The sequence below is a fragment of the Streptomyces sp. NPDC051064 genome (assembly GCF_044455985.1).
Lineage (GTDB): Bacteria > Actinomycetota > Actinomycetes > Streptomycetales > Streptomycetaceae > Streptomyces.
This window is the reverse complement of the sequence record NZ_JBITFK010000010.1, coordinates 222753-280423: the sequence shown is the minus strand read 5'-3', so window position 1 is coordinate 280423 and position 57671 is coordinate 222753. Positions and strand designations below refer to the sequence as shown.

48 protein-coding genes, 1 tRNA gene and 1 riboswitch (1 of these 50 only partly in view) are annotated in these 57671 nt (G+C 70.8%); of the genes, 15 read left to right on the top strand and 34 right to left on the bottom strand.

Annotated elements, in window-relative coordinates; translation table 11 throughout:
* Positions 1–30 precede the first annotated feature (30 nt).
* Complete coding sequence (locus ACIBCU_RS32035) at positions 31–885, top strand: hypothetical protein (protein ID WP_399235713.1); 855 nt, start codon at positions 31–33, stop codon at positions 883–885.
* Here ACIBCU_RS32035 and ACIBCU_RS32030 read toward each other — a convergent pair.
* On the bottom strand, positions 882–1211 hold the full coding sequence (locus ACIBCU_RS32030) for a hypothetical protein (RefSeq protein WP_362934748.1): 330 nt from the start codon (positions 1209–1211) through the stop codon (positions 882–884). The two genes, ACIBCU_RS32035 and ACIBCU_RS32030, sit on opposite strands and share 4 nt — an antisense overlap.
* A 100-nt stretch (positions 1212–1311) precedes the next feature.
* Here ACIBCU_RS32030 and ACIBCU_RS32025 point away from each other — a divergent pair, with 100 nt between their 5' ends.
* Positions 1312–1542 carry a DUF4287 domain-containing protein gene (locus ACIBCU_RS32025; protein WP_362934745.1) on the top strand — a complete coding sequence of 77 codons (231 nt, stop codon included), beginning with the start codon at positions 1312–1314 and terminating at the stop codon, positions 1540–1542.
* An 88-nt stretch (positions 1543–1630) separates the two neighbouring features.
* On the opposite strand, the gene ACIBCU_RS32020 is transcribed toward ACIBCU_RS32025, so the two are convergent.
* The 8 genes from ACIBCU_RS32020 to ACIBCU_RS31985 all read right to left on the bottom strand — a co-directional run bounded on the left by ACIBCU_RS32020 (position 1631) and on the right by ACIBCU_RS31985 (position 11118).
* Positions 1631–2518 (bottom strand): Bax inhibitor-1/YccA family protein, encoded by an 888-nt coding sequence (locus ACIBCU_RS32020; RefSeq protein WP_362942703.1) that lies wholly within the window; start codon positions 2516–2518, stop codon positions 1631–1633.
* Positions 2519–2819: 301 nt separating this feature from the next.
* A tRNA-Leu gene (locus ACIBCU_RS32015) sits at positions 2820–2906 on the bottom strand.
* Positions 2907–3155: 249 nt separating this feature from the next.
* A complete protein-coding gene (locus ACIBCU_RS32010; RefSeq protein ID WP_399235709.1) occupies positions 3156–5564 on the bottom strand; it encodes a glycosyl hydrolase 2 galactose-binding domain-containing protein in 2409 nt (802 codons plus the stop codon).
* On the bottom strand, positions 5561–6454 hold the full coding sequence (locus ACIBCU_RS32005; protein ID WP_399235707.1) for an ATP-binding cassette domain-containing protein: 894 nt from the start codon (positions 6452–6454) through the stop codon (positions 5561–5563). Before ACIBCU_RS32005 ends, ACIBCU_RS32010 begins: the two co-directional genes overlap by 4 nt.
* On the bottom strand, positions 6454–7398 hold the full coding sequence (locus ACIBCU_RS32000; protein WP_362942712.1) for an ABC transporter ATP-binding protein: 945 nt from the start codon (positions 7396–7398) through the stop codon (positions 6454–6456). The genes ACIBCU_RS32005 and ACIBCU_RS32000 overlap by 1 nt, the downstream gene beginning before the upstream one ends.
* A gap of 4 nt (positions 7399–7402) precedes the next feature.
* Positions 7403–8308 (bottom strand): ABC transporter permease, encoded by a 906-nt coding sequence (locus ACIBCU_RS31995; RefSeq protein WP_362942715.1) that lies wholly within the window; start codon positions 8306–8308, stop codon positions 7403–7405.
* Positions 8305–9300, bottom strand: a complete 996-nt coding sequence (locus ACIBCU_RS31990; protein WP_362942718.1) for an ABC transporter permease — start codon at positions 9298–9300, stop codon at positions 8305–8307. The genes ACIBCU_RS31995 and ACIBCU_RS31990 overlap by 4 nt, the downstream gene beginning before the upstream one ends.
* Before the next feature lie 84 nt (positions 9301–9384).
* Positions 9385–11118, bottom strand: coding sequence for an ABC transporter substrate-binding protein (locus tag ACIBCU_RS31985; protein ID WP_399235703.1), 1734 nt, complete (start codon positions 11116–11118; stop codon positions 9385–9387).
* Between the two features lie 224 nt (positions 11119–11342).
* On the opposite strand from ACIBCU_RS31985, the gene ACIBCU_RS31980 reads away from it, so the two are divergent.
* From ACIBCU_RS31980 to ACIBCU_RS31970, 3 genes are all read left to right on the top strand, one after another.
* Positions 11343–12362, top strand: coding sequence for a LacI family DNA-binding transcriptional regulator (locus ACIBCU_RS31980; RefSeq protein ID WP_399235701.1), 1020 nt, complete (start codon positions 11343–11345; stop codon positions 12360–12362).
* A 170-nt stretch (positions 12363–12532) separates the two neighbouring features.
* Positions 12533–13300 (top strand): ABC transporter ATP-binding protein, encoded by a 768-nt coding sequence (locus ACIBCU_RS31975; protein WP_362942726.1) that lies wholly within the window; start codon positions 12533–12535, stop codon positions 13298–13300.
* Between the two features lie 60 nt (positions 13301–13360).
* The gene (locus ACIBCU_RS31970; RefSeq protein ID WP_399235699.1) at positions 13361–15889 is read left to right on the top strand and encodes an ABC transporter permease; all 2529 of its coding nucleotides are present in this window, start codon (positions 13361–13363) and stop codon (positions 15887–15889) included.
* Between the two features lie 59 nt (positions 15890–15948).
* Here ACIBCU_RS31970 and ACIBCU_RS31965 read toward each other — a convergent pair whose 3' ends face one another.
* From ACIBCU_RS31965 to ACIBCU_RS31900, 14 genes are all read right to left on the bottom strand, one after another.
* On the bottom strand, positions 15949–17253 hold the full coding sequence (locus tag ACIBCU_RS31965; RefSeq protein ID WP_399235698.1) for a class I SAM-dependent methyltransferase: 1305 nt from the start codon (positions 17251–17253) through the stop codon (positions 15949–15951).
* Positions 17254–17505: 252 nt separating this feature from the next.
* Complete coding sequence (locus ACIBCU_RS31960; RefSeq protein WP_356709603.1) at positions 17506–18909, bottom strand: NAD(P)/FAD-dependent oxidoreductase; 1404 nt, start codon at positions 18907–18909, stop codon at positions 17506–17508.
* Between the two features lie 448 nt (positions 18910–19357).
* Complete coding sequence (locus ACIBCU_RS31955; RefSeq protein WP_362942447.1) at positions 19358–20299, bottom strand: Ppx/GppA phosphatase family protein; 942 nt, start codon at positions 20297–20299, stop codon at positions 19358–19360.
* A 32-nt stretch (positions 20300–20331) separates the two neighbouring features.
* Positions 20332–20877, bottom strand: coding sequence for a DUF501 domain-containing protein (locus tag ACIBCU_RS31950; RefSeq protein WP_362942456.1), 546 nt, complete (start codon positions 20875–20877; stop codon positions 20332–20334).
* A gap of 88 nt (positions 20878–20965) precedes the next feature.
* Positions 20966–21436, bottom strand: coding sequence for a septum formation initiator family protein (locus ACIBCU_RS31945; protein WP_362942444.1), 471 nt, complete (start codon positions 21434–21436; stop codon positions 20966–20968).
* Between the two features lie 94 nt (positions 21437–21530).
* Positions 21531–22817 (bottom strand): phosphopyruvate hydratase, encoded by a 1287-nt coding sequence (gene eno / locus ACIBCU_RS31940; protein WP_362942441.1) that lies wholly within the window; start codon positions 22815–22817, stop codon positions 21531–21533.
* 331 nt (positions 22818–23148) lie between these two features.
* Positions 23149–23841, bottom strand: a complete 693-nt coding sequence (locus ACIBCU_RS31935; RefSeq protein ID WP_362942438.1) for a transglycosylase family protein — start codon at positions 23839–23841, stop codon at positions 23149–23151.
* Positions 23842–24013: riboswitch (cyclic di-AMP (ydaO/yuaA leader) on the bottom strand.
* Between the two features lie 290 nt (positions 24014–24303).
* Positions 24304–25281: a transglycosylase family protein gene (locus ACIBCU_RS31930; protein WP_399235694.1), complete on the bottom strand. Its 978-nt coding sequence runs from the start codon at positions 25279–25281 to the stop codon at positions 24304–24306.
* A gap of 105 nt (positions 25282–25386) precedes the next feature.
* Positions 25387–26682 (bottom strand): cytochrome P450, encoded by a 1296-nt coding sequence (locus ACIBCU_RS31925; protein ID WP_362942432.1) that lies wholly within the window; start codon positions 26680–26682, stop codon positions 25387–25389.
* Positions 26679–27674, bottom strand: a complete 996-nt coding sequence (locus ACIBCU_RS31920; RefSeq protein WP_399235691.1) for a nucleoside triphosphate pyrophosphohydrolase — start codon at positions 27672–27674, stop codon at positions 26679–26681. The genes ACIBCU_RS31925 and ACIBCU_RS31920 overlap by 4 nt, the downstream gene beginning before the upstream one ends.
* A 29-nt stretch (positions 27675–27703) precedes the next feature.
* Complete coding sequence (locus tag ACIBCU_RS31915) at positions 27704–28360, bottom strand: SurA N-terminal domain-containing protein (protein WP_399235689.1); 657 nt, start codon at positions 28358–28360, stop codon at positions 27704–27706.
* A 170-nt stretch (positions 28361–28530) separates the two neighbouring features.
* Entirely contained in the window at positions 28531–30087 is a 1557-nt protein-coding gene (locus ACIBCU_RS31910; RefSeq protein ID WP_399235687.1) for a serine/threonine-protein kinase, read from the bottom strand.
* Positions 30084–30731 (bottom strand): hypothetical protein, encoded by a 648-nt coding sequence (locus ACIBCU_RS31905; protein WP_399235685.1) that lies wholly within the window; start codon positions 30729–30731, stop codon positions 30084–30086. The genes ACIBCU_RS31910 and ACIBCU_RS31905 overlap by 4 nt, the downstream gene beginning before the upstream one ends.
* A 98-nt stretch (positions 30732–30829) precedes the next feature.
* Positions 30830–32935, bottom strand: coding sequence for an N-6 DNA methylase (locus tag ACIBCU_RS31900; protein WP_362942417.1), 2106 nt, complete (start codon positions 32933–32935; stop codon positions 30830–30832).
* A gap of 194 nt (positions 32936–33129) precedes the next feature.
* Here ACIBCU_RS31900 and ACIBCU_RS31895 point away from each other — a divergent pair, with 194 nt between their 5' ends.
* Positions 33130–33957 (top strand): DUF4352 domain-containing protein, encoded by an 828-nt coding sequence (locus ACIBCU_RS31895; protein WP_362942414.1) that lies wholly within the window; start codon positions 33130–33132, stop codon positions 33955–33957.
* Positions 33958–34028: 71 nt separating this feature from the next.
* Here the strand turns inward: ACIBCU_RS31895 and ACIBCU_RS31890 are convergent, their stop codons facing one another.
* The 4 genes from ACIBCU_RS31890 to mfd all read right to left on the bottom strand — a co-directional run bounded on the left by ACIBCU_RS31890 (position 34029) and on the right by mfd (position 39585).
* Positions 34029–34778, bottom strand: coding sequence for an N-acetyltransferase (locus ACIBCU_RS31890; protein WP_399235682.1), 750 nt, complete (start codon positions 34776–34778; stop codon positions 34029–34031).
* 48 nt (positions 34779–34826) lie between these two features.
* On the bottom strand, positions 34827–35153 hold the full coding sequence (locus tag ACIBCU_RS31885; RefSeq protein WP_399235680.1) for a hypothetical protein: 327 nt from the start codon (positions 35151–35153) through the stop codon (positions 34827–34829).
* A gap of 34 nt (positions 35154–35187) precedes the next feature.
* Complete coding sequence (locus tag ACIBCU_RS31880; protein ID WP_399235678.1) at positions 35188–35925, bottom strand: HNH endonuclease family protein; 738 nt, start codon at positions 35923–35925, stop codon at positions 35188–35190.
* Between the two features lie 129 nt (positions 35926–36054).
* Positions 36055–39585: a transcription-repair coupling factor gene (mfd, locus tag ACIBCU_RS31875; RefSeq protein WP_399235676.1), complete on the bottom strand. Its 3531-nt coding sequence runs from the start codon at positions 39583–39585 to the stop codon at positions 36055–36057.
* Positions 39586–39770: 185 nt separating this feature from the next.
* Here mfd and ACIBCU_RS31870 point away from each other — a divergent pair, with 185 nt between their 5' ends.
* Positions 39771–40013, top strand: coding sequence for a type II toxin-antitoxin system prevent-host-death family antitoxin (locus tag ACIBCU_RS31870; RefSeq protein WP_351270147.1), 243 nt, complete (start codon positions 39771–39773; stop codon positions 40011–40013).
* On the top strand, positions 40013–40387 hold the full coding sequence (locus ACIBCU_RS31865) for a type II toxin-antitoxin system VapC family toxin (RefSeq protein WP_362927814.1): 375 nt from the start codon (positions 40013–40015) through the stop codon (positions 40385–40387). Before ACIBCU_RS31870 ends, ACIBCU_RS31865 begins: the two co-directional genes overlap by 1 nt.
* Positions 40388–40470: 83 nt before the next feature.
* On the opposite strand, the gene ACIBCU_RS31860 is transcribed toward ACIBCU_RS31865, so the two are convergent.
* Both ACIBCU_RS31860 and ACIBCU_RS31855 read right to left on the bottom strand, forming a co-directional pair.
* The gene (locus ACIBCU_RS31860) at positions 40471–43038 is read right to left on the bottom strand and encodes an ABC transporter permease (RefSeq protein WP_399235673.1); all 2568 of its coding nucleotides are present in this window, start codon (positions 43036–43038) and stop codon (positions 40471–40473) included.
* Positions 43035–43823 (bottom strand): ABC transporter ATP-binding protein, encoded by a 789-nt coding sequence (locus tag ACIBCU_RS31855; protein WP_362927816.1) that lies wholly within the window; start codon positions 43821–43823, stop codon positions 43035–43037. The genes ACIBCU_RS31860 and ACIBCU_RS31855 overlap by 4 nt, the downstream gene beginning before the upstream one ends.
* Positions 43824–44194: 371 nt before the next feature.
* On the opposite strand from ACIBCU_RS31855, the gene ACIBCU_RS31850 reads away from it, so the two are divergent.
* From ACIBCU_RS31850 to ACIBCU_RS31840, 3 genes are all read left to right on the top strand, one after another.
* Positions 44195–45811 (top strand): MFS transporter, encoded by a 1617-nt coding sequence (locus ACIBCU_RS31850; RefSeq protein ID WP_399235671.1) that lies wholly within the window; start codon positions 44195–44197, stop codon positions 45809–45811.
* 144 nt (positions 45812–45955) lie between these two features.
* Positions 45956–46450 carry a DUF485 domain-containing protein gene (locus ACIBCU_RS31845; RefSeq protein ID WP_399235669.1) on the top strand — a complete coding sequence of 165 codons (495 nt, stop codon included), beginning with the start codon at positions 45956–45958 and terminating at the stop codon, positions 46448–46450.
* A 26-nt stretch (positions 46451–46476) separates the two neighbouring features.
* The gene (locus ACIBCU_RS31840; protein WP_362928010.1) at positions 46477–48054 is read left to right on the top strand and encodes a cation acetate symporter; all 1578 of its coding nucleotides are present in this window, start codon (positions 46477–46479) and stop codon (positions 48052–48054) included.
* A gap of 124 nt (positions 48055–48178) precedes the next feature.
* Here the strand turns inward: ACIBCU_RS31840 and ACIBCU_RS31835 are convergent, their stop codons facing one another.
* Positions 48179–49639, bottom strand: coding sequence for an MFS transporter (locus ACIBCU_RS31835; protein ID WP_399235667.1), 1461 nt, complete (start codon positions 49637–49639; stop codon positions 48179–48181).
* Positions 49640–49814: 175 nt separating this feature from the next.
* On the opposite strand from ACIBCU_RS31835, the gene ACIBCU_RS31830 reads away from it, so the two are divergent.
* Entirely contained in the window at positions 49815–50270 is a 456-nt protein-coding gene (locus ACIBCU_RS31830; RefSeq protein ID WP_362927820.1) for a MarR family transcriptional regulator, read from the top strand.
* 27 nt (positions 50271–50297) lie between these two features.
* Here ACIBCU_RS31830 and ACIBCU_RS31825 read toward each other — a convergent pair whose 3' ends face one another.
* From ACIBCU_RS31825 to ACIBCU_RS31815, 3 genes are all read right to left on the bottom strand, one after another.
* Positions 50298–51197: a cellulose-binding protein gene (locus tag ACIBCU_RS31825; RefSeq protein WP_399235664.1), complete on the bottom strand. Its 900-nt coding sequence runs from the start codon at positions 51195–51197 to the stop codon at positions 50298–50300.
* Positions 51198–51401: 204 nt separating this feature from the next.
* Complete coding sequence (locus tag ACIBCU_RS31820; protein WP_399235662.1) at positions 51402–53876, bottom strand: SUKH-4 family immunity protein; 2475 nt, start codon at positions 53874–53876, stop codon at positions 51402–51404.
* Positions 53873–54850 (bottom strand): SMI1/KNR4 family protein, encoded by a 978-nt coding sequence (locus tag ACIBCU_RS31815; protein WP_362927823.1) that lies wholly within the window; start codon positions 54848–54850, stop codon positions 53873–53875. The genes ACIBCU_RS31820 and ACIBCU_RS31815 overlap by 4 nt, the downstream gene beginning before the upstream one ends.
* Positions 54851–55088: 238 nt before the next feature.
* Here ACIBCU_RS31815 and ACIBCU_RS31810 point away from each other — a divergent pair, with 238 nt between their 5' ends.
* Together ACIBCU_RS31810 and ACIBCU_RS31805 are read left to right on the top strand one after the other, a co-directional pair.
* Entirely contained in the window at positions 55089–55610 is a 522-nt protein-coding gene (locus ACIBCU_RS31810; protein ID WP_362927824.1) for a YwqJ-related putative deaminase, read from the top strand.
* Between the two features lie 8 nt (positions 55611–55618).
* Positions 55619–56128, top strand: a complete 510-nt coding sequence (locus tag ACIBCU_RS31805; RefSeq protein WP_362927825.1) for an SUKH-3 domain-containing protein — start codon at positions 55619–55621, stop codon at positions 56126–56128.
* Between the two features lie 7 nt (positions 56129–56135).
* Here ACIBCU_RS31805 and ACIBCU_RS31800 read toward each other — a convergent pair whose 3' ends face one another.
* Positions 56136–57449 (bottom strand): histidine kinase, encoded by a 1314-nt coding sequence (locus tag ACIBCU_RS31800; protein WP_362927826.1) that lies wholly within the window; start codon positions 57447–57449, stop codon positions 56136–56138.
* A 155-nt stretch (positions 57450–57604) separates the two neighbouring features.
* Here ACIBCU_RS31800 and ACIBCU_RS31795 point away from each other — a divergent pair, with 155 nt between their 5' ends.
* On the top strand, positions 57605–57671 hold the 5' portion of the coding sequence (locus ACIBCU_RS31795; RefSeq protein ID WP_399235659.1) for a hypothetical protein. Its footprint extends 797 nt past the window's final position; only the first 67 of its 864 coding nucleotides appear in the window; it begins with the start codon at positions 57605–57607; the stop codon falls past the right edge of the window.

Here is a 57671-nt window from a genome sequence, read left to right as displayed (position 1 = left end):
AAGTCGGGGGTGTCGATTGAAACCGGGAGTATGTCAGTGAGCGCCATGCCGTTTGCCCTGTTGCTGACCACCGCCGCTGCCACGGCCGTCGGCGCCGCCGCTCTGCACGCTGCTCACGGGCTGCGTAAGCAGGTCACAGCCCTGCGCACGGAGCTGGCGGAGGGGCGCAGCCCGCACGCGTCCGTGCCCGAGCAGCAGAACCGGAGCACCGGCACACCCGCCGAGGAGATACGCGCGGCGGTCGCCGAGGCGCTCGCGGAGGAGCGGGAGCGCGAGCTCGCCGAGGCCCGCGCCTTCTGGGCGGCCCAGGAAGCACGCGACGCCGCCGACGCCCCGTCCCTGCTGGGCGGGCTCGGCGAGGACCTCCCGTTCTTCATGCCCCGCCAGACCGACTTCGCGGGCCTGGAGGCCATGGACCTCGAAGCCGGCGACGCACTGGACGAGCTCGCCGGGCTGGCGGAGCTCACCGACATGCCCGAGGTCACCGAGTACGCGGAATACCCCGAGGACTCCCCCGAGCTGGCCGCGGCCCGTCGCCGCCACCCGTCGCACCCGGACTTCGTCCCCGTGCAGACACCTGTTGTCACCGACCATGAGCGTACCGTGAACAGGCTGGAACTGCTCGCCGATACCGGTACGGAGCTCACCGACGTGCGACCGGGCCCCCTCGGGACGCTCGATGTGTACGTCTTCGCCGACGGCACCACGCTCTGTATGACCCCGGGCCACCGGGAGACCGCCGAGCGGCTCGCCGACTCGCTGCGCTCCGGTGAGCAGCCGGTTCTGCTGGGCGGTTCGGGAGTCTCCGGCGCCTACGCGCTGACGTTCTCGTGCGGCGAGGAGAACGTCTACATCCTCGCCGACCGCGTCATCGCCTCGTTCTAGCGCGGCCCGGCGGCGAACGCCCGCGCCGCCGCCTCCTCGACACACCGCACGGCCTCGTCCAGCTCCTGGGACGAGGCCGTTTCCAGTGCCACGGCCAGATCCCGCCCGGCGACCGCGAGCTGGTCGCCGACCGCGAATATCCCGGCGTCCGGCATGGTCCTCGGCTTCCGGTCCGGGGCTTCGGCGCGCTGGGCCCGGGCGGACAGTTCCCTCGCCGTCGCCAGGGCCTCGGCGGCCGCACCGCGCTGCAGCCGGCTCTGCGGGCTACTCCGCAGCCGGTCGGCGAAACGGTCCACAGCGGTGATCAGAGGCGTCGTATCAAGCACGCCGTGACCCTACGCGCCCCCGCAGGATGGTTGCCAACACGCCGATGCTCGGGCACGGTGTCGGGAAGGACCAGCAACGCGCACTGCGTCGGAGGCGCCGATGTCGCATGTCTTCTCCGAAGAAACCCATCGCAACCTGCTCTCCCGGATTCCCCATTGCACCGGTCGTGACATCCCCGACTGGCTCCGCACGGTCGACGAAGGCCCCTCCCTCTTCCGCTTCGAGGAGAAGGTCAGCTGGCTGCGGAGCGAACACGACCTCACCTACGGCCACGCCAAGGCGATCATCCATGAGTACGACCTGAGGCGGGCCGCGCGGAAGCTCCTCTGAGCCACGCACACTCCCCCCGCGACAACAGAACGGGACGGCCCGCAGGCGATGAGCCTGCGGGCCGTCCCGTCGTCGTCGCGCCTACGGGTCAGTCGTTCCCGTTGAGGATGGAGAGCAGACGCAGCATCTCCAGGTAGATCCACACCAGGGTCAGGGTGAGGCCGAAGGCCGCCAGCCAGGACTCCTCGCGCGGTGCGCCGTAGTTGATGCCGTCCTCGACCTGCTTGAAGTCCAGGGCCAGGAAGCACGCGCCGAGGATGACGCCGATGACTCCGAAGAGGATGCCCAGGCCACCGCTGCGGAAGCCGAGGCCGTCACCGCCGCCGAACACGCTGAACAGCAGGTTGACCATCATCAGGAGCACGAAGCCCACGGCCGCGGCCATCACGAAGCCGTAGAAACGGCGGGTGACGCGGATCCAGCGCATCTTGTACGCGATGAGGACACCGGCGAAGACACACATGGTGCCCATCACCGCCTGCATCACCGTGCCGGGGCTGATGTAGGTGCTGACCGTGCTGGAGATCACTCCGAGGAAGACACCCTCGAAGGCCGCGTAGGCGAGGATCAGCGCCGGCGCGGGCTTGCGCTTGAAGGACTGGACGATCGCGAGGACGAACGCGATCAGGGCGGCGCCGATGGCGATGCCGTAGGACTTGCCGAGATTGGCCTCGTCGACCGGCAGCAGGGCCCAGGAGAGCGCGGCGGTGAGCACCACGGTGCCCAGCGTCATGGCCGTACGCGTGACGACGTCGTCGATCGTCATCGCGCCGGAGCGCGCGGGCGCCTGCGGTGCGCCGTACTGGGTGTCCTGCTGGGCGTAGGGGTTCGTGGCGTACGGGTTGGCGGCGGTGCCCTGCGCGTACGGGTTGGCACCCGCTGCGGCGGCCCCGGCCTGCGGCGCCGCGTTGAAGCCCGCGTAGCCGTTGTCGCGGCTGAACCCCCGTCGCGAGAAGACCGGGTTGCTGCTCCTCATTTCACTCCTCCATGGCCACCTCGCGCGGCCTTGCGTCAAGAGTAATGGGTAGGCAAAAGAATCACGCTAGTACCGGAGGAGGATCTTCTTGGAAGCCGACGGCCCCGGCCCCTCCCGCGCGGTACCGAAAACCCTCGTACCCGCCGGGCGCATCCGCAAAATGCGTGCGGAAACCAGCCGCCCGGGCCGCCGCGCACGCACAGTGATCACCCATACGGGGAACGTGACCATCGGCGAGACGGACCTGAGGGGTTGACAGCTGAAGTACCGTGCGGCCGCCCGGGCTCCACCGACCGTGCGGTGGTGCCCGGAGCCGGACTCGAACCGGCACGCCCCCGAGGAGGCAGCGAGGTTTAAGCTCGCCGTGTCTGCATTCCACCACCCGGGCGTGGGCGCGCGGCTCCGCTTTGGCACAAGACCCTATCCGGGGGCATCCCTCGAACAGCGGAACATCCACTCGATGTTGTCTTATTTTATTGACCGTGTGAGGGACCGTCAGACACTTCGCACCGCATCAGCACACGCCCGGCCCGGCCGGGGGGTACGAACCCCGGCAAACGGGAATGACGGAAAGTCGCCGCACCCGCACGGCCCAACACGCCATGGGCCGCGCCACCGTTCGCCAGGGCCCGCCACCTCAGCCGCCGACGGTGTCGTTGACGCACCGGAGAACCGGGCGTGAGCCCAGCGCCTCCGGGTCCTTCAGCACCGCGCCCGTGACATGGAACACGGCGCTCTCCCCGGGCAGCAGAGTGACGAGCATGTCGTCCACCTCCGCCGCCGGATCCAGCCGGTCGGGGAAGAGTGCGACATCACGCAGCAGTGTCCGAGCCGTCACCGTGACCCGGTAACCGATGCCCGATTCATCGCCCTGGGTGACCGCGGCGTGATACCGCGCCGGCGGCAGCGCGAGAAGGGTGTCCTCCTCGTAGAACTCCACCACCCGCCGCTCGCCCAGCTCCGCCACCAGCACCTCGCGCGTGCTGTCGCCCGGCTCGGCGACCGAGGACGGCAGGGGCACGCGGGTGACGCCACGGGCCGCCGTGCCCACCACGACCGTCTCCTCGGCCAGGACCGCGCCCTCCAGGGAACGCCGGGTCAGCCGCAGCGTGCCCTCCCACGGGTGGGCTGAGTCGTTGACCAGGTGCAGGGCTCCGTCCCGTACGGCCATCAGCCGGTCCGCGTACACCGCGCGCAGGGCGTACCAGAGCGGCTTGCGACGGCCGTCCCCGTCGACGGCCGCCCAGGACACGACCGGCCAGCAGTCGTTGAGCTGCCACACGACCGCACCCATGCAGTACGGGCTGTGCGAGCGGAAGTGGCGGATCCCGAAGGCGACCGCGCGGGCCTGGTTGAGCTGGGTGAGCCAGTGCCAGTCGTCGAAGCCGGACGGCTGCGGGAGGTGGTCCCCCAGGCCCCTCAGCAGCTTGGCGTCGCCGTCCTCCGCCTTCTGGTGGTGGGCGAGCAGCGGGGCGGCCGGCCCGAGCGGGCCGCTGACGGCGCGGCGCAGCGTGGCGTACGCGGGCGGGCCCTGGAAGCCGAACTCGGCGACGAAACGGTGGGCGGTGTCGGCGTAGTGCCGGTAGTCGACCCGGTTCCACACCTCCCAGAGGTGGACCGTCCCCAGGGCGGGATCGTTCGGCGGCAGCTCCGGGGACCCGGAGTAGGGCGACCCCGGCCAGTACGGACGCGAGGGATCGGTCTCGGCACAGAGGGCCGGCAGCAGCTCGTGGTAGTAGCCGTGGCCCCAGGTGCGGCCCTCCAGCTTCTCCTGCCACCCCCAGTCCGCGTGGCCCTCCAGGTTCTCGTTGTTGCCGCACCACAGCACCAGCGAGGGGTGAGGGGCGAGCCGGACGAGGTTCTCGCGTACCTCCGCGGCCACCTCGTCGTACAGCGGCTGCTCCTCCGGGTAGGCCGCGCAGGCGAACGGGAAGTCCTGCCAGACCAGCAGCCCCTTCTCGTCGCACAGCTCGTAGAAGTCGTCGCTCTCGTAGAGGCCGCCGCCCCAGACGCGGATCAGGTTGACGCCCGCGGCGACCGCCTGGTCGAGGCGGTCCGAGACCCGCTGCCGGGTGATCCGGGCGGGGAAGCAGTCGTCCGGGATCCAGTTCACCCCGCGTACGAAGACGGGCTCGTCGTTGACGGAGACACGGAACGCCTCGCGCTCCAGGGTGACGCCCCGGAAGCCCGTCCTGCCGCTCCACGCGTCGTCACCGAGGCGGACGGTGACGTCGTACAGGGGCTGCTCGCCGTGGCTGTGCGGCCACCAGCGCGCCGCCCCGGGGACGGGGAGGGCGACGGTGGCGCGGTCCTGCCCTGCGGGGACGTCGAGCACGGCCCGTTCACCGGCCACCTCGACCGTCGCCTCCAGGGGGCCGTCCCCGGCACCCCGGTCGACATCGAGGGTGACCGCCAGGCGCGGCACCCCGTCCTCGTCGAGGTCGGCGAGGACCTTCACCTCGGCGATACGCGGGCCGGTCCAGGACTCCAGAGCGACCGGCCGCCAGATGCCCGAGGTGACGAGGGCCGGACCCCAGTCCCAGCCGAAGTTGCAGGCCATCTTGCGGATGAAGGCATACGGCTCCGCATACGCGCCGGGCCGGTCGCCGAGCTTGTCGCGCAGTTCCTCGGCGTAGGCGTACGGGGCGGTGAAGCGTACGGCGAGGGTGTTGGCCCCCTCACGCAGCAGCGGCCGGACCGTGAAGCGGTAGCCGCGGTGCTGATTGGCGGTGGAGCCGATCTCCGTGCCGTTGAGCAGGACGGTGGCGACGGTGTCGAGGCCGTCGAAGCACAGGTCGGTGAAATCGTGCTCGTCGGCGGACCACTCGAAGGCGGTGCGGTACGTCCAGTCGGTGCGGCCGATCCAGCCGAGCCGGCTCTCGTTGTCGTCCAGGTAGGGGTCGTCGATCAGCCCGGCGGCCAGCAGGTCGGTGTGCACGCAGCCGGGGACGGCCGCCGGGACGCCGCCCGTGGGGAGCCCCACCGGTACGGCGCTGTCGGCACGGAGCGTCCAGCCGTCGTGCAGGGGGAGGTGACGAGAGGTCACGCGGAGGTCCTTCCGCAGTCGGGGAGTCCGGCGCAGGCGACGAAGTGGTCCGGCTCGGTCTCGTACAGATCGGTGTCCCGCGCGCCTCCCTCGTGGAAGGCGCAGGCCTCCACGGGTTGGGCCGACGTCCAGGGCTGGTTCAGCCGGGGCACCGCGGCCAGGAGTGTGCGGGTGTAGGGGTGGAGGGGGTTGCCGAAGACCTTCTGTGTGTCGCCGCGTTCGACGACGCGGCCGTTCCTCAGCACCACCGTCTTCTCGGCGAGATAGGTGCCCAGCGAGAGGTCGTGGGTGATGTAGAGGACGCCCAGACCGCGTTCCTTGAGTCCGGCGAGGAGGTTGAGAACGTCGATGCGGGTGGAGGCGTCGAGCATGCTGGTGATCTCGTCGGCGACCAGGAAGCGCAGGTCGAGCAGGAGCGCGCGGGCGATGAGCAGGCGCTGCAGCTGGCCGCCGCTGAGCTGGTGCGGGTAGCGGCCGAGCACCTGCCCGGGGTCCAGGCGTACGTCCCGTACCGCCTTCTCCACGCGGTCGGCCCACTCCTTGTCGGAGACGCCCGGGTGGTAGGCGCGGCGGACGAGGGCGAAGACACGGTCGGCCTTGAAGACGGGGTTGTAGCAGCTGAAGGGGTCCTGGAAGACGCCCTGGACCCGGCGGTAGAAGTCCTTGCCCGGCCTGACCTGTTCGCCGTCCAGGGTGAGGCTGCCCGCACTGACCCGGGTGAGCCCCAGGACCATGCGGCCGATGGTGGACTTCCCGCTGCCGCTCTCGCCGATGAGCGAGACCAGTTCTCCGGGTGCCGCCTCGAAGGACACCCGGTCGACGGCGGTGACGGATCCGCCGCCGAAGGCGCCGGCCCGGAAGGTCTTGGTGACACGGTCGAGGGTCAGCATCAGGCCGCCTTCCAGCATGCGACGGTGTGGCGGGGGGCGACCTCGACGACCGGCGGCTCCTCGGCGCACCCGCTGTCGGCGAGCGGGCAGCGGTCGCGGAAGCGGCAGCCGGCCGGCGGGTTCAGCAGGGAGGGCGGGGATCCCTCGATGCCGCTGAGCGGCTTGTCCTTGTACCGGGCGCCCACCTGGGGCAGCGAACCGATCAGCATCTTCGTGTACGGGTGGCGGGGAGCGGTCGTCAGCACCTTCGTGGGCGCCTTCTCGGCGAGCTTGCCCGCGTACATCACCATGATCGAGTCGGCGATGTGCGAGGTGAGCCCGAGGTCGTGGGTCACGAAGATCATGCTGGTGACCAGGCCCTTGTCGCGCAGACCCGTGAGGGCTCCCACGACCGCCTGCTGGTTGGAGACGTCCAGGGCCGAGGTGACCTCGTCGGCGATGAGGACGGACGGGTCGAGCAGCGTGGAGATCACCATGACGGCGCGCTGCTTCATGCCGCCGGACAGCTCGATCGGATAGCGGTCCAGGACGTCGGTCTCCAGGCCGACCAGGGCGAGCCTGCGGTGCAGTTCGCCGGTGTCCACGGTGACGCCGCGCGAGGCGAGGAGCTCGCGGATCATGCGGCCGATGCGGCGGGTCGGGTTGAGCGCGCTCATCGAGTACTGCGGGACGAGCGAGATCTTGTGGAAGCGGTAGGCGTTCATCGCACGGTCGTCGGACAGCGGCAGTTCGTCGCCGTCCAGCGTCACGGTGCCGCCCACGTGCCGCATGCGGCCGTCGAGCCGGATGAGGGACTTGCCCAGGGTGGTCTTGCCGCAGCCGGACTCGCCCGCCAGGCCCAGGATCTCGCCGTCCGCCAGGTCGAAGCCGACGCCGTCCAGGGCCCGGACCTCGCCACGCAGCGTGCGGTAGTGGACCCGCAGATCGTTGACGGTCAGGGTCATGAGCTCAGGACTCCCTCAGCTTCGGGTTGAAGACCTCGTCGAGGCCCACGTTGGCGACATAAAGCGCACCGACGATCGCGGTGATCCCTGCGCCCGGCGGAACGAACCACCACCACATGCCGAGTTGGAGCGCGCTCCACTGCTGGGCGCTCTGCAGCATCAGGCCGAGCGAGACGCCCTCGGTGGGGCCGAGCCCGATGAAGTCCAGTGAGGAGGCGATGAGGATGGACCCGCCGAAGAGCAGGATGAACATCATGAAGAGGTACGAGCTCATGTTGGGCGCGATCTCGCGGAACACGATCCGCCAGGTGCCGCTCCCGCTGAGCCGGGCCAGGTCGACGAACTCCCGGGTGCGCAGCGAGAACGTCTGCGCCCTGATCGCGCGTGCCGCCCAGGGCCACGAGGTCAGGCCGATGAACAGGCCCTGCACGGCGACGCTGCGCACCCCCATGTAGGCGTTGATGATCAGCAGGACGGCGAGGGCGGGGATCACCAGCACGACGTTGGTGAGCATGTTGAGGATCTCGTCGACGACCCCGCCCCGGTAGCCGGCGAGGAAACCGACGACCATGGCGATGACGGCGGCGATGGCCCCGCCGACCACGCCCACCAGGAAGGTGGCGCGCAGCCCGTGCACGAACTGGGCGTACACGTCCTGGCCGAAGGTGGTGGTGCCCATCCAGTAGGTGCCGTCCGGCGCGGACGCCTGCGGGCCCACGTACTCGTTGGGGTTGCCGTTGTCGAGCAGCATCGGTCCCACGACGCCGATCGCGAGCAGGATGAAGACGAGGGTCACGCCGATGATCAGCTTGGGGTTGCGCACCGCGTAGTGCAGCGACTCGCGGCCGGGCTTGGCCACGGGGGTCTCGGCGGAGGGGGCCTCGGGCGCCGGGTCGGGCAGTGTGCTCATGACGTGCCTCCTGCCATGCCCGTGCGGGTGCGGGGGTCGACGATGACGTACACGATGTCGATGAGGAAGTTGGCGATCAGCACGCCGATGACGATGAACAGGAACGCGCCCTGGAGCAGGAAGAAGTCCTGGTTCTGGATCGCCGCCAGGATCAGTGAGCCGAGCCCCGGATAGGCGAAGACGATCTCGGTGACGAGCGCTCCGGCGACCAGCACACCGAGCTGGAGCGCCAGACCGGTGACCTGGGGCAGCACGGCGTTGCGGAACGCGTAGCGGCGGATGAGCCGCTGAGGGGCGCCGAGGGCGGAGAGATAGGAGGAGTAGTCGGACTCCAGTTCGTAAATGATCATGTTGCGCATGCCGATGGCCCAGCCGCCGAGTGCGACGAGGAAGAGCGAGAGGAACGGCAGCACCCAGTGGTGCAGCGCGTCCAGCACGAAGTCGCCGTTCCAGCCGGGCTGGATGTCCAGGCTGTAACCCCCGGATATGGGGAACCAGCCGGCCTTCGCACCCAGCGCCCAGGCGAGGATGACGGCGATCCACATGTACGGCATGGCCGTGAGCAGATAGCCGGCCGGCAACACGGTGTTGTCGAGGACCTTGCGGCGGGCGGACAGCGCGCCGATCCAGTTGCCCACGAACCAGCTGAGCAGGACGGCCGGGATCATCAGGCCGAGCGTGTACGGGAGCGCGTCGAGCAGGACATCGCCGACGGGCGTGGGGAAGACGAAGATGGAGATGCCGAAGTCGCCCTGGAGCAGCGCCCCCCAGAAGTGGAGGTACTGCTGCCACAGCGGTTCGTCGAAGCCGAACAGGTTGTTGTAGTAGGTGCGCATCGCCTCGGCGGCCTCCGGCTGCGAGACGCGGGCGCGGGCGACCATGGCGGAGACCGGGTCACCGGGCATGAAGCGCGGGATCATCCAGTTGACGGTGACGGCGACGATGAACGTCAGTCCGTAGATGAGAAGTTTGCGGGCGAAATAGCGGCGCAAGGGTGCTCCCCTGGTGGAGAGCCCCGCCGTGCGCGCACGGTCAGGTGCACGCGCACGGCGAGGCGGTCATGGAGTCGGTCCCTCTTACTTGGCGGGCTTCAGCTGCGTGAGCGTCTCGAAGCCGCCCATCTCCAGCCAGTTGCGCCACAGGGCCGGCGCGGTCCTGGGAGCTCCCTCGGCGTCCGACGGCCAGTTCTTCCAGGTGCCGGTGGTGGACTGCGACCAGAGGCCGTTGTACCAGAGCGGGATGATGGGCATCTCGGTCAGCTGGATGTCCTGGATCTTCGAGACGGCGGCCTTCATGCCCGCCGTGTCGTCGGTCTTGACCCCGCCGAGCTCCTGCACCAGCTTCCAGGCCTCCTCGTTCTCGTAGCGTCCGAAGTTCACCGTGTTCTGCTGCTTCTGGACCGGCAGCTGGAAGATGTAGTCGTAGTACGTCCACGGGGTGTTGGACAGCTGACGCTCGTTGTTGATGACGAGGTCGAAGTCCCCCTTGCCGCGCTGCTCGTTGAGGGCGTTCTGGTCGGGGAACTCGGTGCTGATCCTGATGCCCGCGTCCTTGGCCCCTGAGGCGATGACCTTGGCCGCCTCCATCCAGTCGGTCCAGCCCGAGGGCACGGCCAGCTTCAGGCTGAGGGCGGAACCGTCCTTGTTCTCGACGAAGCCGTCGCCGTCCTTGTCCTTGTAGCCGGCGTCCGCGAGCTCCCTCTTCGCCGCGGCGGCGTCGTGCGTGAAGCCCTTCTCCGCGATGAGGGCCTTGTCGTCGAACTGCTCCCACTGCGGCAGCAGGCCGGTCGGGGAGGCCGGCTTGACCAGGTCGCCGTACACACCCTTGACGATCTTCCCGGTGTCGACGGACGCGGCGAGCGCCCGCCGGAACGCGGCGTCGTCCATGGGCTTCCTGGTGGTGTTGGGCACCAGCCAGGCGGTGTTGGCCGAGAGCATGTACGGGGCCTTGTCGTAGTACGACACGACCTTCTTGCTCTTGATCAGCGAGGACGCGCCGGGCAGGAAGTTGTTGCTGAGGTCCAGCTGGCCCTGACCCAGCTGGCCGATCACCACTTCGTTGCTCGGGTTGGAGACGTCGACGATGTAGCGGGGCGCGGGCGTCATGCTCAGCGCCTTGGTGCCCCACCAGTCCTCGCGCCGCTCCCAGACGACCCGGTCCTGGGTCTTGCTCTTCAGCTTGTACGCCCCGGTGCCGACCGGCTTGTCGTTGACGCCGTTGAGGATGTCCTCGTCGGTGCGCGAGCTCCAGACGTGCTCGGGGACGATCGGCTGGCCGTAGAGGGTGTAGTCCCACTCCTGGTAGCGGGCCTCCTTGAAGGTGAAGCGGACCGTGGAGTCGTCCACCGCCTTCGCGTCGGACAGCCAGCTCCACAGCGAGTGGAAGGAGGAGGCCTCGATCTTGCCCAGGCCGTAGGAGTACGCCACGTCCTCGGCGGTGAGCGGCTTGCCGTCGGCCCAGGTGACACCCTGGCGCAGTTTCACCTCGTACGTCTTGTCGTCGGTCCAGCTGCCGGACTCCGCGAGCCAGGGCGTCAGCTCGCCCTCGTTCGGGTCGAAGTGGAACAGGGTCTCGTAGACCAGGCCCTTGGTGCCGGTCGCGTGGTCCCAGTTGCGCAGCGGGTTGTAGTTGGCCGGAGGCCCCCACTGGGTGCCGGTCGTGTAGAGCGTCTCGTTGCGCGGCAGCGAGCCGCCCTTGCCGGCCGCCCCGCCGGTGCCGCCCGTCCCCGAACCGCCTCCCGTGCACGCGGTCGCGGCGAGTGTGAACACGGCGAGCGCGGTGGTGACCCGCAGCCGGGTACGCGTACCCATAGCCCCTCCTTCTCCCCCGCCGTCCCTGCTTAGCGGAGTCACTGAACCGGGTAAGTGCCGTGAAGGTATGGGCGCCCCGGACCGGTGTCAAGAGTGCGGGAGCGCTCCCATATGAGTAATTCGCGCGGCCTGCTGGAGAGGTCTGGACCGCGAGAGGGAAGGCGGAGGTCAGGGACGTGTGGCTAAGATGCGCCTCTGAGAGGGAACCGGTTAAGCGAGGTCGCATGTCGAAGCACCGCCCCACGATCGCCGACATCGCGCGCCGCGCCGGGGTGTCGAAGGTCGCGGTGTCGTACGCCCTGAACGACCGCCCCGGGGTCTCCCCCGCGACCCGCGCGTCCATCAAGGCCATCGCCCAGGAGATCGGCTGGCGCCCCAACAGCGCGGCCCGCGCGCTCACCCGTGCCCGCGCCGACACCGTGGGGCTCGCGCTGTCCCGGCCCGCCAGGATGCTCGGGGTCGAGCCGTTCTTCATGGAGCTGATCAGCGGCATCGAGACGGAGCTGTCCACGCGTGGCCGCGCGCTGCTCCTCCAGGTCGTCGCCGACCCGGCGCAGGAGCTGGAGGTGTACCGCCGCTGGTGGGGCGAGGGCCGGGTGGACGGGGTGTTCCTCGCCGATGTGCGCTCCCCCGACCCACGCATCGAGGGCGTCGCCGAGCTGGGCATGCCCGCCGTCGTGATCGGCCATCCGTCGGCGGCGGGCTCCCTCACCCCCGTGTGGTCGGACGAGTCGGCGGCTCTGCGGGAGACCCTGGCCTATCTGACCGCGCTCGGCCACCGCTCCGTCGCCCGGGTCGCCGGGCTGCCCGAGCTGATCCACACCCAGCTGCGCGACCGTGCCCAGCGCGAGATCAGCGCCGAACTCGGACTGGACGATCCGGTGGTGGTGCACACCGACTACTCCGGCGACGAGAGCGCACGCGCCACCCGCAGGCTGATCAGCTCGGCCGCGCGGCCGACCGCCGTCATCTACGACAACGACATCATGGCCGTCGCCGGGCTGTCGGTCGCACAGGAGATGGGGCTGGACGTCCCCGCCGACCTCTCGCTCGTCGCCTGGGACGACTCCCAGCTCTCCCGCGTCGTGCGCCCCCCGCTGACCGCGCTGAGCAGGGACATCCCCGCGTACGGAACCCACGCGGCCCGCACCCTGCTGGCGATGGTGGCCGACGGCTCCGCCCCCGGTTTCGAGGACGCGGCGGCCCGCCTGGTGCCCCGCGGCTCCACCGCCCCGCCCCGCTGAGCGGCCTGCGGACTCGGGGTCGCTCTCCTACCTCAGGACTACGCCGCCGCCCGGCGGGTGCGACTCAAGAGGGCCCCGGGAACGGGCACGAGGGCTGACGACCAGGCACGGAACGGCGGCGACGATGGAGGGGTCCCCGCGAGCCTCTCGTCCGAACCAGGAGTACCCCTGTGACCACCACCACCGTTCACCGCACCACCGCGGTCGCCGCCCGCGCGACGGAGCTGTCGAAGGTCTACGGCGCGGGTGAGACCCAGGTGGTCGCCCTCGACCGGGTGACCGTGGACTTCCCGCAGGGGGAATTCACCGCGATCATGGGCCCGTCGGGGTCGGGGAAGTCCACGCTCATGCACTGCGTGGCCGGTCTCGACAGCTTCAGCAGCGGCTCCGTGCGCATCGGCGAGACCGAGCTCGGGACACTGAAGGACAAGCAGCTCACGCAGCTGCGCCGGGACAAGATCGGCTTCATCTTCCAGGCCTTCAACCTGCTGCCCACGCTGACCGCCCTGGAGAACATCACCCTGCCGATGGACATCGCCGGCCGTAAGCCCGATGCCGCCTGGCTCCAGAAGGTCATCGACATGGTGGGCCTCTCCGAGCGGCTGAAGCACCGCCCCACGGAGCTCTCCGGTGGCCAGCAGCAGCGCGTCGCGGTCGCCCGCGCCCTGGCCTCGCAGCCGGAGATCATCTTCGGTGACGAGCCGACCGGAAACCTCGACTCCCGCTCCGGCGCGGAGGTCCTCGGCTTCCTGCGCAACTCCGTGCGCGAGCTGGGCCAGACCGTGGTGATGGTGACCCACGACCCGGTGGCCGCCTCCTACGCGGACCGCGTGGTCTTCCTCGCGGACGGCGCGGTCGTCGACCAGATGATGAACCCCACCGCCGACGGGGTCCTCGACCGGATGAAGGCGTTCGACGCGAAGGGCCGCACCAGCTGACGTCCCAGAGGCTGTCGCACCACCCTTCCGCACTCCGAACTCCCCCCAGGAATTGACGACATGTTCCGTACCGCCGTGCGCAATGTCCTTGCGCACAAGGCCAGGCTGCTGATGACCGTGCTCGCCGTGATGCTCGGCGTCGCGTTCGTCTCCGGCACCCTGGTCTTCACCGACACCCTCGGCAACGCCTTCCGCAACCAGTCCGCCAAGAACTACGACAAGGTGGCCGTCGCCGTCACCACCTGGGCCGAGCGCGGCGACGAGGAAACCCCTGGCGTCGAAGAGGCCACGCTCAAGAAGATCCAGGAGCTCGACGGCGTGGCCGAGGCCACCGGACGGGTCTCCGGGTTCGCCGGCGTCGCCGACACCGACGGCAAGCTCATCGGCAACGGCTGGTCCAACACCGGCTCCAACTACTCCCCCGGTACCGGCGGCAAGGACGCCCAGTACACGTTCACCGAGGGCACGGGCCCGGTCGAGGCCGGGCAGATCGCCCTCGACAGGACCTCCGCGGACAAGGGCGACTACCACGTCGGCGAGAAGGTGCGGGTCGCCACGAACGGGCCGGTGAAGGAGTACACCCTCTCCGGGATCTTCACCACCGAGGACGGCGCCGTGAACGCGGGCGGCAGCCTGGTCCTCTTCGACACCGAGATCGCCCAGCAGCTCTACCTGCGGCCCGGCGAGTTCAAGGACGTCACCGTGACCGCCGCGGCCGGCGCGTCCGACCAGAAGCTGCTGGCCGCCGTGAAGCCCCTCCTCCCGAAGGGCGCCGAGGCCAAGACGGGTGCGGCCCTCGCGGACGAGGAGGCCGAGATGACCGAGTCCGGCCTCAAGAGCCTCAACTCGATGCTGCTGGCCTTCGCGGCCATCGCGCTCTTCGTCGGTGTGTTCCTGATCGCCAACACGTTCACCATGCTCATCGCCCAGCGCACCAAGGAACTCGCCCTGATGCGCGCCGTCGGCGCCTCCCGCCGGCAGGTCAAGCGGGCCATCCTGCTCGAAGCCGGTGTCGTCGGCCTGATCGCCTCGGTGATCGGCTTCGTCCTCGGCGTCGGCCTCGCGACGGGACTGCGCTCCGCGATGGGCATGTTCGGCGGGAAGATCCCGGCCGGTCCGCTGGTCGTCTCCCCCACCGCGGTCGGCTCCGCCTTCGCCGTCGGTGTGCTGATCACCGTGTTCGCCGCCTGGCTGCCCGCCCGTCGCGCCGCCAAGATCCCGCCGGTGGCGGCGATGAGCAGCGTGCACGCGGTGGCCACCACCAAGTCGCTGGTCGTGCGCAACTCGTTCGGCGCGGTCATCACCCTCATCGGGTCCGCCCTGATCGTCGCCGGTGCCGCACAGGGTGACGAGACCGGCCGGTGGCTCCTCGGCGGCGGGGCCTTCCTCGCCCTCATCGGTGTCATCGTGCTCATCCCGCTGCTCTCGCGGCCGGTGATCGCCCTGGCGCGTCCGCTCCTGCGGGGCGTGTTCGGGGTCTCCGGCAAGCTGGCCGCGCAGAACGCGGTCCGTAATCCGCGGCGTACCGGAGCCACCGCCTCCGCCCTGGCGATCGGGCTCACCCTGGTCACCGGTATCTCCGTCCTCGGCGTCACGCTCGGCCAGGCGATCGACAAGATGACGACGGACAACATCCGGGCCGACTACATGGTCTCCATGGCCAGCGGGGGCCCGCTCGACGAGTCGGCTGTCACCGCCCTGCGCAAGGCCGACGGCGTCGCGGCGGCATCCCCGCAGCGGTCCCTCTGGCCCTCCGTCGGTGACGAGGTCGTCTCGGCCTCCGGAGTCACCCCGGGCGATGTCGAGAAGGTCTTCAACCTGAAGACGGTCTCCGGTTCGCTGTCGTCGCTGAAGGACGGCGAGATCGCCGTCGACCGCAAGACCGCGAAGTCGCACGGCTGGAAGACCGGCGACAGCCTCCCCGTGACGTTCCAGGACGACAAGAAGGAGACCCTGAAGGTCGGCGCTCTCTACGAGGGCAACGAGTTCCTCTCCCCGGTCCTGATCCCCGAGGACGTCGCCGACCCGCACGAGTCCCTCTCCGACATCCGCGAGGTCTGGCTGACCATGGACGGCGGCCAGAGCGACGCCAACGAGAAGGCCGTGATCGAGGCGCTCGGCGACAACCCGGCGATGAGCGTCGTGGACCGCCAGGGCATCCGGGACATGTTCGGCGGGTTCATCAACACCGCGCTGAACATCATGTACGCGCTGCTGGCCATGGCCCTGATCATCGCCGTACTCGGAGTCGTCAACACGCTGGCCATGTCGGTCTTCGAGCGCCAGCAGGAGATCGGCATGCTGCGGGCGATCGGTCTCGACCGGCGCAAGGTCAAGCGCATGATCCGGCTGGAGGCCGTCGTCATCTCGCTCTTCGGAGCGGTGGTCGGGGTGGGCCTCGGTACGTTCCTCGGCTGGGCGATCGGCAAGAGCCTGTCCGCCTCGATCCCGGGCTACGCCCTGGTCATCCCGTGGGACCGGCTCGCGCTCTTCCTGGTGCTGGCAGGGCTCGTGGGTGTGCTGGCCTCGCTGTGGCCGGCCCGGAGCGGCGCGAAGCTGAACATGCTGACCGCGATCAAGACGGAGTAGGCGTACGCCGAAGGGCCGGTACCCGCAGCTGCGGGTACCGGCCCTTCGGCGTTCCCGGGTCAGGCGTTCGCCGACGCCGTCCAGTCGCGGGCACGGAGCGGCATGGCCGACCCCCCGCCGTCCCGCGGCCGGACCGCGAGGATCTGGTTGACGCCGATCTTGTTGTGCTCGAAGGAGAGCGCCGAGGCGGCCATGTAGAGCCGCCACACCCTGGCCCGGCCGGGCGAGGTGGCCCGCACGGCCTCCTTCCAGTGCTTCTCCAGGTTGGCCACCCACTGACGCAGTGTCAGTGCGTAGTGCTCCCGGATCGCCTCGACGTCCCGGGCCTCGAAGCCGGCCTCCTCCAGGGTGGCGACGGTGCGGCCCACCGGGGCGAGCTCCCCGTCGGGGAAGACGTAGGCGTCGATGAAGTCGTCGACGTGGTAGGCCGACTCGTCCTTCTCGGGGCGGCGGGCGATCTGGTGGTTGAGCAGCCGGCCTCCGGGCTTCAGAAGTGCGTAGAGGTCGTCGGCGTACTCCCGGAAACGGACCGAGCCGACGTGCTCGGCCATGCCGATCGAGGAGATGGCGTCGTACGGGCCGTCCCTGACGTCCCGGTAGTCCTGCACCCTGATCTCGATGCGGTCGGTGAGGCCCTCCTCGGCGATGCGCTTGCGGGCGAAGGCGGCCTGTTCGGTGGAGAGGGTCACTCCGGTGACGCGGGCGCCGTACTCACGGGCGGCGTGGATGGCCATGGAGCCCCAGCCGCAGCCGACGTCGAGGAGGCGGTCGTCCTCCTTGAGCGCGAGCTTGCGGCAGACGAGGTCGAGCTTGTCGCGCTGGGCGTCCTCCAGGGTGGAGCCCTCCTGCCAGTAGGCGCAGGAGTAGACCATGGAGGGGCCGAGGACCATGGCGTAGAAGTCGTTGCCCACGTCGTAGTGGTGGCTGATGGCTTCCTTGTCCCGGCGCTTGGTGTGCAGCGGCCCGGTGCGGCGGCGGACCTCCTCGGCGGGCGGGGGCGGCGGCGGATAGGGCCCGGCCAGCTGGACGAGGCCGCGGGCGAACGCCCGCACCCTGGGGTTGCGGACGGGGTGGACGGAGTCCTTCGCGTCGGCACCCCGTTCCCAGAGGAGCGAGGCCAGGGCGTCCAGGGTCGCGTACAGGTCGCCCTCGACGTCGATCTCGCCGGCCACCCAGGCGCGGGCGAGGCCCAACTCGCCCGGCTTCCAGAGCAGTCGGCGCAGGGCGCGGCGGTGACGCAGGACCAGGGCGGGGGCACCCGGCGGCCCGGATTCGCTGCCGTCCCAGGCCCGGATCCGGACGGGCAGGGGGTCTCCCAGCAACTCTTCGGCAAGAGCGGTCAGCCGCGATGCGGCGTCGGCCATGGTGCACACCTCCGTGGTGGTGTTTCCGAACGTGCCTAAATTCGCATATACGCACCCGAACCGGGCCGCGACACCTCGGGGCCGCAGCGAGGTACACCAGCGTCAACGTCTTCCCACGCCCGCGCCATCCCAATCCCGGGCAATGGAACGGCAAAATAGCTGCACTTGCCATCTAGTTGACGGGGTCCGGAAACGCCGAAAGGGCCGCCCGCACCACGGATGGCGGACGACCCCTTCGGTTCCGTACAGGCGCTAGGAGGCCTTGGCCTTTTCGCCGGTCGTGCTCTTGTCGCCGTCGGCCTTGGCCGCGACGGGAGCCGGGCTCGGCTTGGCGGCCTCGTAGAACTCCTCGCGCGGCGTCTCCATGGCGCCGAGCGAGACGACCTCGCGCTTCAGGAACATCGCCAGCGTCCAGTCCGCGAAGATCCGGATCTTACGGTTCCAGGTCGGCATGGCCATGCCGTGGTAGCCGCGGTGCATGTACCAGGCGAGACGGCCCTTGACCTTGATCTTCACCTTGCCCATGACGATCATCGCGACGCCCTTGTGCAGGCCGAGACCGGCGACCGCACCCTTGTTGGCGTGGCTGTACTCCTTCTGCGGGAAGCCCCGCATGCCGGAGATGACGTTGTCGCCGAGGACCTTCGCCTGACGCAGCGCGTGCTGGGCGTTCGGCGGGCACCAGGCGTTCGGGTTACCGGCGCGGCGGCCGACCATGTCCGGCACCTGGGCGTTGTCGCCCGCGGCCCAGATGTAGTCGGTGCCCTGCACCTGGAGCTTCTCGGAGGTGTCCACGTGACCACGCGGGCCGAGCGGCAGACCGAAGCGGGCCAGCGCCGGGTTCGGCTTCACGCCGGCCGTCCACACGATCGTGCTGGAGTCGACCTCGAGGCCGTTCTTCAGCACCACGTGGCCGTCGACGCAGGAGTCCATGGAGGTCGAGAGGTAGACCTCGACACCGCGGCTCTCCAGGTGCTCCTTGCCGTACGCACCCAGCTTCGGGCCGACCTCGGGAAGGATCTTGTCGGCGGCGTCGACCAGGATGAAGCGCATGTCCTCGCGCTTCACGCTCGTGTAGTACTTCGCCGCGTCGCGCGCCATGTCCTCGACCTCGCCGATGGTCTCCGCGCCGGCGAAGCCGCCGCCCACGAAGACGAACGTCAGCGCCTTGCGGCGGACGTCCTCATCGGTCGTCGAGTCGGCCTTGTCCAGCTGCTCGAGGACGTGGTTGCGCAGACCGATGGACTCCTCGATGCCCTTCATGCCGATGCCCTGCTCGGCGAGGCCGGGGATCGGGAAGGTGCGGGAGACCGCGCCCATCGCGATGACCAGGTAGTCGAAGGGCAGCTCGTAGGCCTCGCCGACGAGCGGCGCGACCGTGGCGACCTTGCGGTCCTGATCGATGGTCGTGACACGGCCGGTGAGAACCTCTGCCTTCGGCAGCACGCGTCGCAGCGGGACGACGACATGCCGAGGCGAGATGCTGCCGGCAGCAGCTTCGGGGAGGAAGGGCTGGTACGTCATGTACGAGCGCGGGTCGACGACCGTGACGGTCGCCTCTCCATACCGCATCTTCTTCAGAATGCGACGAGCTGCGTACAGGCCTACGTACCCACCGCCTACAACGAGGATCCTGGGACGCTCCGTGGTGCTCATGCCATCGAGTATCCACCCCCCTAGGGGGGCATGCTCGTGAGCCCCTTCACAAGGTATGCGCCACCCTCTGCTACACTTCGCCGCCCACGTGACCCAGGTCATGGTGCGAACGGGGAACCACGACGCTCCGGCGAACGTTGTTCACCACTTGTGAGCTGGCCCTTGAGCCCTTCGGCAAGATGAACCACCCGCCGGGGACATGCCGTCGCCACACCCCCGAAACGCTCCCGCGGCACACGCGCGCGGGCCTCCGGGCGGCCCGTACCGCCCTCCAGGAGCAGAACTTCGCCCGGTAGGGCCGAATTCCTTGTGAAGAAGTTCACGAAGTTCGTCGGGCGGCCTCGCGAAAGCCCTCTCCGAACGGGTCCGGAGAGGGCTCCACCAGCTCAAAGGTGCAGGCCGGAAAGCGTTTGAGCGCCACCTCGCCGCACCGGGGCCCGCTCGGTGATCAGGCCGCCGACCAGGCGATCCCGTCGAGGATGTCGTGCTCGCTGACGACGACCTCCCGCGCACCGGTCCGCTCCATCACCGCGAGCAGGACGAGCGCCCCCGAGGCGATCACATCGACCCGGCCCGGGTGCATCGCGGGGATCGCCGCACGCTCCTCGTGCGTCGAGGCGAGCAGCCGCGCGGTGATCTCCCGGACCTGCGCGAGGGAGACCCGGGAGTGGTGGATCGCCTCGGAGTCGTACTCCTCGAGCCCGAGCGCCATGGCGGCGACGGTGGTGACCGTCCCGGCGAGGCCGACGAGCGTCGCCGCGGAGGAGATCGGCACGCTCTCCTCGGCCAGGTCCAGGGCGGCCCCGACGTCCGCGCGGATCGCGGCGATCCGGTCGGGCGTGGGCGGGTCCACCACGGCCCCGTCCAGGACCAGGTGACGCTCCGTCATGCGTACGCAGCCGATGTCCACGGACCGGGCCGCGCGCACGCGGTCGTCACCGACGACGAACTCGGTGGAGCCGCCGCCGATGTCCACGACGAGGTAGGGCTTCTCCAGGTGGTCGCTGCCCACCAGTTCCTTGGTGGCGCCGTCGAAGGAGAGCTGCGCCTCCTCGTCCCCCGTGACGACCTCCGGCTCGACCCCCAGGATGTCCAGGACGCCGCGGACGAACGTGTCGCTGTTCTCCGCGTCGCGGGAGGCGGACGTGGCGACGAACCGGATCCGTTCGGCGCCGAGCTCCTTGACCGCCTCCGCGTACTCGCGGCAGGCGTCGAAGGTGCGCTCCAGCGCCTCGGGGGCCAGCCGGCCGGTCCGGTCGACGCCCTGGCCGAGCCGGACGATCCGCATCCGGCGGTCGACCTCGGTGAACTCTCCGGTGGCGGGGTCCACGTCGGCGACGAGCAGGCGGATGGAGTTGGTACCGCAGTCGATGGCGGCAACGCGGGTCATGGGGCTCCTGTGGTTGTACGTGTACCGGCGGATCAGGAAGCGTCGGGCCCGGCGTCGTCGGAGCCGCACGGTGTGACGCACGGCCCCTTCGCCCACCACTCCGGCAGCATCGCGATCGCCTCGTCGCCCAGCGGGTTGACCCCGGGGCCCGCCGCCAGCGAGTGGCCGACCAGGACGTGCAGGCACTTCACCCGGTCCGGCATGCCGCCCGCGCTCGGGAAGCCCTCCAGGACCTCGATGGCGTCACGGCGCGCGATGTAGTCCTCGTGCGCGGCGCGGTAGGCGGCCGCCAGCTCCGGGTCCGTGGTGAGCCGCTCGGTCATCTCCTTCATGACCCCGTTGGCCTCCAGCGTGCCGATCGCCGACGCGGCACGCGGACAGGTCAGGTAATACGTCGTCGGGAACGGCGTGCCGTCCTCCAGACGGGGCTGCGTCTCGACCACGTCCGGGTTGCCGCAGGGGCAGCGGTGCGCGATGGCGCGCAGCCCGCGCGGCGGCCGGCCGAGCTGGAGCTCGAACGCGGCGATGTCCGCGGCGGTGGGCGTGGTGGATTCGGTCTGCGGAGGGGGCGTGTCCATGCCTGCCTTGAATGTCATCGGTCGGACTGTATGAATCGGTACGGGGAGAAGACGCGGCGCGGGTACGGAACCCGGTGCCGGGACGGGGTCATTCGCGGTCCGCGCTGTCGACGCCGTCCCAGAGGTTCGAGTGCCAGGGCCGCCCCGTCGCCCCCGGCTCCCCCCGGCGCACCTCGGCCGCGTCCGGGTCGACCACCGTATAACCGGTCTCGCCGGGCAGCACGTAGTGCAGGTGCTGGCGCGCGAGACGGCGGATGTACGCGTCGTCCTTGAGCCGCGCCTTCTCGTCACGCAGCTCCTCGGTCCGCTCGTGCGCCTCCCGCGAGAGCCTCTCCTGATCGGCGATCTGGTCGCGCTGGGAGATGTACTGCCGCATGGGATACGCGAGGGCGACCACCAGGGAGCAGACGATCAGCGCCAGGAACGCGGCCCGCCCGGTGAGCCGCGAACGGCGGGCCTGGCGGCGGTTCTGGGACCGGTAGACGCGGGCCGCCGTCTGCTCACCGAGCAGCCGCAGCCTGGTCGCGGTGGAGAACCGGTCGCGGTCCTTCCCGGCCATGTCTCACGCCTCCCCGTTACGCACGTCCGTCCCCGCACACGGTACGGGACCGGATGCGGGGACGGACGGAGGCTGGTGCTCCGGACTCGGGCTGTCAGCCCTCGAAGCGGAACCGCGGGAACGCCGAACGACCGGCGTACACGGCGGCGTCGTCGAGGATCTCCTCGATGCGCAGCAGCTGGTTGTACTTGGCGACGCGGTCCGAGCGGGCCGGGGCACCGGTCTTGATCTGGCCGCAGTTCACGGCGACGGCGAGGTCGGCGATGGTGACGTCCTCGGTCTCACCGGAGCGGTGGGACATCATGCACTTGAAGCCGTTGCGCTGGGCCAGCTCGACGGCGTCCAGGGTCTCGGTCAGCGAACCGATCTGGTTGACCTTGACGAGCAGGGCGTTGGCCGAGCCCTCCTCGATGCCACGGGCGAGGCGCTCGGGGTTGGTGACGAACAGGTCGTCGCCGACGATCTGCACCTTGGAGCCGAGCTTGTCGGTGATGACCTTCCAGCCCGCCCAGTCGTCCTCGTACAGCGGGTCCTCGATGGAGACCAGCGGGTACGCGGAGACGAGCTCCTCGTAGTACTCGGTCATCTCGGCCGCCGAACGGGACTTGCCCTCGAACTCGTAGACGCCGTCCTTGTAGAACTCGGACGCGGCGACGTCGAGCGCGAGCGCGATGTCGCGGCCCGGGACGTAACCGGCCTCCTTGACGGCCTCGAGGATGAGGTCGAGGGCGGCGCGGTTGGACTCGAGGTTGGGGGCGAAGCCGCCCTCGTCACCGAGACCGGTGGACAGGCCCTTGGTCTTCAGGACCTTCTTCAGGGTGTGGTAGATCTCCGCACCCCAGCGCAGGGCCTCGGAGAAGGACTCGGCGCCGATCGGCGCGATCATGAACTCCTGGATGTCCACGTTGGAGTCGGCGTGCGAGCCGCCGTTCAGGATGTTCATCATCGGAACGGGCAGCAGGTGCGCGTTCGGGCCGCCGAGGTAGCGGAACAGCGGGAGGTCGGAGGCCTCGGAGGCGGCGTGCGCCACGGCCAGCGAGACACCGAGGATGGCGTTGGCGCCGAGGGAGGCCTTGTTCTCGGTCGCGTCCAGGTCGAACATCGCCTGGTCGATGAGGCGCTGCTCGGTGGCGTCGTAACCGACGAGCTCCGGGCCGATCTGCTCGATCACGGCGAGGACGGCCTTCTCGACGCCCTTGCCCTGGTAGCGGTTGGGGTCACCGTCGCGAAGCTCAATGGCCTCGAACGCACCGGTGGAGGCGCCGGACGGAACAGCAGCACGTCCCGTGCTGCCGTCGTCGAGGCCAACCTCGACCTCGACGGTGGGGTTGCCCCGGGAGTCGAGGATTTCCCTGGCTACGACGACGTCGATGGACGGCACGAGGCATCTCCTTCTGGGATCTGACACTGGTTGTGCAGGGTCACTGTGGCCTTGCGCCACGAGCCTAACCGGCTCGGCGCGCTCCGTCGGCCGTCCGCCCGTCCCCTGGGACGAAAAAGGACCCAAGGGCCTGCATTCCGGGCAAAGCTCCAGAATTCTACTGACGAGTAACCACAACAGTTGAACACTCACCCTTACGGCGAGCCCGCGTCCACACCCCGTCGGAGGGTCCGGACGCGGCCCGGCCCGGCGCGCGGGGGGTCTGCGCGCCGGGCCGGGCTCCGGGGCAGGAGGAAGACCCCGGGGTACTACCGACTGCTTCGGGTTCCGACTACTTCAGGTGGAGCTGCTGACCCGGGAAGATCAGGTCGGCCTTGTCGACGATGTCGTCGTTCAGCTTGAACAGCTTCTGCCAGCCACCCTTGACCTTCTTCGCGTCGGCGATCTTGCTGAGGGTGTCGCCGGACTTCACCTTGTACTCGCCGTCACCCTTCTCGACCTTCTCACCGGTGGGGGTGGTGACGGTCTTCTCGGGAGCCGTGCGCTTCTCGCTGCGCGTGGTGGGCTGCTCGGCCTTGCGCTCCGGCGCGGCCTGCGGGGCCGTGTCGCCGTTCTTCGCGGAGCCGGTGTCGACACCCGGGTCCACACCGTCGTTCGTCAGACCGCCGGCGCCGGCGCAGGCCCAGGCGCCCGGGCCCTGAAGGTCGAGGAGCTTCTCGGCGGCGGCTATCTGCTGGTCCTTGGTGGCCAGGTCGGCGCGGGAGGCGTACTGGGTGCCGCCGGCGGCCGCCCAGCTGGACTGCGAGAACTGCAGGCCGCCGTAGTAGCCGTTGCCGGTGTTGATGGACCAGTTGCCACCCGACTCGCACTGGGCGACGGCGTCCCAGGTGTCGACGGAGGCGGCGGAGGCGCCGGTCGCGCCCATCAGCGGTACGGCGACTGCGGCACCGGCGACACCGGCCAGGGTCGCGACACGGACGGCCTTGGACGGGCGACGGTGCTTGCCCTTGCTGGAAAGCAGCATGGTTCTCCTCACCGACGCCTACGAGGTGAGCTGTCGGGTTCGGGCCTGTGAGTTGCCCGGTCGCCCTCACTTTCGGACGACTTCACCCCTAGCCGTGTCTCCGCCCGTCTTCCGACGGCCGGGTCCGGCGCTTACCTGGGTCCCCCGCTCCTGCCTACGGCGCTTTACGCGTCGGTTCCCTTCGGCCGACGGCAGGATTCGGCGTGACGGTCGAAGGTGCCCGCGGTGCGAGCGGCTCCGACCGTAAACACACGCAACCCCCACATTCAAAGATGGACATAACGACTAATCAGCCCGTAACGCCCCCACGTGGAGGGTCGTTTTCGCAGGTCGGAGCCAATATGGACGGAGCGGGCGGACCGGACGCACCAGTTGAAGCAAAGAGACCCATGTCTCACTTACGCATAAGCGGACATAGGCCTCTGAACTACCCCCTCTTTCGGGGTGTTTTCACGCTTTTGATCAGTTGGTGGCGGCCTCCGCCCGGCTGCCCTGCGCGTCCGCCCCGAGGTCCAGGGTCTGGCCGGGAAGGATCAGGTCCGGGTCGGAGCCCAGCTCGTCCTCGTTGGCCGCGTAGAGCGCGGTCCAGCCGCCGGGAAGCTCCTGCGCGTCGGCGATCGCCCAGAGGTTGTCGCCCTCGCGGACGGTGTACGTCCCCTCCGCGCCCTGACGCGCGTCGGATTCACCGCGCGAGGCGTGGCGGCCGGACTCGCGCCCGTCGTCCTGGCCGGTCCTGGCGGTCGCCTCAGGGGCCGGCGTGCCGCGGTGCTTGCCGCCCTCCTCCGTGCCGCCCTTCGGGGCGCCGGACGTCCCGGAGGCCTCGGGGGACGGAGTGGCGGACGGCGTCGTGCCGGCCTCGTCACCCTCGCCCGTCCTGCCGTCGGACGCGTCCCGGCCCGCCTCGCCCTTCGCGTCGGAGTCGTCCGAGGTGGCGGCGTCGTCCGAGCTGTCCGCCGGGTCGGTCGCGTCGGAGGAAGGCGTCCCGGACGGCGTCGCGGAATCCGAGGGCTCGGCCGAGGGCTCGGCGGACTCCTCGCCGCCCGGGTCGACGCCGGGCAGCCCCTCGTCCAGGGAGAGCCCGGAGATCACCGAGCAGCTGGCCCACGCCTGCGGTCCCTTGTCGTCCAGGATCTTCTCCGCGACCGCTATCTGCTGCGAGCGGCTGGCGAGGTCGGCGCGCGGCGCGTACGCCGTGCCACCGTAGGCCGACCAGGTGTCCTGCGAGAGCTGCAGGCCACCGTAGTAGCCGTTGTCGAGGTCGGCACTCCACATGCCACCGCTCTCGCACTCGGCGACCCGGTCCCAGGTCGACGCGTCGGCGGCCTGTGCGCCGCCCGCGCCGAGCAGCGGGATGGCAATGGCCGATCCGGTGACGCCTGCAGCGACGACGATGGCGGGTGCCTGACGAGGGCGACGGTGTCTGCCGGTCGCGGAGCCCATGGGATTGCCTTCCGTGTGACTGACGTGTGACGGGTGAGTCGAACGGTGAACCTAGCCGTACTCGAACGTGTGTCACAAGTCGATGCAGCGGAGATCACGTGAAAGTCACAGAGTTGACAGGCTGTCACTTTTTTCCACCCGATGTCCGGGACCGAACTCCACGGGAAGCGTGCGCAGTCCACGCATGATGAGCCCGCCGCGCCAGCGCAAATCGGCAGGTTCCGCGGCAAGCCGCAGGTCGGGAAGGCGCCTCAGCAGCGTCGCCAGCGCCACCTGGCCCTCCAGCCGGGCCAGCGGCGCACCCAGGCAGTAGTGGATGCCGTGCCCGTATCCGAGGTGCTGATTGTCACTGCGCGCGAGATCCAGGGTGTCCGCATCCTGGAACCGCTCCGGGTCCCGGTCGGCGGCGGCCAGCACCACGAGAACCGGGTCCCCCGCCGCGATGTCCTGCCCTCCCAGCGTCACGGGTTCGGTGGCGTAACGCCATGTCGCGAGCTCCACCGGGCCGTCGTAGCGCAGCAGCTCCTCGATGCCCGTGGCGAGCAGGTCCGTCTCCCCGGCGGCCAGCGAGCGTTCCAGGCGCTCGCGCTGGGACGGATTGCGCAGCAGCGCGTAGGTGCCGTTGCCGATGAGGTTCACGGTCGTCTCGAAACCGGCGAAAAGGAGGATGAATGCCATCGCCGCGGCCTCGTTCTCGCTGAGGTGCTCGCCGTGGTCGCTCGCCCGGATCAGCCCGGAGATCAGGTCGTCGCCGGGATTCTCCCTTTTGCGGTGGATGAGTTCGGCGAGATAGCCGCGCATCTTCTTGACCGACCTGGCCACCCCGCCGCGCGGTCCGCCGCCGTGCCGGATCATCATGCCCGCCCAGTCGCGGAAGTCGTCCTGGTCCTCCCGGGGCACGCCCAGCAGGTCGCAGATCGCGTAGATCGGCAGAGGGAACGCGAAGTCATGGATGAGGTCCGCCTTCCCCTCCTCGATGAAGGTGTCGATGAGGCGGTCCGTCAGCTCCTGCACGCGCGGCGCGAACTCCGCGACCCGGCGCGGAGTGAACGCCTTGGACACGAGCCGGCGCAGTCGGGTGTGGTCCGGGGGGTCGATGTTCAGCAGGTGCGTCATCAGCTCCGCCTTGCGCTCCCCCGGGATGCCCGTCTTCCCCTTGGCGTTGGCGGAGCCCGCGTGGTGGGCGGGGTTCTTGGAGAGCCGGGTGTCGGCGAGCGCCTGCCGGGCATCGGCGTAGCGGGTCACCAGCCAGGCCTCGACACCGCTGGGCAGCTTCGTGCGGTGCACGGGGCTGTGCTCGCGGAGCCAGGCGTAGGCGGGGTACGGGTCGGTGGCGAACTCCCAGGTGAAGAGTTCGGGGGCTGCGTCGGGCGTGGGAGCCGTCCCGGGGCTGTCGTTCACTCCTCGACGCCGTCCGGAGCGGCCCCGGGCCCCCCGAGGCCCTCCGCCGCCCGGATCGCGTCCCGGTAGGCGCGGGCGGCGGCCCGCAGGGCGGCCTCCGGGTCGGTGCCGTCCTGCTCGGCCTCCACGGCGAGAGCGAGCAGCCGGTAGCCGACCCCGTCGCCCTCGGGGAGCGCTGCGTCGAGGCTCGCGGCCCGGGCCCTGCTGCCGAGCTTGGCGGCCAGCGCCAGACCGGGCTGGCCGAGCGGCACCCCGTCGGTGACCGACTCGCGCTGCTTCTCGATCGCCTTCGTACGGAGCCAGTGCGCGTGGACGTCCTCCGGGGTCTCGGCGGTCTCGTCGCCGAACACATGCGGATGACGGTGGATCAGCTTCTCGACGATCGTGGCCGCGACATCGTCGATGCCGAACGGCTCCTCCTGGTCCTCCTGCGCGATCCGGGCGTGGAAGACGACCTGGAGCAGTACGTCGCCGAGCTCCTCGCGCAGCTCCTCGCGGTCGCCGTCCTCGATGGCCTCGACCAGTTCGTACGCCTCCTCGATGGCGTACTTCGCGAGTCCTTCGTGCGTCTTCTGCGAGGTCCACGGGCATTCGAGCCGGACCCGGTCCATGACCTGGACCAGGTCCAGGAGCCGCGCGCCCGGCAGGTCGTACGAACCGGGCAGCAGCTCCAGGTCCGGCATCTGCACCCGGCCCGAGCCGCCGAGCCGGGCCAGGCCGTCGGTGAGCGGCTGGTTCCCCTCGCCGCCCACCAGCACCACCACGGTCCGGCCGCCCGCGCAGTCGTCCACCAGGTCCTCGGCCGAGGGCGCGGTGTGTTCCACGGCCACCCCCGCCTCCCGCAGATAGGGCAGCTGCGGATGGCCGGACTCGGCGCACAGCACGCGGTCCGCCGCGTGCAGCGTCTGCCAGGCGGGCCAGGACAGCAGACCGGGGGCGACCCGGTGGCTGGCGGTGAGCAGGACGATACGGCCGGGGTCTTCAGCGTTCACACCCCGAACCTACCTCCGGTCGGGCGGGGTCAGGCGCCTGCCTCGGGCTCCTGCCCCTGGACCGGCGTGACCTGGGTGATCCACGGGGCCTTGTACGTGCTGAGCTGGACCTTCTTGTTGTCCCAGCTGCCGTAGCGCGGATTGACCTCGATGTGCAGCGCCTTCGACGCCTTGGTGAGGCTCTCGCCGACCGCCTGCACCCCGACGGGGTTCTGCAGGTCGGCGCCGAGCGCCTGGGCCAGCTTCTGGAGCTGGACCTCCTGGCGCAGACTCGCCTCGATCTGGCCGGGCGCCACCCAGCGCTGCTCCAGCATCAGCGTCTTCACGCCCTCGTCCCCGCCGGACTGCTCGGCGGCGGCGCTGCGGATCTGCTGGACCTCCTTGCGGCTGACGCTCACCCCGGCGTCCTTCGCGGCGCGGTCCAGGACCCGCCCGAAGATCAGGCCGGACAGCTTGACCCGGGTCAGCTGGCCCGACTTCGTCACCAGGTCCACGGACCGTTCGGAGTCCTGCTGCGCGGTGCGCACGTCGGCCGCCTGCGCCTGGACCGTGGCCACGTCGATCCGGTCGCCGCCGACCACGGCCGCAGCACCGGGATGGGCCTCACTGCCACAGGCGGTCAGGAGCGGCGCCGCGACGAGCGTTGCGGCGGTAAGGGCGAGCGCGGTGCGACGTCGGCGGTGCAAAGGAGCCTCCCGGGGAGAGTTTGTGCATCAGTGCACAAAGCCTTGCGGTGATCGATGTTAGGCAGTGGACGTGATTCGGGCCACTGCTTCGACCAACGATTTCCGGACCGGTCAGTGCGGGGTCACGGACGAAATCCCTTCGGGCCGGCCTGTTCCGGCCGTCCGCCGCCTCACACCGAGCCGCGTACATCCTGGTGGTGGGTCAGTTGCCGGCGGAGCTCCGTGGGGAGCGGGTGGTGCGGTCCGTAGGCCCGCTCGGTGTCGTACAGCAGGGTCTGCAACTGGGCGCGGCCCGCCGTGTGGTCGCCCATCCCGAGCAGGAGGTGGCCGATCCGGTGGCGGATGTCGAAGGCCCGGCCGGGGCCGGAGGACGTCACGTAGCCGTTCTCGTAGTAGGGGAGGACGGCGCGGTACTCGGCGAGCGCGGCGGCCGCCTCACCGAGCTGCTCCAGGCACTGCGCGGCGTCGTAACGGAACTGCAGGGTCTGGGAGTCGGCGGGGCCCGCCTCCGCCGCACGGTCGTCGGCGAGGCGGCGGAGCTCGGGGAGGGCGCGGCGGTACTGGCCGTCGTCCATCAGCGTCGCCGCGTACTGCTTGCGCAGGATCCGGACGACCGGTGAGTGTTCGCCGTGCTCCAGGGCGGCGGCCGGCAGGATCCCCCCGAGGATGTCGACTGCCTGGGTGATGCGGCCCTCCTCGAGCAGCCGTTTCACGTCGTCGACGGCCTGTGCCACATCGGGCCTGGCCGGCGGTGTCCGGGGCGGGGCGGGTGCCTGCCGGCCGGGGACGGGCACCGGCGCGGGGGCGGCCGCCCGGTCCGGCCAGGGGGCGTGCGGGCGGAGGAAGGGGCGGGTCGGGTCGAGGGGCCCGGCCGGTGTGCCGCCGGCGGGCAGCAGGGGCCGCAGGGACTCGTAGACCTCCTGGGCCGAGGCGGGGCGGTCCTGCGGGTCCTTGGAGAGCAGCCGCAGGACGAGTGCTTCGAGCGCCTCGGGGACCTCGGGCCGGATGTGCCTGACCGGGAGCGGGGGCTCGTAGAGGTGGCGGTGCAGGACGCCGAGTGCGGTGGAGCCCGCGAACGGCACGTCACCGCTGAGGAGTTCGTGCAGGAGCACACCGAGTGCGTAGAGGTCGGTGTACGGGCCGACGGCACCGCCCATCGCCTGCTCGGGGGCCATGTAGGCCGGCGAGCCGATCGGTGAGCCCGTGTGTGTCAGCCGGGTGGTGTCGGTGTCCATGACGGAGGCGATGCCCAGGTCGAGCACCGTGAGGGTGCCGTCGGGCTTCACCATCGCGTTACGGGGCTTGAGGTCCCGGTGGACGATCGGCACGGCGTGCACCGCGGAGAGCACCGCGCACAGCTGGGCGGCGATCGCCACGGCCCAGGGCCACGGGTAGGGGTCGTGCTCGGCGAGATGGTCGGCGAGGTCGGCGCCCTCGACGTACTGCATGACGAGGAAGAGGTCGTCGCCGTCGCTGCCCGCGTCGTGGACGGTGACCAGACCGGGGTGGTCGACCTGTGCGGTGACCCGGCACTCCCGGACGAACCTGCGGCGCAGATCGTCGGCGGCTTCGCTGCCGGTGGGGCCGGCCACCCGGTCGGGGCGCAGGAGCTTCACCGCGACCCTGCGGTCGAGGCGCTGGTCGTACGCCGTCCAGACCTGGCCCATGCCGCCTTGGCCGAGAATCGTCGCCAGCTGGTAACGACCGGCGATGACACGCCCGTTCACCGGCTGTCGCCCTCCTTGCGGAGGTAGTCGCTCAGCTCGTCGAGCTCGGCGCGCACCTGGTCGAGGCGCTGGGGGGCGGCGGGCCTCGGGGTGTCGGACGGCGCGGCGGGTGGCGGCGGCGTGGGGCTCTGCCGTGGGGCGGGCGGGTAGCCGTAGGCAGGAGAGGGCGGCGCCTGCCGCGGTCCGAATCCGGCGGACGAAAACGAGGACGCCCCCGGGTGCGGGGGGCCGTACGGAGCGGCGTACGGACCCGGGTGGGAGACCCCGTGCGGGCCGGCCGGCGGACCGCCGTACGGACCGAAGTGCCGTATGTCCGTGTACAGGTAGTAGGTGACCGTGCCGACGAAGACCACCAGCATCCAGGACAGGGTGATGATCGCCTGCCCGTCCGTCATCACCTCTTCCTCCGGCGGCAACGACCCGAGGTACGCGATGAGTCCGGCGTTCAGCGCCAGCACGAGGCCGAACAGCCACCAGTCGCGCTGCTTACGGGTGACGATCGCCAGCCGCAGCATGGCCGCCCAGGCGAGGAGTCCACAGCTCAGCAGCGCGAGTGCCACGAAGACCACGCGCAGCGTGACGAGCGTGGCCGAGGACGGAGAACGCTTCGGCTGCTGCTCCGGCGGATAGCCGTAGCCGTGCATGTGCTGCTCCCGGAGGGCGTGGATCGGACGTGTGCAGTGAGCGTATACACCGACACGGACAACCCGTCCCTGGTTGTGCACAACCGTTGTGCTTCACGTCACTCCGGAGCGACGGAGCCGTCCGTGAGCCCGTCGTACATCCCCTGCACCAGCTGCCCGCCCAGCCGGCCCGCCGTGCGCAGCGCGTCCTCGAACGCGGCGAGGGCACTGAACTGCTCTCCGTACGCGCGCTGTTCGGCCAGTGGCAGACGCGGCACCTGGAGACGGCGGGCGTCGAGCCGGGTCGCGGTGGAGGCGTAGCTGCTGGCCTGCCGGTTGTTGGCGGTGCCGCGCAGGAAGCCGGCGAGGAACCAGGGGTCCAGGGCCGCCGGATCGGGCCGCAGGAGCTGGAGGTTACGGCCGAGCACGGCCCCGGCGGTCGCGTCGTCGACGACTCTGGCGACCGCTCCTCCGCCGAGTACGGGCACGACGACGTCTCCCGGCTCCAGCAGGAGCGGCTCGTCCTCCGGGGACGCGGCCGGGGTGGAGGGCGTACCGCTGGGGGCTGCCCCGGAGAGGACGTCGTGCTCGGTGAGGACCGGAACCGCGCCGCTGCCGGCACCGGAGCCGGTGCGCAGGTGCAGGGCGCCCGCGCGGGCCAGTTCACCGACCGTGGTGAGGGGCCGCCGGGCCGGTTCGCAGGGAACGGCGGGCGGCGGTGTGAGCCGGGCGGTCAGCTTCAGGGTGTCGTCCAGGCGTTCCCGTACGCGTACGAGTTCCGCCGCGCCGCCGCCGGCGGCCGGGGGCGGCAGATGGCGGGCGGGGGCCAGGTCCACGTCGTCGTCGAGGAGTTCGATGACGGGGACGGCCCGACTGGTCCCGGGGCGCTCCTCGACGGGCTCCCGGCGCCCCGGCACGTCGAAGGGGGTCCACGCGTCGAGCACCGTGGCGCGCACCGCGGGCCAGTCCAGCCGGTCACGGCCGGACGGCGCACCGGCGGTCTCGGGCTCCGCCGCGTCGACGACGAGGAGTTCGGGGGCAGAGGGCTGCTCGGTGCCCGGCTTGCGGAGGACCCAGACGTGGAGGGGGATGCCGTACGGGGGTGCGGCGCCGGCCGGGAGCGCGATGACGGCGCGGAGGGCTCCGCGGCGGAGCAGGTCGGCGCGGATGCGGCGCCCCGAACGGCGGGAGGCGGCGGCCGGGGGCATGAGCACCACGGCGGTGCCGCCCTCGCGGAGATGGGCGAGGGCGTGCTGCACCCAGGCGAGTTCGGACTCGGTGCGGGCGGGGAAGCCGTACTCCCAGCGGGGGTCGTAGGCCAGGTCGTCGTGGCCCCAGTTGCGCTCGTTGAACGGCGGGTGGCAGAGCACCTCGTCCACGGCGAGACCGGGGAACGCGTCGGTGCGCAGGGTGTCGCCGGTCCGTACGGCGAGCGCGGGTCCGGCGGTCCTGTTCCCCGGGTGGAGGGCCAGCCGGAGCGCGGTGAGCGCCGCCAGGTCGGGATCGGCCTCCTGCGCGTAGAGGGCCGTGGGCCGGCCGACGGCGCACAGCAGGGCGCCGGTCCCGGCCGCGGGGTCGAGGACCGTACGGGAGCGCTTCTGGCCGCTCCGGCGGGCGGCGTCCCCGGCCGGCTTCGCGAGGTCGGCCATCAGCTCGGCGAGGCCGGGGGGCGTGAGGGTGTACTGCCGCGGGTTGGCGTCCAGCTGGCGGCCGAAGAGGAAGTCGAAGGCCTGCCGGGCGCCGGTCTCCGCCGCCAGTTCGGCCGCTGCGCGCAGCAGGGGGACGGACGGCAGGAGAGCGGACGCCGTGGGTGTGGGGACCGCCCGCCCCTCTCCGAAGCGGTCGGCGAGCACGTGGTCCAGGGCGCCCGGCAGCACACCTGCCATCCGGGCGTCGGAGACGGCGGTGATCTCCAGCCAGGCGGTGGGCCTGTCCCGGACGAGCAGGAGGGCGCAGCCCGTGTGGACGAGCGCGGTCACGGCGCCGTCGGGGTGGCCCGCCAACTGCTGCCAGACCCGCTCGCGCAGCGGCACCTCGGCGAGCTTGCCCTGGTCGCGCAGCCACTGTTCGACCTCGCTCAGCGCGAAGGAGGGGCTGGCCTCGGTGCCACCGACGGGCTTCGGGAAACCGGCGTGCCGACGGCGCCAGTTACTGACGGCCGCGCGGCCCACGCCCGCGAGCCTGGCGATTCCGGCCGCGGTCACCTCGGTCGAGTTATCCGGCACTGGCCTGTCTCCCGTTCCGCACACGTCGGTGTCCCTGCTGTGTGTGGGTGAGCATACCGAAACCACCGAGCCAACAGTTCACACGAATTATCGTGTTGACTCGGTTCACAGTGAATGGTCTTATTGACCCGCCGCACAGCGATGCGGCGCATCGTCCCGCTCACAGTCCCCGTTCTCATCGGAAGGGCACAGCCATGTCCCAGTACACGCAGCCGCAACAGCCCCAGCAGCCGTACGCCCCCGCGCAGACGCCGGGCACGCGCCCCGCCCGCAACGGCCTGGGCATCGCCGCCCTGGTGCTGGGCATCATCGGGACGGTTTCGGGGCTGATCCCGTTCTTCTTCTGGCTCGCGGGGATCCTCGGCCTGATCGCCCTGATCCTGGGCCTCGCAGGGCGGGGCCGCGCCAAGCGCGGAGAGGCCACCAACAAGGGCGTGACGACGTTCGGCGCGGTCCTCGGCCTCGTCTCGCTGATCCTTTCGGTCGTCGGAGCGGTCCTGACGTTCAAGGCCGTGGACGACGTGGTGACCGACATCAACAAGGCGGTCGAGGACAGTTCGGCGTCCGCGAAGCCGGCCGCCGGCGGAGGGGCGGCCGGCGGAGGGGCGGCCGGCGGCACCGAGGGCAAGGACGACACCCTGGGGCAGGGGGACTCCGCGGCGTACGACGACGGCCTGGAGATCACCGTGAACGCCCCGGCCCCGTACACCGCCGACGAGTTCGCGATCGGCCACACCAAGGGCAACAGCGCCTACACGGTCTCGGTCGTCATCGAGAACAAGGGCAAGGAGAAGTTCGACGCGACGCTCGTCAGCGTCGACGCCCGCGCCGGCGAGGACGGTGTGAACGCCGAGCAGATCTTCGACGGCAAGGTCGGCGAGGGCTTCAGCGGCACCGTCCTGCCGGGCAAGAAGATCACGGCGAAGTACGCCTTCGACACCCCGGCCGACGCCAAGAACCTGACCGTCGAGGTCGGCCCCGGCTTCGAGTGGGACGCGAGCCAGTGGGAGCTGAAGCTCTGACGGGCGGACGACCCCGTCGCGCGGCACCTCCGGGGCCGGCCACCCCCTGCGGGCGGGCCGGCCCTGTGGCCTCAGGCCGTCCGGTGCCGCACCCAGACGTTCGGCTCGACGTACACGGCGTACCCGTGGGCGAGCGAACAGTGCACCGGTACCAGGGCGCCCTCCACCTCCACCGGCCCCTCCGTGTCGAAGGGAAGCCCGGTCCAGGCCCGCCACCGGTCCAGGGACCCGCTCACCGTCATCGACACCGGGGCCACGGCCTCGATGACTCCGCCCGCCCGCACATGCACCCGCAGCCAGGGATCGTGCGGCAGCCCGTCCTCGTCCCGGACGCGCCGGGCGTACTCCTCCATCGGTGCCGTGGCCTCCGCGTGCTTCCCGCTCGGCCTGACCGGGGCGACGAGTTCCCGGAATCCGAGGCGACGGGCGTTCTCCCGCATCGCGGCCACCATGTGCCCGGAGATGCCCTGCCCGAGCCGCCCCGTCGTCACGGTGATCTCGATCGCGCTGACGGTGTCCGGAGTGCGCCCGTGCCGCAGGTCGGAGAAGGCCCACAACAGCACCTGGTCCCAGCCGCCTTCCGGCAACGCCCCCCGGCCCGGCGCACCGAGGGCGAACGGCACGCTGTAGCCCCGGGCCACCACCGCGCCCCCGGGATCGGTGGCGACGAGCACGAACTCAGGGAACTCGACGGCTATGCGCGGGAAGTTGCCCCAGCCGACCAGGTCCTCCAGCACGAACTCGGGCCAGGTGTCGGGCATCTCCTCGAGCGCGCCGGCGAGCTCCGGCCGCTCGGCCAGCGTCGTGATCTTCAGGTCCATGCGGCCAAGGTAAGCAGCGCCCGACCCCCCGCCAACCCGTTTCGGTTCTCACACGACCGAACCGACGGCGACCGCCCATGCCGGCCAGAGCGTGAGCAGCACCCCGGCCGTCCAGTACGTGCCCGGCGACAGCGAGGCCCGTCGCCGCACCCAGTCGTTGGCGAGCCACCAGATGATCCCGAAGACCGCCACCACGGGCACGACGATCACGAGCCACAGTGTCATTCCGTCGTTCTCGGTCGGCTCACGGGAGGTCCAGCCGGCGTCCGCGAGCGGCCCGTTCGACAGGTAGTACCAAACCAGGAACAGCGGTATGACGCCCGGAACCCCGAGCAGCAGATTCATCCCCGCGGCCGTCAGCCGCCACTTCCACATGGGCACAGTATTCACAACGGCGGCACGGGCATCCTCAGCGCTCGGGCGCCTCGGTCGGACTGCCGCCCGTGGGCAGCTTCTCGGCGGGACAGGAGGACAGCACCTTCCGCATGGCGTCCCTTTCGGCCTCGGTCACCCACAGGCCGTACTTGCTCTTCACCGACACCTGCCCCGCCACATACGTGCAGCGGTACGCCTTGTTGGGCGGCAGCCAGGTCGCGGTGTCCCCGTCCCCCTTGCGGCGGTTGGTGGACGAGTCGGCCGCCACCAGATTGAGCGGGTCGTTCGCGAAGGCCCGCCGTTTGCCGTCGCTCCACTGCTGGGCGCCCTTCTGCCACGCGTCGGACAGGGCGACGAGGTGGTCTATGTCCACCTTGCTGCGGCCACGCTCGAAAGCGATGCGGCCCCCCGTGTACGGATCGGGGTCGAGGACGCCGCTGAGCACCTTGCAGCCGTCGGCGTCGCGCTCGACACCGGACAGCTGGTGCGCGAGTACGTCGTCCCGGGTGCCGCACCCGTTCCGGTCGGTGTCCACCCAGGCGGACCCGAACTCGTCACGGTCGTACCCGGTCTTCGGCGCGCGGCCCTTCACACTCAGCCCGTCGACGGCCCGCAACGCCGACCCCCCGGGAGCCGGGGAGGTGGCAGCCGGCTCGGGGACGCCGAGGTCGCTCACGGCGTCGCAGCCGGTCAGGGCCAACACGCTCACCAGCGCCGACGTGGCGCAGGCGAGGAGTCGGTGGCGGCGGGGCACGGCTCGAAGAGGGGTCACAGCGCACCAGGTTAGGCGCGGCGGGACCCGGCCGTGAAGGCGGCGTCCCCGCCACGCCCCCGGCCGTGACTGACACGCCCCCGGGCCCCGCCGCGGCGCGGCGCCGTGCGCCCCGGCGGGGCCCGGGAGTTACGACCCCAGGATCGTCGTGAGGAACTCCCCCGTCCACGACAGGAGTTCGCGCCCCACGACCGGCTTCCCGCCGATCCGGCCGGCCGTCGGCCGCGGCACCAGGATCTGACGCGTGGCCGGCTTGAAGATCGTCTTCGGGTGCAGCCGCTTCAGCCGCAGCTCCTGCGACTCGCGCAGCTCCACCGGCGCGAAGCGGATGTTCGGCCCCTGGAGCACGATCTCGCCCACCCCGCAGGCCCGGGCCAGCATCCGCAGCCCCGCCACCAGCAGGAGGTTCTCCACCGGCTCCGGCAGCTTGCCGTAGCGGTCGGTGAGCTCCTCGCGCACCGCCCTGATGTCCCCCTCCGAATTCGCGGAGGCGATCGAGCGGTACGCCTGCAGGCGCAGCCGCTCACCCGGGGCGTAGTCGTGCGGGACGTGCGCGTCGACCGGCAGCTCGATCTTGACCTCCAGCGGCGGCTCCTCCTCGACCCCGCCGTCCACGGCCGCCCGGTAGTCCGCCACCGCCTCGCCGACCATCCGGATGTACAGGTCGAAGCCGACCCCCGCGATGTGACCGGACTGCTCGCCGCCGAGCAGATTTCCCGCTCCGCGGATCTCCAGGTCCTTCATCGCCACGTACATGCCCGCACCCATCTCGGTGTGCTGGGCGATCGTCGCCAGCCGCTCGTGCGCGGTCTCGGTCAGCGGCTTCTCCGGCGGATACAGGAAGTAGGAGTAACCCCGGTCCCGGCCACGGCCCACACGGCCGCGCAGCTGGTGCAGCTGGGAGAGACCGAAGTTGTCGCCGCGCTCCACGATCAGCGTGTTCGCGTTGGAGATGTCGATGCCGGACTCGACGATCGTCGTGGAGACCAGGACGTCGAACCTCTTCTCCCAGAAGTCGACGACGACCTGCTCCAGCTGGCTCTCCCCCATCTGCCCGTGCGCCGTCGCGATCCGCGCCTCGGGCACGATCTCCCGCAGCCGCGCCGCGGCCCGGTCGATGGACTCGACCCGGTTGTGGATGTAGAACACCTGGCCCTCACGCAGGAGTTCACGCCGCACGGCCGCGCCGATCTGCTTCTCCTCGTACGGCCCGACGAAGGTGAGGACCGGGTGCCGCTCCTCGGGGGGCGTCGTGATCGTCGACATCTCGCGGATGCCCGTCACCGCCATCTCGAGCGTACGGGGGATGGGCGTCGCCGACATCGTGAGCACGTCCACGTTGGCCCGGAGCTTCTTCAGCTGCTCCTTGTGCTCGACGCCGAAGCGCTGCTCCTCGTCGACGATGACCAGGCCCAGGTCCTTGAACTTCGTCTCCGACGAGAACAGCCGGTGCGTCCCGATGACCAGGTCCACGGACCCGTCCTTCAGCCCCTCCAGCGTCGCCTTCGACTCGGTGTCCGACTGGAAGCGGCTCAGCGCCCGCACGTTGACGGGGAACTGGGCGTACCGCTCGGTGAACGTGCCGAAGTGCTGTTGGACCAGGAGCGTCGTGGGCACCAGGACGGCGACCTGCTTGCCGTCCTGGACCGCCTTGAAGGCGGCGCGCACCGCGATCTCCGTCTTGCCGTACCCGACGTCGCCGCAGATCAGCCGGTCCATCGGGACGGACTTCTCCATGTCCTCCTTGACCTCGGCGATCGTGGACAGCTGGTCGGGAGTCTCCGCGTACGGGAACGCGTCCTCCAGCTCCCGCTGCCACGGGGTGTCCGGGGCGAAGGCGTGGCCGGGGGCCGCCATCCGTGCCGAGTACAGCTTGATCAGGTCGGCGGCGATCTCCTTGACGGCCTTCTTGGCCCGCTGCTTGGTCTTCGTCCAGTCGGCGCCGCCGAGCCGGTGCAGGGTCGGGGCCTCGCCGCCGACGTACTTGGTGACCTGCTCCAGCTGGTCGGTGGGAATGTAGAGGCGGTCCCCGGGCTGGCCGCGCTTGGCGGGGGCGTACTCGACGAGGAGGTACTCGCGGGTCGCGCCCTGCACGGTGCGCTGGACCATCTCGATGTAGCGGCCGACACCGTGCTGCTCGTGCACGATGTAGTCGTTCGCCTGGAGCGTCAGCGGGTCGACGGACTTACGGCGGCGGGCCGGCATCCGCCCCAGGTCCTTGCTGGCGGTGCGCTGACCGGTCAGATCCGTCTCGGTCAGCACGGCCAGCTTCAGCGCCGGGTCCACGAAGCCGTTGTCGATGGCTCCGCACGAGACGTGCACCAGCGACGGCGTGATCTCGGCCAGGTCCTGGTCGAGCCGGGCCGGGATGCCCTCGCCTCCGAGCACCTCGACCGTGCGGGCGGCGGGGCCCTGCCCCTCGGTGACGTACACCGTGCGCCAGCCGTCGGCGAGCCACCCCTTGGTGTCGGCGAGAGCCCGGGCGGTGTCGCCGCGGTACGCCTCCGGGGCGTGCATCCCGAGCTTCAGGGTGTCGCCGTCCAGCTCCTCGTCGGCGGCGAACGGGGAGGTGGACCACCACATCATGGACAGCTCACGGGCCCGGTCCCGGACGTCCGCGATGCCCCACAGGGAGGCCGCGCCGACGTCGATCGGGGCCTCGCCACCGCCGGCCGTGGCCGCCCAGGACGCCTGGAGGAACTCCTGGCTGGTCGCCACGAGGTCCGCCGCCCTGGTCCGCACCCGCTCCGGGTCGCAGACCAGTGCCATCGAGCCCTTCGGCAGGACGTCGAGCAGCAGCTCCATCTCGTCGACGAGGACCGGCGCGAGGGACTCCATGCCCTCGACGGCGATGCCCTCCGCGATCTTCCCCAGCAGCTCGCCCAGCTCCGGGTGCGCCTCGGCGAGGGCCGCGGCCCGGGTGCGTACGTCCTCGGTGAGCAGCAGCTCACGGCAGGGCGGAGCCCACAGGCCGTGCTCGGCGACCTCCAGCGACCGCTGGTCGGCGATCTTGAAGTAGCGGATCTCCTCGACGTCGTCGCCCCAGAACTCCACCCGCAGGGGGTGCTCCTCGGTCGGCGGGAAGACGTCCAGGATGCCGCCGCGCACGGCGAACTCCCCGCGCTTCTCGACCAGCTCGACACGGGCGTACGCCGCTGCCGCGAGCGCGTCCACGACCTCGCCCAGGTCCGCGGTCTGCCCGCTGCTCAGCGCGACGGGCTCCAGGTCGCCGAGCCCCTTGACCTGCGGCTGGAGCACGGAGCGCACGGGCGCGACGACCACGCTGACCGGGCCGGTCTCCGGGTCGTCCTGCCGGGGGTGCGCGAGGCGGCGGAGCACGGCGAGGCGGCGGCCCACGGTGTCCGACCGGGGCGAGAGCCGCTCGTGGGGCAGGGTCTCCCAGGAGGGGAACTCCGCCACCGTGTCGGGAGGCAGCAGGGTCCGCAGCGCGGCCGCCAGGTCCTCGGCCTCACGGCCGGTCGCGGTGACGGCGAGCACCGTACGCCCGGTGTCGCGGGCCAGCGCGGCCACGGCGAAGGGGCGCGCGGCGGGCGGGCCGACCAGGTCGACATGGGCCCGGTGGCCGTCGGCGGCGGCCTTCACCGCTTCGGAGAGCGCCGGGTCGGTGACGACGACGTCCAGCAGACCGTGCAGGCTCATGAAGGTTCCGTCCGGTGTGGCGAGTGAGCAACGCGAAGGGCCCGACACGTGGCACGGGCCGGGGGCTCCAGCGTACGACGCCGGTGTGTCACTCGCGCGAGGGAACGCCGTTGTCCGTACGGCGGCAGCGGCACTACCCTTAGTCCGATGGCTAGTCCGCTCCGCTCGTGGCCCCTGAGGCAGTCATGGAAGCAGCCCGGCAGTACAACGTGCACGAGGCCAAGACCCACTTCTCGCGCATACTGCAGCAGGTCGAGACCGGCGAGGAAGTCGTGATCAGCCGGGCGGGGGAGCCGATCGCGAAGGTCGTGCCCCTGCATCCGAAGGTGCGGCGGACCGGTCGCGGCTCGCTCCGGGGACAGATTCACATCCCCGACGACTTCGACGAGCTCCCTGACGACATCGCCGAAGCGTTCGGGATGCGCTGATGCGTCTCCTGCTCGACACCCATATCGCCCTGTGGTGGCTCGACGACTCTCCTGAGCTCTCCGAGGAGATGAAGGACCTGATCGACACGGAGCCCGCCGTGTACCTCAGTGCCGCAACGCCCTGGGAAATCGCCATCAAGCAGTCTGCCGGGAAGCTCGCAGGACCCGACGATCTGGCTGAGCGGGTCCGCGACTGCCAGCTGACAAGCCTCGCGATCACCGCAGGACACGGGGTCAAGGCCGGCCGCCTCCCCCCGCTCCACCGCGACCCCATCGACCGCATCCTCGTCGCCCAGGCCCAGACGGAAGGGCTGACCGTCGTCACCCGCGACAAGTGGATCCCTCAGTACGACGTGCCGGTCATGCACGCCTGACGGAGGCGGCGGGACGCGAACCGGCCCCGGGGCGTTTGGAGGAACGCCCCGGGGCCGGATCAGTCATCCTACGGCGGGCTCCGTCACCCGTCCGTGGCAATCGCGTTCAGGACGTTCATCCGGCCGGCCCGGAAGGCCGGGACCAGGGCGGCGAACAGTCCGACGAAGGCCGAGGCGACGAACACGGTGACGATCGTCGGCCACGGGATCTCCAGGACCCCGAGCCCCTCCAGGGCCAGCAGCTTCTGGGCCGAGGTTCCCCAGCCCATGCCCAGGCCGAGTCCGAACAGGGCGATGACCACGGACTCCAGCCGGATCATGCGCCGCAGCTGACGGCGGGAGAGGCCGATCGCCCGCATCAGGCCGATCTCGCGGGTCCGCTCGACCACCGACAGGGCCAGGGTGTTCACCACACCGAGCACCGCGACGATGATCGCCAGGGCGAGCAGGCCGTACACGATGTTCAGCAGCTGGCCGATCTGGTCCTTCAGGTCCTCCTTGAAGTCGGCCTGGTTCTGCACCTTGTACTGCGGGTACGCGGCGAGCGAGCTCTTGATGGCCGCGTACGCCTCCTTCTCCTTGCCGTCCTCCGCCGCGGCGAACATGATCATGTTCTCGGGCATCCGGTCGGCGGCGACGTAACGCTCGGCCGTGGAGACGTTGATGTACATCGCCCCCTGGTCGACGCTCGTGTCGTCCGAGGTGATCGCGGCGACCTTCAGCTTCGCGGTGTCGCCGGCCTTGAAGGCGACGGTGAGCTCGTCGCCGACCTTGATCTTGTGCAGGGCGGCGTAGTCCGACCCGACCGACATGGAGTCCGCGCCGTACGCCTTCGCCAGGTCACCGGCGACGGTCTCGCGCCGCAGGTCCTGCGGGTATGTCGGGTCGGCGGCGGTGACGTGGTCGTCCGACGACGAACCGTCGGGGTTGGTGAGCTTCGCGGCGAGCACCTTGTAGTTCGTCACGTGCTCGATGCCGGGCACCTTCTGGATGGCGTCCGCGGCCTGCGGCACGATCAGCTGGCCGGTGTTCGACTGGACGATGAAGTCCGTGCCGACCGACTTGTCCAGTTCGTCGGTGGCCGACGCGACCATGGACGAGCCGACGACCGACAGGCACGCCACCAGGGCCAGGCCGATCATCAGGGCCGCGCCGGTCGCTCCCGTACGCCGGGGGTTGCGCAGCGCGTTGCGCTCCGCCAGCCGCCCGACCGGGCCGAACAGCCGCAGGACGACGAGGCCGAGCACCCGCACGACCGCGCCGGCGAGCAGCGGCCCGATCACGATGAAGCCGATGAGGGTGAGGACCACGCCCAGGCCGAGGTAGAGCGAGCCCTCGCTCGCCTCGTCCACCCGGGTCGTCGCCCACAGGCCGGCGGCACCGGCCCCGGTCAGGACCAGTCCGATTCCGGCACGGATCCAGCCGGACTTGGCGTCCGCCGGGGTTCCGGCGTCCCGCAGGGCGGCCATCGGGGAGACCTTGCCGGCCCGGCGGGCCGGGATGTACGCGGCGAGGACGGTGACGACGACGCCGAGGGCCAGTCCGATCACCGGTGTCGTCCAGGCGATGGTGAGGTCCTTGGTGGACAGCTCCATGCCGACGGCGCCCATGACTTTCATCAGCCCGACGGCGAGACCGATGCCGGCCGCGACTCCCAGGACCGATCCGACGAGGCCCAGGAGGACCGCCTCGACGAGCACGGACCGGTTGACCTGCTTGCGGCTGGAGCCGATGGCCCGCATCAGGCCGATCTCGCGGGTGCGCTGGGCGACCAGCATCGAGAAGGTGTTGACGATCAGGAAGATGCCGACGAGGAAGGCGATCCCGGCGAAGCCGAGCATCGCGTACTTCATGACGTCCAGGAAGGAACCCATGGAGTCCTTGTCGGCGTCCGCGGCCTCCTTCTGGGTCTGCAGCTTGTACGTGCCCGCATCGCCCAGAGCCGCGGCGACGTCCTTCTTCAGCCGGTTGTCGGCGACACCCGGTTCGGCGGTGACCGAGACGTGGGTGAAGACGCCGGACGCGCCCAGCAGCTTCTGCTGCGCGGTGGCGGTGTCGAGGTAGACGACGGCCGCACCGGGGTTGGTCACGGTGAACGAGGCGATACCGGTGATCTTCGCCCTGATGTCGCCGGTGACGGCGATGGTGCGCACCTCGTCGCCGACCTTCAGGTGGTGCTTCTCGGCGGTGTCGGCGTCGATCATGGCCTCGGTCGGCCCGCGCGGGGCGTGGCCGGAGGTGATCTCCATGGACCGCAGGTCGTTGTCGGTCCAGTTGCCCGCGATCGTCGGGGCACCGGTGTCGGACCCGAGGTTCTTGTTGTGGCTGTCGACGAGGGTGACGGCCATGCTGCTGACCGCGCCCTCCGCCTTCTTCACGCCGTCCACCGCGGCGACCTCGGCGACGACGGACGCGGGGAGCGCCTCGGGCTTGCCGTTCTCCGGGACGTCGGCGGTCTCGGCCTCCTTCGGGCTGACCGTCACGTCGGCGGACGTCGCCGCGAAGAGCTTGTCGAAGGTGGTGTTCATCGTGTCGGTGAAGACGAGCGTGCCGCACACGAACGCCACCGACAGCAGGACGGCGACGGCGGAAAGCGCCATCCGCCCCTTGTGCGCGAGGAAGTTGCGCATCGAGGTCTTCCAGACGGTCATGACGTCCGCCCGCGTGCGTCGAAGTCCTTCATCCGGTCCAGGACCTGCTCGGCCGTGGGGTTCTTCATCTCGTCGACGATGGAGCCGTCAGCGAGGTAGAGGACCCGGTCCGCGTAGGAGGCGGCCACCGGATCGTGGGTGACCATGACGATGGTCTGGCCGAGCTCGTCGACCGACTTGCGAAGGAAGGACAGCACCTCGGCGCCGGCACGCGAGTCCAGGTTCCCCGTGGGCTCGTCACCGAAGATGATCTCGGGGCGGGCGGCGAGCGCCCGGGCCACCGCGACGCGCTGCTGCTGACCGCCGGAGAGCTGCGTGGGCCGGTGCTTGAGCCGCTCGGCGAGACCGACGGTCTCCACGACCTGCCGCAGCCAGCCGGCGTCGGGCTTACGGCCCGCGATGTCCATCGGCAGCGTGATGTTCTCGATCGCGTTGAGCGTCGGAAGCAGGTTGAACGCCTGGAAGATGAAGCCGATTCGGTCCCGGCGCAGCTGGGTCAGCTTCTTGTCCTTGAGCCCCGTGATCTCGGTGTCGGCGAGGTGGATCTGCCCCGAGGTCACCGTGTCCAGACCGGCCAGGCAGTGCATCAGGGTCGACTTGCCCGACCCGGACGGGCCCATGATCGCCGTGAACCGCCCGCGGACGATGTCCACGTCGACGTGGTCGAGCGCCACGACCCGGGTCTCACCCGCGCCGTACGCCTTGACGACCTGCCGCGCTCGCGCAGCAACGGCCGTACGCCCTCCAGTGTCCCCGTGCCTGGGAATGGTTACAGCCGTTGTCACGGTTTTTCTCCTATGTCGGTCGATGCGCGGACGTCTCTGTGTACGTTCCGAGTCTCGGGTGAAGAGGTGCTCCGGCGCGCTGGTGCCCGGCGCAGTCTTCGAGTGGGGTTTTCCCCACCCCGCCCCCTGCGGCCGGCCGCATCCGCGGCGTCGTACCGACCGTCCCCCACGTGCCGGCCGGTATAAGAACACGCTAAGGAACAGGGCACCCGCCTCTCGTCCTCCGGCGGGAGGAACGGCCCCCGGGCACAACTCCGGTGCGCCCCCTAGGGGTCCGGGCCCCGGGTGCGGGACCTGAGTAGGGGTCGCGCTCTCCGGCCTGCGGCTCCCCTACGGCGCCGGGCGGTGAGACAGTGTCCATCGTCAAGTAGATGCATAGGGAAGGGACCCCTGTGGGCGGCACGGACGGCACCGGCGGCACGGACAGCCCGGAAGCGGTACGAGGGGCCGCCGCCCCCGGGGCACCACCGGGCACCGACCGGAGCCGCCGCCCCGTCGCCGCGGCCCTCATGCTCGGCATGGGACTCGCCGCCATCGACGGCACCATCGTCGCGACAGCCGTGCCGCAGATCGTCGGCGACCTCGGCGGGTTCTCCGTCTTCTCCTGGCTCTTCTCCGGCTATCTGCTCGCCGTGACCGTCACCCTGCCGGTGTACGGGAAGCTCTCCGACACCTTCGGCCGCAAGCCCGTCCTGATCGCCGGGATCATCCTCTTCCTGGCCGGCTCCCTGCTCTGCGCCGGCGCCTGGAACATGGCCGCCCTCATCGCCTTCCGCGTCGTCCAGGGTCTCGGCGGCGGCGCCCTCCAGGGCACGGTGCAGACCATCGCCGCCGACCTGTACCCGCTCAGGGAACGGCCGAAGATCCAGGCGAAACTCTCCACGGTCTGGGCGACTTCGGCCGTGGCGGGGCCCGCGGCCGGCGGGCTCCTCGCCGCCTACGCCGACTGGCGCTGGATCTTCCTGATCAACCTGCCGGTCGGTGCCGTCGCCCTCTGGCTGGTGGTCCGTCACCTCCACGAACCCGCCAGGCCGCGCCCCGCCACCCGTCCCCGTATCGACTGGGCGGGCGCCCTCGCGGTCTTCGCCACCGGCGCGCTTCTGCTGACCGCACTCGTCCAGGGCGGCGTCGCCTGGCCCTGGCTCTCCGCCCCGTCGCTCGGGCTGCTGGGGGCGAGCGCCGCGCTGGCCGCCCTGACCGTCATCGTCGAGCGCCGCGCCGCGGAACCCGTCATACCCGGCTGGGTCTGGCGGCGGCGCACCATCGCCTCGGTCAATCTCGCCCTCGGCGCGATGGGACTGCTCATGGTCGCGCCGACCGTCTTCCTGCCGACCTACGCACAGTCCGTCCTCGGACTGGGCCCGATCGCCGCCGGGTTCGTCCTCTCCGTGATGACCCTGAGCTGGCCCGTCGCCGCCGCCCTCTCCGACCGGGTCTACAACCGCATCGGCTTCCGCCGCACCGCGATCACCGGCATGTCCGGGGCCCTGCTGGTCCTGCTCTGCTTCCCGCTGCTTCCCTACCCCGGCACCGCCTGGCAGCCCGCCCTGCTCATGCTGCTGCTCGGCGCGACGCTCGGCCTCTTCCAGCTCCCCCTGATCGTCGGGGTCCAGTCCACGGTCGGCTGGGCCGAGCGGGGCACGACGACGGCGTCCGTGCTCTTCTGCCGCCAGGTCGGCCAGAGCCTCGGCGCCGCGCTCTTCGGCGCCGTCGCCAACGGCGTGCTCGCCTCCCGGCTGGCCGACTCCCCCGTCCCCGGCCTGCCCGGCGATCTGGACGCGGTCTCACAGGCGCTCGAGGACCCGGCCTCCCTCTCCGCCGCGGCGACGGACTATCTGCGGCGGGCCGTCGACACCGCCGTCGACCACGTGTTCACCGGCGCCGCGGTCGCCGCCGCTCTCGCCCTGCTGGTCCTCGTCGTCCTGGCCCCTCGCCGCTTCCCGGTCCTGGACGAACACGAGAGCGCTCCCCGGGCACCGAAGGACTAGACAAGTGGCGTGTTACCTGGGGTAGTTCGTCCGTAACCCTCCCTCTCCGCGATACCCGCGAGTAACGTACGCGCTCCCAACAGCGCACCCGCGCACCTGCCTTGCAGCCCGTCCCCGGGCCCGAGCCATGCAGGGAGCACCGCCATGCCCCAGCACTCCCAGCCACCCCCGCGCCCGCCCCGGCAGCCCCCGCACCGCCCCGCCCAGCCGCCCCCGTACCCCGGCGACTACCTCATGCCCTGGCAGAGCTCCCCACCCCCGCCACCGCCCACCACCCCGGCACCCGCACCCGGCCGCGCCCCGGCGCCCGGGCACCACGGCGACCTGCGACGCCTCCGCACCGCCTACCGCCTGCTGCGCCGCGTCTCGGCCCTCACCGCCCTCGGCTACTTCACCCTCTTCCTCCTGCTGTCCGGCTACGCCCCCGCCTTGATGACCCGCCCCGTCGGCGACGGCGGACTCACCACCGGCCTCCTCCTCGGCCTGTGCCAGCTCCCCGTCGCGCTCGCCGCCATCGCCGTCTACGAGTGGACCGCCCGCCGCACCGTCGACCCGCTCAGCGCCGGACTCCGCGACCGGGCCGGCCACGCGAAGGCCGGCGCACCGGCACCGGACCGCAGGAAGGGGCCGGGCCGGTGAACGGGTTCGACGAGTCGGCCCGGACGATGTCCCTCACCGCGTTCATCGCCGTCGCCAGCATCACCCTGCTGCTCTGCGTCATGACCGGACCCGACCGCGACGACCTCGATGCGTTCTACACCGGCTACCGCGCCCTCTCGCCTCTGCGGGGCGGCCTCGCCATCGCCGGGGACTACCTCTCCGCCGCCACCGTCCTCGGCACCACCGGAGTCATCGCCCTCACCGGCCACGACGGCCTCGTACTCGCGCTCAGCACGGCGCTCTCCCTGGTCCTGCTGATGTTCCTGCTCGCCGAACCGCTGCGTAACGCGGGCAGGTTCACCATGGGTGACATGCTCACCCGCCGGGCCCCCGGCCGGGCGGCCCGCATCGCCTCCTGCACCGTCACCCTCGCCGCCCTGCTGCCCCTGATGGTCGTCCAGCTCGCCGGCAGCGGCGATCTGCTCGCCTTCATCCTCGGCTTCGACAGCTCCGGCTTCCGCACCGGATCCATCATCGCCCTCGGTGTCGTCATGATCGGCTACGCGGCCATCGGCGGCATGAAGGGCACCGCCCTGATCCAGATCATGAAAACCCTCGCACTCCTGGGCGCGGGGCTCCTCGTCTCCGTACTCGTCCTCGGCCGCTTCGACTGGGACACCGGCGCCCTGCTCCGCGCCGCCGAGAGCGGGAGCGGTGCGGGCGCCGCATATCTGCACTCCGGCCTCCAGTTCGGCGGCAGCGACCTCGACATGATCAGCAGCGAACTGACCGTCGTGCTCGGCGCCGCCTGCCTGCCGCACATCACCATGCGGATGACCAGCGTCCGCAACGCCCGGGCCGTCCGCCGCTCCCTGTCCTGGGCCGTCTGCGTCACCGTCGGCATCTGCCTCCTCCTCACCGTCATCGGCTTCGGAGCCGCCGCTCTCGTCGGAGGCGAGCGCATCACCGCCGCAGGAGCCCAGGGGAACAGCGCCGTCCTCCAGGTCACCGCCGCCGTCGCGGGCGGCGGCAGGACCGGGGCGCTCGTCGTCACCACCATGACCACGGCGATCTTCCTGACCCTGCTCGCCTCCGTCGCCGGAATGATCCTGGCGTGCGCCAACTCGCTCGCCCACGACCTGTTCGCCCACGGCCGGCGGACCGCGCGGCCGATGAGGCCCCGCACCGAGATGGCCACGGCCCAGGCCGCGGCGGTCGGTGTCGGAGCACTCGCCGTCGCCCTCGCCGTCCTCGCCCGGCACTGGAACGTCCAGGCGCTGGTGACCCTGTCCTTCTGCGTCGGGGCGTCCGCCATCGCCCCGGCGCTCGTCTACAGCATGTTCTGGCGCCGCTTCACCCGCACCGGGCTGCTCTGCACCCTCCTCGGCGGCACCGCCTGCGTGTTCGTCCTGATCACCGGTACCGACCTCGTCTCCGGCTCCCCCGGATCCGTCTTCCCCCACCGCGACTTCAACTGGTTCCCGCTCACCACGACCGGCCTGGTCTCCATCCCCTTCGGCTTCCTCGCCGGGTGGCTGGGGACCATGTACGGCAGGGACGCGGACCCCGCCGGGCAGCGCCGCCAGTACGAGGCCGTCGAACCCTGGATCCTCGCGGGAGCCCCGCCCGCGGGGCGGCGGTGACACGGCCGTGAGGTGACGGCCCCGGCCGGCGGAAGAACCGGGCCCGCGACGGCGGACCGCCCGGCTCCGGGCCCCCGGAGGGGCCGGAACCGGGCAGTCAGGTCCGGATGGGAGCGCGCCGGGGTCAGCCCTTGGCGGCGGCCACCTCGGGCGCGGCGGCTGCGTCGGCCTGCTCGACGGCGCCGTCGGCGGGACGGCGAAGAGCCGGGATGAACGCCGAGATCACCACGGCGACCAGCGCGACACCGCAGCCGAACATCAGGCCGGTACGGAACCCGGCCTCGGAGGTGAAGCTGTAGCCGGCCGTCTCCGTGGTCATCTGGGCGAGGACCGCGCCGATCACCGCGGCGCCGATCGATGTGCCGAGCGAGCGCATGAGGGTGTTGAATCCGTTGGCCGCGGCCGTCTCGGACACCGGGACCGAGCTCATGATCAGGGCGGGCATCGCACCGTAGGCGAGGCCGACGCCGCTGCTGCTGACCATGAGGAACAGCATCAGCCCCCAGGCGGAGCCCATCAGGAGGATCCCCAGCCCGTAGGCCCCGGCGATCACCAGCACACCGCAGATCAGCGTGAACTTCGGGCCGCGGGAGTCGGTGAGCTTCCCGCCGAGCGGGGAGATGACCATCATCATCAGGCCACCGGGGGCCATCCACAGACCCGCCGCGAGCATCGACTGGCCCAGCCCGTAGCCGGTGGCCTCGGGGAACTGCAGGAGCTGCGGCGCGATCAGCATGCCGGCGTACATGCCGAAGCCGACGAAGAGCGACGCGAGGTTGGTGATCAGCACCCGGGGACGGGCCGTGGTGCGCAGGTCGACCAGCGGGTCCTTGGTCCCCAGCTCCCAGAAGCCCCAGACGAGAAGCACCACGACGGAGGCGACGAACAGGCCGATCGTCGTCGTGGAGGTCCAGCCCCACTCGGCGCCCTTGGAGACGGCGAGGAGCAGGCAGACCAGGCCGACGGCCAGGCCGAGGGCACCGGGGATGTCGAAGCGCTGCCCCTTGGCGGCGGCCGGGACGTCCGGGATCAGGAACCAGATCAAGGCGAAGATGATGAGGGCCAGCACGGCGGAGCCCCAGAACAGCACCCGCCAGTTGGCGTACTGGGCGACCGCCGAGGCGATCGGCAGACCGAGGGCGCCGCCGATGCCGAGGGAGGCGCTGACCAGGGCGATGGAGGAGCTCATCTTCTCCTTCGGCACCACGTCACGCAGCAGGGCGATGCCGAGCGGCACCATGCCCATGCCCATCCCCTGCAGACCGCGCCCGATGATCATGGGGACGACGGTGGACGCGAGCGCGCACACCACCGACCCGACGACCAGCGGCACCGCGCACACGAGGAGCATCCGGCGCTTGCCCAGCAGGTCGCCCAGCCGCCCGGAGACCGGCACGCACACGGCCGAGACCAGCAGGGTGACGGTGATCACCCACGCGGCGTTGGAGGACGTGGTGTCGAGGAGCTTCGGCAGCTCCGCGATGAGCGGGGTGACCAGGGTCTGCATGACCGCCGCCACGGTGCCCGCAAAGGCGAGCGTGGCGATCACACCGCCTGATCTGGCGGTCGGCTGGGGGGCATCCATGAGGATGGAACTCCTTGGGGTCGGGGCGCACGTCTCGTTGTGCCGAGTAGCGATGTGCATCGTACATGCCCAATGTGTCATGCACGTTATGTGTTCAGTACACATCCCATGAGAGCATGGAACCACCGCCGGAGCGACGCGCGATCGGCCCGGTGCGGAACAGGAGGCGGCAGGCATGGCCGGACCCACGGACGACGTGGAGTACGAGCAGATGCTGCTCTGGCGCCACGACCTCGCCTACCACCGGGGCGGCCGCCACGAGAACGCCCTCCTGGAACGGAGCGCCTACGTCCTGCTCAGCCGCATCCGCGTCCAGGGACCGATGTCCATCGGCGAACTGAGCGACGCCTTCGGCCTCGACGCCTCCACCCTCAACCGCCAGACCGCCGCCGCGACCCGCGCCGGACTGACCGAGCGCATCGCCGACCCCGAGGGCGGCATGGCCCGCAAATTCCGCATCACCGACAAGGGCGCCCGCCTCCTCGACGAAGAACGCGAACGCGTCGTACGCGCCCTGGACCAGGTCATGCACGACTGGCCGGACCAGGACATAGCCGCCTACGCCGCCTACCTCAAACGCTTCAACACCGGCATCGAGCACGTCTCCAAGCGCCCCTGGCCACGCCCCTGACCCGGCCGGCCCGCAACGAGCGCCCCGTCACTCCCCCACGGGATCCGCCCCCGCACGCCCCGTGAGCGCCGCCAGCGAATGACGCACATGCGCCATGTGCGCCTGCACCTCCTCGCGGCCCTCCTCGTGCTCCCGCAGGATCCGCTCCGTCTCCCGCACCACACGCTCCTCCGCCATCCTGGCCCCCGACAGCAGCTCCGCCGCCCGCGCCTCCGCGTCCTCCTGACCGTGCCGGGCCGCCTCCTCGGTCTCCGCGAGCTCCCGCCTCGCCCGCTCGAGCAGCGCCTCCCCATGAGCCGTCAGCTCCGCCTCACGCTCCGCCGCGGCCGCCTCCGCACGGGCGATCTCACCCTCCGCCGCCTTGCCCCGCTCGGCATGCTCCTGCTCCTGGTGCGACAGCACACCCGCCGTACGGCGACGCGTACCGGCCATCTCCGCCTCCGCCGCCCCACGCACCTCACCGGCCTCCTGGCGCGCCTCCTCCACCAGCGCCCCGGCACCCTCCCGCGCCTCCGCCAGTACCTCCTCCGCACGGGCGTCCGCCGCCGCCCGCACAGCCCCCACCTGCTCACGCGCCGCCTCACGGACCTCCCGGCCCGCCACGTCCGCCGCGTCCCGCAGCGCCTGCGCCTCCTCCAGCGCCGCACCCCGTGCCGCCTCCGCCTCGGCCTCCGCCAGAGCCAGAATCTGCTGGGCACGCTCCCCCAGCGACTGATACGTCTGCGGCGCGAGCGAGGCCACCACCTCACCCAGCCGCGCCGCCTCCGCCGCCAACTCCTCGGCCCGCACCGTCAGCAGGGCAAGCCGCTCCAGAGCCCCGTCCCGCTCCGCCGACAGCGACGCCACCATGCGGTCCACCTGCTCAGGACGGTAACCACGCCCCCGAACACCGACAAAACCGTGCGCGGACACCGGTCCACCACTCATCCCTGAAGCCCTCTTTCCCGCTCGCCGACTCCACGACCATGAAGCAATACGTCAAGGATGCGGTAATTGGCCCGGAAGTCGGAATCGATCAGCTGCATTCAGGACGGAAGCGACCCGCATCACAGAACTCCACACAAAAGGCGCCCACCCCATCACGGGACGAACGCCTCTCGTACACAACGGATCACATCCGACCGGACCGCATCACAGCAGCCCGTCCCACATCTGCTCCAGCAGCACCGACCACCAGCCCTCCGGCGACGCCAGAGCCGCCGGATCGATCGCCACCAACTGGGCCTGGAAATCGACCGTCCAACGACCCGCCTGCTCAGGATTCAACCCGAACCGCAACCGCCACATCCGGCCCAGCAACGCCATCGACCGCACGAACTCCGGCAGCCCCGTGTTCACGAACTGCGGCGGAACAGGCTGACCACCCGGACCCGCCTCCACCGGAACAGCCACGATGTTCGCCGTCCCGTACTGCACACAGATCGCCCGGCCGAAGTCCGAACCCATCACCAGATACGAACCCGCGTCCGACGCGGGCTGCACCTGCCGCTGCCCCGCCAGCTCCGCCAGCGTCGGCACCACAGGATGACCCGGCTGCGCCCAGAAGAACGGCCCGAAATCAGCGGGCAGCCCCGCCCACACCAGCGTCCGCGCCACCACCTCGGGCACACCCTGACGGGACACCGCCCGCTGGTCGAACCGCAGCACACCGGGACCGAACGCCCCGTGCAGCTCCTCCGCCAGCGCCTCCGGAGGCACAGCCGGCGCAGGCGGCATCTGCGGCAGCGGCGCCCGCACCGGAGCCGGCCGCGCCGGACCGTCGGCCACCTGATGCAACTCACCCTGATGCGTCAGCAGATGCTGCATGCCCTGCTGCCGGCTCGCATGATCCGTACCGTACGGCGCGACACTCGTGATCCGGACCTGCGGCCACGTCTCCCGGATCATCCGCGCACAGTAACCACCCGGAAGCTCACACGACTCCAGCTCCGTATGCAGCTCGATCACCTGCTGCGGCGGCACACCCATCCCACGCAGCTCATGCAGCATCTGCCACTCCGGATGCGGAGTACCCGGCGCCGAACGCCGGATCAGCTGCTGCTCACTGCCGTCGGCCGCACGGAAACGCAGCACGGCCTGATAGCCCGGACCGACCGTCGGCAGGCCCACCGGCTGCTGCGGATAGCCGTACGCCCCAGGAGGCGGCGGCGGAGTGTGCGGACCCGGCGCCCCGGGAGGACCAGGAGGACCGGGCGGCTGCGGCGCACCCGGACCGACGTGCCCCGGACCCGCCAGCATCGTCGCGGCATGGTGCACCCCGCCACCCGGAGGCGGCGGCGGAGGACCGGGCGGCGGCGTGGAGCCAGGAGGAGGCGGCGGAGGCGGCGGCGTCGCACCCGGAGCACCCGGAGCACCCGGAGGGCCGGGAGGAGCAGGAGGACCCGGCGGGCCCGGAGGACGCGGCGCGTTCGGCCCACCGATGCTCGCATCGGCGAACATCGTCGCGGCATGATGCAGCCCGCCACCCGGAGGCGGCGTGGAACCAGGAGGCCCGGGCGGAGCAGGAGGACCAGGCGGCCGCACACCCGGAGGCGGCGTCTGCGAGACCAGCTGCGTCGGCACATAACCACCCGCCGGCGCACCCGGCGCACCGGGCCCGGAAGGCGGCGGAGTCACCCCCGGCCGCGCCCCCGGCACACCGGGCGCCCCGGGCGGCGGCGGAGTCGTCGACCCCGGCCCCCGAGCACCCCGCGGCGGCACGACGGCCTTACTCGTCGCCGCATCCGCGATGTCCCCCGCCCCGCGCCCAGGACCGGCAGGAGTCGACGCGCCGGGCGCCGGAGCCGAAGGAACAGCGGGCGCAGGAGGCCCCGGAGGCGGCGCCTGCGGGTCCAGCCCGGGCACCACCGCCGTCGGCGGCAGCTGACTGCCACCCGACATCAACGCCGTGGGCGCCTCCGCCGAAACGACCGGCGGCGGAGTCCCGTCATCGTCCGACCCCGAGAGCGGCGGCGCGAACACCGTCGCGGGCAACGGCACACCGCCCTCGTCCGCACCCGCGTTCGTGTCCGTACCCGCCCAAGGCGTCGCCCCGGCAGGCACCCCGTCGTTCGCCGTCGGCTCATGATCCCGCTGCCCACCGGCAGCCGGCCACGCCGACCCCGAACCGGCACCGGCCGGCGCGGGAACAGAAGGAGAAGGAGAACCAGGAGCCGAAGGCGGCGCGGGAGCGGCGGGCGGCGCGGGAGCAGCAGGCGGCGCGTCCCCCTCCGCACGCCGATCCGCAATCCCCAGCTTGTCCGCCGCCTCCTGCAACCACTCCGGCGGCGTCAACAAGAACGACGTCTGATTCAGATCAATACGCTGCGGCGGCTCCGGAGCAGCCTCCGCCTCCGCGGAAACCCCGTAATCCTCCTCGTACCGCCGAATCACCTCACCCACCGGCAACCCCGGCCACAGCGTCGCCTCACCACTGTCCCGGGCGATCACCAGCCGCTGACGGCCCCCGTCCGAAACAGGACCCTCCGCACGGTCCTCGGCCCACACCACGAAACCCAGCTCGAACTCACGGACCCGGACCTCACGGTGCTGATACGCGGGCACGTCACCGTTGACCCACTCATCCGCCCGCTCCTGCGCCTGCGCGAACGTCACCACCGCGCTCACCCCTCCACCGGGACGGCCCGCGCGAAGCCACCGTCCACCATCAGGTTCGCCACCGTCTCCAACTCCGGCGGATTACCCGCCAGACGCTGGAGGAACGCATCGAAATCCTCACCGCACGGCAACAGCAGCCGGTCCACCCGCTCCTGCACACCCCAGCCGTCCTGATCCCGCGCATCGTCGTACGCGCAGAACCACACCGACCCCACGCCCTCACCACGCACCTTCACCGCCAGGATCCCGCCCTGGACAAAACCCACGCCCAGGAAATCCTTCGTGAAGTGATCACGCAGACACTTGTTCACATACACCAGGTCATTCACAGCGGCTTCCTCACGCACCGTGAAGAACGGCTGATCCACCAGCAGACCCAGCTCCGCGTCCAACGCCGCACCCACCGGAGCCGAACCACCGGCCGCCTTCAGGAACGACCTGTACGCCCCCGGAAGGCGATACCCCAGATCCTCCTCGACACCCTGGATCTGCTGCTCACCCACCGCCACAGACCCCTTCGGCAGCCGGAAATGAGCAGGCCGCGTCTCCTGCAACGGCCGCGTGCCCCGACGGTTCTGATCCACCGAAGTCGTCGCCAGACCACCGTGATGACGCAACAACGCCTTCACCTCGACCGGCACCAACTCCATCCGCCGGCCACCCGCCACGTGATGCCACGTCCACCCGTGCGGAGTCGCCACCGCCGGAATCGTGTCCCACAGCTCATGACCGCTCGCCGCCAACGCCGCGTTCGCCGACACGTAATCCGTCAGCCGCAACTCGTCGACACCGAACCCCGGAGGCGGATCCGCGATCTCCGCGGCCGCACGCGCATACGGCGAAAGCACCGGAAAGCCGTTCCCGTCCACACGCACACCCCTGGGGTGGCGGGACGCCCGGACAGGATCCGGGAAATGCACGACCTGCCCGGCATAGGCCGCATTCGGTGGCGCGGCTTGCTGCCCGAGCCGACCTGTCGTCATGGCGGTTGCCCCCTGCTGCGTCTGGTGTTCCGCACAGCCTATGCGGTGACGCAACAACGCCCCCCGCCCCCGGCACCCCACTCACCGAACGTCACCGAGGCGTGACGGACACGCGACAACAGAGCCACCCGCCCACGACACGCAGACACGTTTCCCCCACCCAGCTTCCCCACCACCCTGCATATTTGGCAGGCTGTCCCCGCAACTCGGGGGGATTGCAGGGAGGGACACCAGCACCATGCACACAGCACAAACAGTCACACCCGGAGACCCGCGACTCAGCTGGAGCACCACCGAAACCGACAGAGCACCCCACCTCCGCCACCGCCGCGACGGCATCCTGCCCGCGGTGGCCGCAGCCCTGTCCGTACGCGGAGAAACACTCACCTGCACCGCGGGCAAAGGCGACCAGCCACCCGTCCTCCACCCACTCGTACAGGACTTCCTCGACACCCTCACCAGCAACCAGCGCGAACGCTTCACCGGACGCTGCCCCGAAGCCATACTCCTGTCACGACAGCTCACCGCAGCCGACGACAGCCGCTCCAAACGAGCCCAGCGCAAACCCCTCACCAACGGGGAAGCCCGCCGCGCGCTCAAACACGCCCGCCTCACCGCCCGCCGCATCCGCGAGGACGGCGACCCCCTCCACGGCAGCTACGCACCCCCCTGCCGCTCCTGCACCGAGATGCTCGCCCACTTCGGCGTACGCCCCGTCGACCTCACCACCGGTGCGACGACCACCGCCGAGAAGGGCTGAACCCCACCATGCACGACCTGCCCGGCCAGCAGAACCGCACCTCCACCACCCGCTTCCCCGTCGCCCTCGACGCCGCACTCCGCGACGCCGGATGGCAACCCGGCCGCTGGGACATCCGACAGGCAGAGGAATGGGCCGACGCCCTCCGCTCCCACGCCTCCCCCGCCGGCCACCAGCACGCCGTCTTCCCCGCAGCCGTCGAAGCCTGGGCCGAATTCGGCGGACTCCACATCACCTCGTCCGCCCCCGGCCGCCACATCGCCACCACCACCGTGCACATCGACCCGCTCAGCGGACTCCACCTCGCACGCACACTCGGCGACCTCGGACGCGCACTCGAAACCGAAGTCGCCCCCCTCGGCCAGGAAGGCGACGCCCAAGCAGTCCTCGCCATCGACAACGAAGGACGCGTCTACTCCATCGACCACACCGGCGACTGGTACCTCGGCTCCGACATCGACCGCGCCCTCGAAACCCTCATCACCGGCGTACAGCCCACCCGCCTCACCTCAGGCTGACAACGCCCTACGCCGCCCCACCGTCCGGCAGCACCGCCGACACCCGGAAACCCCCCGCGTCCGTCGGCCCCGACACGAACACACCCCCCAGCCCCAGCACCCGCTCCCGCATCCCCACCAGACCGTTACCACCACTCGGCAGCCCCGCATCCGCCGTCACACCGTCCGTCGGACCGTTCTCCACCTGCATCGCCACCTCCACCCCCCGATACGCCAACCGCACCCACGTCTTCGCACCCGCCGCATGCTTGTGCACGTTCGTCAACGCCTCCTGCACCACCCGGTACGCCGTCTGCTCCACCTCCGGTGCGTACGGACGCAGCTCCCCCTCCACCGACAGCTCCACCGTCATCCCCGCCTCACGGGACTGCGCCACCAGCGCCTCCACCTCACGCAACCGCGGCCCGTCCTCAGCCACCGCAGCCGCGGCAGCAGCAGCCGCCCGCCCCACCGAGGCCAACGGCACCCGCCCCGCCGACGGAGCCACCAGAGCATCCCCGCTCCGCAGCACCCCGAGCATCTCCCGCAACTCCGTCAACGCCTGCCGGCCCATGTCCCCCACCAGCGCGGCGTTACGCACCGCCTTCGCCGGATCCTTCGGAGCCACCGCCTGCAACGCCGCCGCGTGCACCACCATCAGACTCACCCGGTGCGCCACCACGTCATGCATCTCCCGCGCGATACGGGTCCGCTCCTCCGTACGCGCCCACTCGGCCCGCTCCTCCGCCCGGTCCGCCAGCAGCGACAGCTCCCGCTCCAGCGAATCCGCGCGCTCCCGCAGGCTCTCCATCAGCCTGCGCCTCGCCCCGATGTAGAGGCCGAAGAGCACCGACGGCGCCGTCAGCCCCAGCGACATGAAGAGCGACATCACCGGGGCATACCAGAACGGCCCGAAATCGGCGTGCTCACTCACGCTCTGCCGCAGCCGCACATACGACACGATGAACGTGCCGACCAGCGTCATCCCCGTCAGCACCACCGTGATCCTGCGCGGCACATCGGAAGCCGCCAGGGTGTACAGCCCGACGATCCCCATCAGGAAGCCCATCTCGGCCGGCGTCGTCGCTATCGACACCAGGACCACGGCGATCGGCCAGCGCCTCCGCAGCACCAGCACCGACCCCGCCAGCAGCCCGAACAGCACCCCCAGCGGCACCGGCAGCCCGGTCTCCCCGGCGAACGCCACCCCCTCCAGCGCGCACTCCAGCGCCGAAACCAGCGCCAGCCCCACGTCCAGGGCGACACTCCGCCGCCGCTCCCACCACCAGTAGCCGCGGGTGGTCGGACCCGCCGCTTCCCGGTCTGCCCCCGTTGCGGTCATGGCATCCAGCCTACGGGCGGACGCATCCCATTTTCCGGCGACTCCGTCAGCACGGAAAGTGGCCGGTCACATCGCAAAGGCGGGTAGATCGCACGATCCGGTGAACCGAGCACCCTTTCGACCCGGACGTCCGCATTCCGGACGACGCTGCTCGTATGACACATGCCAGTGGCAAGTACGCGGACTTCGAGGGACTACGGGAGCGGGCGGTCGCGCTGCGGC

What these genes read in the sequence shown, in the direction of transcription:
- ACIBCU_RS32035 (WP_399235713.1), top strand. Translation starts at nt 31, where the DNA reads ATGTCAGTGAGCGCCATGCCGTTTGCCCTGTTGCTGACCACCGCCGCT.
- ACIBCU_RS32025 (WP_362934745.1), top strand. Translation starts at nt 1,312, where the DNA reads ATGTCGCATGTCTTCTCCGAAGAAACCCATCGCAACCTGCTCTCCCGG.
- ACIBCU_RS32020 (WP_362942703.1), bottom strand. Translation starts at nt 2,518, where the DNA reads ATGAGGAGCAGCAACCCGGTCTTCTCGCGACGGGGGTTCAGCCGCGAC.
- ACIBCU_RS32005 (WP_399235707.1), bottom strand. Translation starts at nt 6,454, where the DNA reads ATGCTGACCCTCGACCGTGTCACCAAGACCTTCCGGGCCGGCGCCTTC.
- ACIBCU_RS32000 (WP_362942712.1), bottom strand. Translation starts at nt 7,398, where the DNA reads ATGACCCTGACCGTCAACGATCTGCGGGTCCACTACCGCACGCTGCGT.
- ACIBCU_RS31995 (WP_362942715.1), bottom strand. Translation starts at nt 8,308, where the DNA reads ATGAGCACACTGCCCGACCCGGCGCCCGAGGCCCCCTCCGCCGAGACC.
- ACIBCU_RS31985 (WP_399235703.1), bottom strand. Translation starts at nt 11,118, where the DNA reads ATGGGTACGCGTACCCGGCTGCGGGTCACCACCGCGCTCGCCGTGTTC.
- ACIBCU_RS31980 (WP_399235701.1), top strand. Translation starts at nt 11,343, where the DNA reads ATGTCGAAGCACCGCCCCACGATCGCCGACATCGCGCGCCGCGCCGGG.
- ACIBCU_RS31970 (WP_399235699.1), top strand. Translation starts at nt 13,361, where the DNA reads ATGTTCCGTACCGCCGTGCGCAATGTCCTTGCGCACAAGGCCAGGCTG.
- ACIBCU_RS31965 (WP_399235698.1), bottom strand. Translation starts at nt 17,253, where the DNA reads ATGGCCGACGCCGCATCGCGGCTGACCGCTCTTGCCGAAGAGTTGCTG.
- ACIBCU_RS31960 (WP_356709603.1), bottom strand. Translation starts at nt 18,909, where the DNA reads ATGAGCACCACGGAGCGTCCCAGGATCCTCGTTGTAGGCGGTGGGTAC.
- ACIBCU_RS31955 (WP_362942447.1), bottom strand. Translation starts at nt 20,299, where the DNA reads ATGACCCGCGTTGCCGCCATCGACTGCGGTACCAACTCCATCCGCCTG.
- ACIBCU_RS31950 (WP_362942456.1), bottom strand. Translation starts at nt 20,877, where the DNA reads ATGGACACGCCCCCTCCGCAGACCGAATCCACCACGCCCACCGCCGCG.
- ACIBCU_RS31945 (WP_362942444.1), bottom strand. Translation starts at nt 21,436, where the DNA reads ATGGCCGGGAAGGACCGCGACCGGTTCTCCACCGCGACCAGGCTGCGG.
- ACIBCU_RS31935 (WP_362942438.1), bottom strand. Translation starts at nt 23,841, where the DNA reads ATGCTGCTTTCCAGCAAGGGCAAGCACCGTCGCCCGTCCAAGGCCGTC.
- ACIBCU_RS31930 (WP_399235694.1), bottom strand. Translation starts at nt 25,281, where the DNA reads ATGGGCTCCGCGACCGGCAGACACCGTCGCCCTCGTCAGGCACCCGCC.
- ACIBCU_RS31905 (WP_399235685.1), bottom strand. Translation starts at nt 30,731, where the DNA reads ATGCACGGCTACGGCTATCCGCCGGAGCAGCAGCCGAAGCGTTCTCCG.
- ACIBCU_RS31895 (WP_362942414.1), top strand. Translation starts at nt 33,130, where the DNA reads ATGTCCCAGTACACGCAGCCGCAACAGCCCCAGCAGCCGTACGCCCCC.
- ACIBCU_RS31890 (WP_399235682.1), bottom strand. Translation starts at nt 34,778, where the DNA reads ATGGACCTGAAGATCACGACGCTGGCCGAGCGGCCGGAGCTCGCCGGC.
- ACIBCU_RS31885 (WP_399235680.1), bottom strand. Translation starts at nt 35,153, where the DNA reads ATGTGGAAGTGGCGGCTGACGGCCGCGGGGATGAATCTGCTGCTCGGG.
- mfd (WP_399235676.1), bottom strand. Translation starts at nt 39,585, where the DNA reads ATGAGCCTGCACGGTCTGCTGGACGTCGTCGTCACCGACCCGGCGCTC.
- ACIBCU_RS31870 (WP_351270147.1), top strand. Translation starts at nt 39,771, where the DNA reads ATGGAAGCAGCCCGGCAGTACAACGTGCACGAGGCCAAGACCCACTTC.
- ACIBCU_RS31865 (WP_362927814.1), top strand. Translation starts at nt 40,013, where the DNA reads ATGCGTCTCCTGCTCGACACCCATATCGCCCTGTGGTGGCTCGACGAC.
- ACIBCU_RS31860 (WP_399235673.1), bottom strand. Translation starts at nt 43,038, where the DNA reads ATGACCGTCTGGAAGACCTCGATGCGCAACTTCCTCGCGCACAAGGGG.
- ACIBCU_RS31850 (WP_399235671.1), top strand. Translation starts at nt 44,195, where the DNA reads ATGCATAGGGAAGGGACCCCTGTGGGCGGCACGGACGGCACCGGCGGC.
- ACIBCU_RS31845 (WP_399235669.1), top strand. Translation starts at nt 45,956, where the DNA reads ATGCCCCAGCACTCCCAGCCACCCCCGCGCCCGCCCCGGCAGCCCCCG.
- ACIBCU_RS31840 (WP_362928010.1), top strand. Translation starts at nt 46,477, where the DNA reads ATGTCCCTCACCGCGTTCATCGCCGTCGCCAGCATCACCCTGCTGCTC.
- ACIBCU_RS31835 (WP_399235667.1), bottom strand. Translation starts at nt 49,639, where the DNA reads ATGGATGCCCCCCAGCCGACCGCCAGATCAGGCGGTGTGATCGCCACG.
- ACIBCU_RS31830 (WP_362927820.1), top strand. Translation starts at nt 49,815, where the DNA reads ATGGCCGGACCCACGGACGACGTGGAGTACGAGCAGATGCTGCTCTGG.
- ACIBCU_RS31825 (WP_399235664.1), bottom strand. Translation starts at nt 51,197, where the DNA reads ATGAGTGGTGGACCGGTGTCCGCGCACGGTTTTGTCGGTGTTCGGGGG.
- ACIBCU_RS31815 (WP_362927823.1), bottom strand. Translation starts at nt 54,850, where the DNA reads ATGACGACAGGTCGGCTCGGGCAGCAAGCCGCGCCACCGAATGCGGCC.
- ACIBCU_RS31810 (WP_362927824.1), top strand. Translation starts at nt 55,089, where the DNA reads ATGCACACAGCACAAACAGTCACACCCGGAGACCCGCGACTCAGCTGG.
- ACIBCU_RS31805 (WP_362927825.1), top strand. Translation starts at nt 55,619, where the DNA reads ATGCACGACCTGCCCGGCCAGCAGAACCGCACCTCCACCACCCGCTTC.
- ACIBCU_RS31800 (WP_362927826.1), bottom strand. Translation starts at nt 57,449, where the DNA reads ATGACCGCAACGGGGGCAGACCGGGAAGCGGCGGGTCCGACCACCCGC.